The sequence below is a fragment of the Pseudomonas sp. NPDC008258 genome (assembly GCF_042956345.1).
Classification (GTDB): Bacteria; Pseudomonadota; Gammaproteobacteria; order Pseudomonadales; family Pseudomonadaceae; genus Aquipseudomonas.
In genome coordinates, this window is sequence record NZ_JBIBGE010000023.1 from 55,379 (window position 1) to 111,761 (window position 56,383).

Annotated in this window: 51 protein-coding genes and 1 tRNA gene (2 of these 52 cut by a window edge); 35 read left to right on the forward strand and 17 right to left on the reverse strand. The window is 63.0% G+C overall.

What is annotated here, in order from left to right:
* Both ACFY9W_RS18890 and ACFY9W_RS18895 read right to left on the reverse strand, forming a co-directional pair.
* Positions 1-958: the 5' end (the start) of an FtsX-like permease family protein gene (locus ACFY9W_RS18890; protein ID WP_391132964.1), read on the reverse strand. It extends 1,550 nt beyond the left edge of the window; only the first 958 of its 2,508 coding nucleotides appear in the window; the start codon lies at positions 956-958; the stop codon falls past the left edge of the window.
* Positions 958-1,641, reverse strand: a complete 684-nt coding sequence (locus tag ACFY9W_RS18895; RefSeq protein WP_016714756.1) for an ABC transporter ATP-binding protein — start codon at positions 1,639-1,641, stop codon at positions 958-960. Before ACFY9W_RS18895 ends, ACFY9W_RS18890 begins: the two co-directional genes overlap by 1 nt.
* 10 nt (positions 1,642-1,651) lie before the next feature.
* Here ACFY9W_RS18895 and ACFY9W_RS18900 point away from each other — a divergent pair, with 10 nt between their 5' ends.
* From ACFY9W_RS18900 to ACFY9W_RS18910, 3 genes are all read left to right on the forward strand, one after another.
* Positions 1,652-2,257 carry a GDSL-type esterase/lipase family protein gene (locus tag ACFY9W_RS18900; protein ID WP_391132968.1) on the forward strand — a complete coding sequence of 202 codons (606 nt, stop codon included), beginning with the start codon at positions 1,652-1,654 and terminating at the stop codon, positions 2,255-2,257.
* 58 nt (positions 2,258-2,315) lie between these two features.
* Positions 2,316-2,606: a hypothetical protein gene (locus tag ACFY9W_RS18905; protein ID WP_183673451.1), complete on the forward strand. Its 291-nt coding sequence runs from the start codon at positions 2,316-2,318 to the stop codon at positions 2,604-2,606.
* 113 nt (positions 2,607-2,719) lie between these two features.
* Positions 2,720-3,697, forward strand: a complete 978-nt coding sequence (locus ACFY9W_RS18910) for a L,D-transpeptidase family protein (protein ID WP_391132972.1) — start codon at positions 2,720-2,722, stop codon at positions 3,695-3,697.
* A gap of 132 nt (positions 3,698-3,829) precedes the next feature.
* Here the strand turns inward: ACFY9W_RS18910 and oprI are convergent, their stop codons facing one another.
* Complete coding sequence (gene oprI / locus ACFY9W_RS18915; RefSeq protein ID WP_003259780.1) at positions 3,830-4,081, reverse strand: outer membrane lipoprotei OprI; 252 nt, start codon at positions 4,079-4,081, stop codon at positions 3,830-3,832.
* A gap of 506 nt (positions 4,082-4,587) precedes the next feature.
* Here oprI and ACFY9W_RS18920 point away from each other — a divergent pair.
* Positions 4,588-4,869 carry a GNAT family N-acetyltransferase gene (locus tag ACFY9W_RS18920; protein ID WP_003250290.1) on the forward strand — a complete coding sequence of 94 codons (282 nt, stop codon included), beginning with the start codon at positions 4,588-4,590 and terminating at the stop codon, positions 4,867-4,869.
* 138 nt (positions 4,870-5,007) lie between these two features.
* On the opposite strand, the gene ACFY9W_RS18925 is transcribed toward ACFY9W_RS18920, so the two are convergent.
* The gene (locus tag ACFY9W_RS18925; protein ID WP_391132976.1) at positions 5,008-6,084 is read right to left on the reverse strand and encodes a 3-deoxy-7-phosphoheptulonate synthase; all 1,077 of its coding nucleotides are present in this window, start codon (positions 6,082-6,084) and stop codon (positions 5,008-5,010) included.
* A 233-nt stretch (positions 6,085-6,317) separates the two neighbouring features.
* Here ACFY9W_RS18925 and ACFY9W_RS18930 point away from each other — a divergent pair, with 233 nt between their 5' ends.
* The 3 genes from ACFY9W_RS18930 to cysB all read left to right on the forward strand — a co-directional run bounded on the left by ACFY9W_RS18930 (position 6,318) and on the right by cysB (position 8,983).
* Positions 6,318-7,265: a putative 2-dehydropantoate 2-reductase gene (locus ACFY9W_RS18930; RefSeq protein WP_391132979.1), complete on the forward strand. Its 948-nt coding sequence runs from the start codon at positions 6,318-6,320 to the stop codon at positions 7,263-7,265.
* A 117-nt stretch (positions 7,266-7,382) separates the two neighbouring features.
* Positions 7,383-7,880, forward strand: a complete 498-nt coding sequence (locus ACFY9W_RS18935; protein ID WP_391132982.1) for a universal stress protein — start codon at positions 7,383-7,385, stop codon at positions 7,878-7,880.
* A 128-nt stretch (positions 7,881-8,008) separates the two neighbouring features.
* Positions 8,009-8,983, forward strand: coding sequence for an HTH-type transcriptional regulator CysB (gene cysB / locus ACFY9W_RS18940; RefSeq protein ID WP_010953293.1), 975 nt, complete (start codon positions 8,009-8,011; stop codon positions 8,981-8,983).
* A 136-nt stretch (positions 8,984-9,119) separates the two neighbouring features.
* Here cysB and ACFY9W_RS18945 read toward each other — a convergent pair whose 3' ends face one another.
* The 5 genes from ACFY9W_RS18945 to ACFY9W_RS18965 all read right to left on the reverse strand — a co-directional run bounded on the left by ACFY9W_RS18945 (position 9,120) and on the right by ACFY9W_RS18965 (position 14,557).
* Positions 9,120-9,854, reverse strand: a complete 735-nt coding sequence (locus tag ACFY9W_RS18945) for a phosphoadenylyl-sulfate reductase (RefSeq protein WP_391132986.1) — start codon at positions 9,852-9,854, stop codon at positions 9,120-9,122.
* Positions 9,855-9,933: 79 nt separating this feature from the next.
* Positions 9,934-11,277 (reverse strand): aminodeoxychorismate synthase component I, encoded by a 1,344-nt coding sequence (gene pabB / locus ACFY9W_RS18950; RefSeq protein ID WP_391132989.1) that lies wholly within the window; start codon positions 11,275-11,277, stop codon positions 9,934-9,936.
* A gap of 222 nt (positions 11,278-11,499) precedes the next feature.
* Positions 11,500-12,480 (reverse strand): alpha-L-glutamate ligase-like protein, encoded by a 981-nt coding sequence (locus ACFY9W_RS18955; protein WP_391132992.1) that lies wholly within the window; start codon positions 12,478-12,480, stop codon positions 11,500-11,502.
* Entirely contained in the window at positions 12,480-14,015 is a 1,536-nt protein-coding gene (locus tag ACFY9W_RS18960) for a UUP1 family membrane protein (RefSeq protein ID WP_391132995.1), read from the reverse strand. The genes ACFY9W_RS18955 and ACFY9W_RS18960 overlap by 1 nt, the downstream gene beginning before the upstream one ends.
* 5 nt (positions 14,016-14,020) lie before the next feature.
* Entirely contained in the window at positions 14,021-14,557 is a 537-nt protein-coding gene (locus ACFY9W_RS18965) for an ATP-dependent zinc protease (RefSeq protein ID WP_016485910.1), read from the reverse strand.
* Between the two features lie 294 nt (positions 14,558-14,851).
* Here ACFY9W_RS18965 and ACFY9W_RS18970 point away from each other — a divergent pair, with 294 nt between their 5' ends.
* The 6 genes from ACFY9W_RS18970 (at position 14,852) to prpD (ending at position 23,402) form a co-directional block, all read left to right on the forward strand.
* Entirely contained in the window at positions 14,852-15,568 is a 717-nt protein-coding gene (locus ACFY9W_RS18970; protein WP_391132998.1) for an FCD domain-containing protein, read from the forward strand.
* Positions 15,565-16,455, forward strand: coding sequence for a methylisocitrate lyase (prpB, locus tag ACFY9W_RS18975; RefSeq protein WP_016485912.1), 891 nt, complete (start codon positions 15,565-15,567; stop codon positions 16,453-16,455). Before ACFY9W_RS18970 ends, prpB begins: the two co-directional genes overlap by 4 nt.
* Positions 16,456-16,513: 58 nt before the next feature.
* Complete coding sequence (gene prpC / locus ACFY9W_RS18980) at positions 16,514-17,641, forward strand: 2-methylcitrate synthase (RefSeq protein WP_391133002.1); 1,128 nt, start codon at positions 16,514-16,516, stop codon at positions 17,639-17,641.
* Positions 17,642-17,803: 162 nt separating this feature from the next.
* Positions 17,804-20,392, forward strand: coding sequence for a Fe/S-dependent 2-methylisocitrate dehydratase AcnD (gene acnD / locus ACFY9W_RS18985; protein WP_391133092.1), 2,589 nt, complete (start codon positions 17,804-17,806; stop codon positions 20,390-20,392).
* Between the two features lie 163 nt (positions 20,393-20,555).
* A complete protein-coding gene (gene prpF, locus ACFY9W_RS18990) occupies positions 20,556-21,746 on the forward strand; it encodes a 2-methylaconitate cis-trans isomerase PrpF (protein WP_391133005.1) in 1,191 nt (396 codons plus the stop codon).
* A 171-nt stretch (positions 21,747-21,917) separates the two neighbouring features.
* Complete coding sequence (gene prpD, locus ACFY9W_RS18995) at positions 21,918-23,402, forward strand: 2-methylcitrate dehydratase (protein ID WP_391133008.1); 1,485 nt, start codon at positions 21,918-21,920, stop codon at positions 23,400-23,402.
* Positions 23,403-23,589: 187 nt separating this feature from the next.
* Here prpD and acnB read toward each other — a convergent pair whose 3' ends face one another.
* A complete protein-coding gene (gene acnB, locus ACFY9W_RS19000) occupies positions 23,590-26,199 on the reverse strand; it encodes a bifunctional aconitate hydratase 2/2-methylisocitrate dehydratase (protein ID WP_391133095.1) in 2,610 nt (869 codons plus the stop codon).
* Positions 26,200-26,604: 405 nt separating this feature from the next.
* Here acnB and ACFY9W_RS19005 point away from each other — a divergent pair, with 405 nt between their 5' ends.
* On the forward strand, positions 26,605-27,087 hold the full coding sequence (locus ACFY9W_RS19005) for a DUF1289 domain-containing protein (RefSeq protein ID WP_391133011.1): 483 nt from the start codon (positions 26,605-26,607) through the stop codon (positions 27,085-27,087).
* A 10-nt stretch (positions 27,088-27,097) separates the two neighbouring features.
* On the opposite strand, the gene queD is transcribed toward ACFY9W_RS19005, so the two are convergent.
* Positions 27,098-27,454 carry a 6-carboxytetrahydropterin synthase QueD gene (queD, locus tag ACFY9W_RS19010; RefSeq protein WP_043202104.1) on the reverse strand — a complete coding sequence of 119 codons (357 nt, stop codon included), beginning with the start codon at positions 27,452-27,454 and terminating at the stop codon, positions 27,098-27,100.
* Between the two features lie 191 nt (positions 27,455-27,645).
* Here queD and ACFY9W_RS19015 point away from each other — a divergent pair, with 191 nt between their 5' ends.
* The 5 genes from ACFY9W_RS19015 (at position 27,646) to ACFY9W_RS19035 (ending at position 31,742) form a co-directional block, all read left to right on the forward strand.
* Complete coding sequence (locus ACFY9W_RS19015) at positions 27,646-27,951, forward strand: PepSY domain-containing protein (protein ID WP_391133016.1); 306 nt, start codon at positions 27,646-27,648, stop codon at positions 27,949-27,951.
* Positions 27,951-28,265: a PepSY domain-containing protein gene (locus ACFY9W_RS19020; RefSeq protein ID WP_016485921.1), complete on the forward strand. Its 315-nt coding sequence runs from the start codon at positions 27,951-27,953 to the stop codon at positions 28,263-28,265. Before ACFY9W_RS19015 ends, ACFY9W_RS19020 begins: the two co-directional genes overlap by 1 nt.
* Entirely contained in the window at positions 28,266-28,934 is a 669-nt protein-coding gene (locus ACFY9W_RS19025; RefSeq protein WP_391133019.1) for a response regulator, read from the forward strand. It begins immediately after the preceding gene.
* Positions 28,931-30,250: an ATP-binding protein gene (locus tag ACFY9W_RS19030; RefSeq protein ID WP_391133022.1), complete on the forward strand. Its 1,320-nt coding sequence runs from the start codon at positions 28,931-28,933 to the stop codon at positions 30,248-30,250. The genes ACFY9W_RS19025 and ACFY9W_RS19030 overlap by 4 nt, the downstream gene beginning before the upstream one ends.
* Positions 30,251-30,587: 337 nt before the next feature.
* The gene (locus tag ACFY9W_RS19035; RefSeq protein WP_391133025.1) at positions 30,588-31,742 is read left to right on the forward strand and encodes an HPP family protein; all 1,155 of its coding nucleotides are present in this window, start codon (positions 30,588-30,590) and stop codon (positions 31,740-31,742) included.
* On the opposite strand, the gene ACFY9W_RS19040 is transcribed toward ACFY9W_RS19035, so the two are convergent.
* Positions 31,716-32,582, reverse strand: coding sequence for a LysR family transcriptional regulator (locus ACFY9W_RS19040; protein WP_391133028.1), 867 nt, complete (start codon positions 32,580-32,582; stop codon positions 31,716-31,718). The two genes, ACFY9W_RS19035 and ACFY9W_RS19040, sit on opposite strands and share 27 nt — an antisense overlap.
* A 180-nt stretch (positions 32,583-32,762) precedes the next feature.
* On the opposite strand from ACFY9W_RS19040, the gene ACFY9W_RS19045 reads away from it, so the two are divergent.
* The gene (locus ACFY9W_RS19045; protein WP_391133031.1) at positions 32,763-34,652 is read left to right on the forward strand and encodes an AMP-binding protein; all 1,890 of its coding nucleotides are present in this window, start codon (positions 32,763-32,765) and stop codon (positions 34,650-34,652) included.
* Positions 34,653-34,779: 127 nt separating this feature from the next.
* Here ACFY9W_RS19045 and zapE read toward each other — a convergent pair whose 3' ends face one another.
* Positions 34,780-35,850 carry a cell division protein ZapE gene (gene zapE, locus ACFY9W_RS19050; protein WP_391133034.1) on the reverse strand — a complete coding sequence of 357 codons (1,071 nt, stop codon included), beginning with the start codon at positions 35,848-35,850 and terminating at the stop codon, positions 34,780-34,782.
* Between the two features lie 275 nt (positions 35,851-36,125).
* Between zapE and ACFY9W_RS19055 the strand changes: the two genes are divergently transcribed.
* Positions 36,126-36,200 (forward strand) — tRNA-Gln (locus ACFY9W_RS19055).
* Between the two features lie 84 nt (positions 36,201-36,284).
* Here ACFY9W_RS19055 and ACFY9W_RS19060 read toward each other — a convergent pair.
* The 3 genes from ACFY9W_RS19060 to ACFY9W_RS19070 are packed head-to-tail and all read right to left on the reverse strand — an operon-like array spanning position 36,285 to position 41,412.
* A complete protein-coding gene (locus ACFY9W_RS19060) occupies positions 36,285-38,672 on the reverse strand; it encodes a response regulator (protein WP_391133037.1) in 2,388 nt (795 codons plus the stop codon).
* 13 nt (positions 38,673-38,685) lie between these two features.
* A complete protein-coding gene (locus ACFY9W_RS19065) occupies positions 38,686-39,147 on the reverse strand; it encodes a response regulator (RefSeq protein WP_012271611.1) in 462 nt (153 codons plus the stop codon).
* Positions 39,148-39,162: 15 nt separating this feature from the next.
* Positions 39,163-41,412: an ATP-binding protein gene (locus ACFY9W_RS19070; RefSeq protein ID WP_391133041.1), complete on the reverse strand. Its 2,250-nt coding sequence runs from the start codon at positions 41,410-41,412 to the stop codon at positions 39,163-39,165.
* Between the two features lie 267 nt (positions 41,413-41,679).
* Between ACFY9W_RS19070 and ACFY9W_RS19075 the strand changes: the two genes are divergently transcribed.
* The 7 genes from ACFY9W_RS19075 (at position 41,680) to ACFY9W_RS19105 (ending at position 48,024) form a co-directional block, all read left to right on the forward strand.
* Entirely contained in the window at positions 41,680-42,207 is a 528-nt protein-coding gene (locus tag ACFY9W_RS19075; protein WP_391133044.1) for a spore coat protein U domain-containing protein, read from the forward strand.
* Positions 42,208-42,237: 30 nt separating this feature from the next.
* On the forward strand, positions 42,238-42,774 hold the full coding sequence (locus tag ACFY9W_RS19080; RefSeq protein ID WP_391133047.1) for a spore coat protein U domain-containing protein: 537 nt from the start codon (positions 42,238-42,240) through the stop codon (positions 42,772-42,774).
* Between the two features lie 18 nt (positions 42,775-42,792).
* Positions 42,793-43,326, forward strand: a complete 534-nt coding sequence (locus ACFY9W_RS19085; protein ID WP_391133050.1) for a spore coat protein U domain-containing protein — start codon at positions 42,793-42,795, stop codon at positions 43,324-43,326.
* A 3-nt stretch (positions 43,327-43,329) separates the two neighbouring features.
* The gene (locus ACFY9W_RS19090) at positions 43,330-43,833 is read left to right on the forward strand and encodes a spore coat protein U domain-containing protein (RefSeq protein ID WP_391133053.1); all 504 of its coding nucleotides are present in this window, start codon (positions 43,330-43,332) and stop codon (positions 43,831-43,833) included.
* A gap of 40 nt (positions 43,834-43,873) precedes the next feature.
* Positions 43,874-44,650: a fimbria/pilus periplasmic chaperone gene (locus ACFY9W_RS19095; RefSeq protein WP_391133056.1), complete on the forward strand. Its 777-nt coding sequence runs from the start codon at positions 43,874-43,876 to the stop codon at positions 44,648-44,650.
* Positions 44,651-44,758: 108 nt separating this feature from the next.
* Positions 44,759-47,056, forward strand: a complete 2,298-nt coding sequence (locus ACFY9W_RS19100) for a fimbria/pilus outer membrane usher protein (protein ID WP_391133059.1) — start codon at positions 44,759-44,761, stop codon at positions 47,054-47,056.
* Positions 47,053-48,024, forward strand: coding sequence for a spore coat protein U domain-containing protein (locus tag ACFY9W_RS19105; protein ID WP_391133062.1), 972 nt, complete (start codon positions 47,053-47,055; stop codon positions 48,022-48,024). Before ACFY9W_RS19100 ends, ACFY9W_RS19105 begins: the two co-directional genes overlap by 4 nt.
* A gap of 161 nt (positions 48,025-48,185) precedes the next feature.
* On the opposite strand, the gene ACFY9W_RS19110 is transcribed toward ACFY9W_RS19105, so the two are convergent.
* Entirely contained in the window at positions 48,186-49,334 is a 1,149-nt protein-coding gene (locus tag ACFY9W_RS19110; protein ID WP_391133065.1) for a M14-type cytosolic carboxypeptidase, read from the reverse strand.
* Positions 49,335-49,633: 299 nt separating this feature from the next.
* Between ACFY9W_RS19110 and tssB the strand changes: the two genes are divergently transcribed.
* From tssB to tssH, 7 genes are all read left to right on the forward strand, one after another.
* On the forward strand, positions 49,634-50,137 hold the full coding sequence (gene tssB, locus ACFY9W_RS19115; RefSeq protein ID WP_391133068.1) for a type VI secretion system contractile sheath small subunit: 504 nt from the start codon (positions 49,634-49,636) through the stop codon (positions 50,135-50,137).
* Between the two features lie 32 nt (positions 50,138-50,169).
* Positions 50,170-51,708 carry a type VI secretion system contractile sheath large subunit gene (tssC, locus tag ACFY9W_RS19120; protein WP_391133071.1) on the forward strand — a complete coding sequence of 513 codons (1,539 nt, stop codon included), beginning with the start codon at positions 50,170-50,172 and terminating at the stop codon, positions 51,706-51,708.
* A 23-nt stretch (positions 51,709-51,731) separates the two neighbouring features.
* On the forward strand, positions 51,732-53,087 hold the full coding sequence (tssK, locus tag ACFY9W_RS19125; protein WP_391133074.1) for a type VI secretion system baseplate subunit TssK: 1,356 nt from the start codon (positions 51,732-51,734) through the stop codon (positions 53,085-53,087).
* A complete protein-coding gene (tssL, locus tag ACFY9W_RS19130; RefSeq protein ID WP_391133077.1) occupies positions 53,084-53,764 on the forward strand; it encodes a type VI secretion system protein TssL, short form in 681 nt (226 codons plus the stop codon). Before tssK ends, tssL begins: the two co-directional genes overlap by 4 nt.
* A gap of 7 nt (positions 53,765-53,771) precedes the next feature.
* Positions 53,772-55,478 carry an OmpA family protein gene (locus tag ACFY9W_RS19135; RefSeq protein ID WP_391133080.1) on the forward strand — a complete coding sequence of 569 codons (1,707 nt, stop codon included), beginning with the start codon at positions 53,772-53,774 and terminating at the stop codon, positions 55,476-55,478.
* A 15-nt stretch (positions 55,479-55,493) separates the two neighbouring features.
* A complete protein-coding gene (locus ACFY9W_RS19140; RefSeq protein WP_391133083.1) occupies positions 55,494-55,988 on the forward strand; it encodes a type VI secretion system tube protein TssD in 495 nt (164 codons plus the stop codon).
* A 148-nt stretch (positions 55,989-56,136) separates the two neighbouring features.
* On the forward strand, positions 56,137-56,383 hold the beginning of the coding sequence (gene tssH, locus ACFY9W_RS19145; protein WP_391133086.1) for a type VI secretion system ATPase TssH. It continues 2,408 nt past the right edge of the window; the window shows 247 of its 2,655 coding nt (coding positions 1-247); its start codon is at positions 56,137-56,139; its stop codon lies off the right edge, out of view.

Here is a 56,383-nt window from a genome sequence, read left to right on the forward strand (position 1 = left end):
CGACCAGGCCGAGCATGGCCAGTTGCAGGCAATACAGGCCCAGTGCCTGACGGCGCGACAGGCCCAGGCAGCGCAGCAGGGCACTGGCATCCAGGCGGCGTGCGGCGTAGCGGCTGGCTGACAGGGCCACCGCAACGCCAGCCAGCAGCACCGCCACCAGGCTGGCCATGTTCAGGTAGCGTTCAGCCTTGCCCAGTGCGCCGCCGATCTGTTGGTTGCCATCACGGGTGTCGCGCAGGCGCTGATTGGCGGCCAGGTCCTTTTCCACCGCCTGGCGGTATTGGGCCAGTGCCGCAGCATCGCCGCGCCACAGGTCGCGGTAGGTGACCCGGCTACCCGGCTGGATCACGCCGGTGGCTTCCAGGTCGGCCAGGTTCATCATCACCCGCGGGGTAAGGCTGTAGAAGTTGTTGGCGCGGTCCGGTTCGTAGGTCAGCACGCGGCTCATGCGCAGGGTTTTCATACCCACGTCGATGCTGTCGCCAATCGCCAGCCCCAGCGCAGCCAGCAGGCGGGGCTCGACCCAGGCCTCGCCAGGTGCCGGGCCGCCGCCTGGGGTTTCCTCGGCATAGGGTGCCATTGCGCTGCGTACCTGCCCGCGTAACGGGTAGGCGCCATCGGCAGCCTTTACACTGGACAGCTGGATGCCGTTGTCGCCGCCCACCACGCTGGTGAACTCGACTACCTGTGCGTGGCGCAGGCCAAGGGCCGTGCCGCTATCGATCTGCTGCTGGCGGGCTGGAGCGCTGCCCTGCAGTACCAGGTCGGCGCCCAGGAACTCGCTGGCGCGCAGTTGCATGGCACCGTTGAGGCGGGCGCCGAAATAGCCGATGGCGGTGCTGGCGGCCACTGCCACCAGCAGGGCGAAGAACAGGACGCGAACTTCGCTGGCGCGGATGTCACGCAGCAACTGGCGCAGGGCCAGGCCCCACAGGCGGGACAATGGCATGTGATTCATCAGGCCTCCACCGGGGCCACCAGGCGGCCCGCATCCAGGCGGATCTGGCGACGGCAGCGCCGGGCCAGGCGTTCATCATGGGTGACCAGTACCAGGGTGGTGCCGCGCTCCTTGTTCAGCTCGAACAGCAAGTCACTGATACGCTCGCCGGTGTGGCTGTCGAGGTTGCCGGTGGGTTCGTCGGCAAACAGCACGGCAGGCTGTGCGGCGAAGGCGCGGGCGATGGCGACCCGCTGTTGCTCGCCGCCCGACAGTTGCCGTGGGGTGTGGCTCAGGCGTTTGCCCAGGCCAACCCGTTCCAGCAGGGTGCGCGCGTGTTCGCGTGCATCGCGGCGGCCGTCCAGCTCCAGCGGCAGCATGACGTTTTCCAGCGCGTTGAGGCTGTCGAGCAGCTGGAACGACTGAAACACGAACCCGACATGTTCGGCGCGCACCCGGGCCCGCTGGTCTTCATCCAGTGGCCCCAGGTCATGGCCAGCGAGGATGACCTTGCCGGCGCTGGGCTGGTCGAGGCCGGCCAGCAGGCCAAGCAGGGTCGACTTGCCCGAGCCCGAAGCGCCGACGATGGCCAGGCTGTCGCCCTGGGCCAGGTCGAGGGAGAGTGCGTGGAGGATGGTGAGATCACCTTCCGCGCTGGGGACCACTTTGCTAAGGTTCTGCGCAACGAGAATGCTGGGGCCCATGGAGAATCCGATGCGAGTGTGGTGGTTGAGTGCCGGTCTGGCCCTGTATTGCCTGGCCCAGAGCGCGGCGGCGGGAACACTGCTGGTTGTCGGCGATAGTATCAGCGCCGGTTTTGGCCTGGATAGCCGCCAGGGTTGGGTCTCTTTGTTGCAGGCCCGGCTCAAGGACGAAGGTTTCGACGACAAAGTGGTCAACGCCTCGATCAGTGGCGACACCAGTGCAGGTGGCCAGGCGCGGCTGCCGGCGCTGCTTGCAGCCCACAAGCCGAGCCTGGTGGTGCTGGAGCTGGGCGGCAACGATGGGCTGCGTGGGCAGCCTCCCGCGCAATTGCAACAAAATCTTGCCTCGATGATCGAGAGTGCGCGCCAGGCCGGTGCCAAGGTAGTGCTGCTGGGCATGCGCCTCCCACCGAATTATGGCGTGCGCTATACCACCGCGTTCGCCAAGGTGTATGAACAATTGGCTGCGGACAAGCAGGTGCCATTGGTGCCGTTTTTCCTCGAAGGGGTAGGGGGTGTGCCTGAATTGATGCAGGCCGATGGTATCCACCCGGCCCAGGGTGCTCAGCAGCGCCTGCTGGAAAATGCATGGCCAGCGATAAAACCCTTGCTGTGACGCTTTAAACGGGGCCGGCTTTCGGCTAATGTTGCGCCCCCCGTTTCGAGTGCCCCCGATGCCGCGCCCCGCCTGGTCCCTGTATGCCTACCAATTGATCGAGCCCGATGAGCAGCTCGACTTGTTCGCTTGCCAGGAAATCCGCGTCCACCTGGTGGCCCGACAGCTTGAACTGGGCGTGCCGGTAGACCGCACCTTGTGCGGCGGCCTGCTGCCTGCGCAGCCGCGCTGGTCGGCCGTGCCGCGTGCCATCTACCGTGACAACCGCCTGTGCGACCTGTGCCGTGCCATCCTCGATGCCCAGCGGCGGGGCATGCGCCCGGTCTGGCCAGAGCTGCAGGCCAGCTGAACGGCAAGCACCTTTCATCATCTGAAACGCTTGTATGGCGCCAATGCCTCCCGCTTGCATCGGCGCGGGTGTACAATCGATCCTCTTGACCCACCTTTCGAAGGATTTACCGGATGTTGCCGCGCTTTCCTGCCGTCACCCGTAGCCTGTCCCTGGCCGCCCTGCTGGTAGCGGGCCCCGCTGCTGCGCTGGAGCTGCCACTGCCACCGCCCGGTGAAGACATCGTTGGCCAGGTGCATGCGATCAAGGCAAAGTACGAGGACACGTTCGCCGATATCGGCACCGCCAACGACCTCGGCTACCTGGAAATGATTGCCGCCAACCCGGGTGTCGACCCCTGGCTGCCGGGCGCAGGTACCGAGATAGTCCTTCCGACCCGTTACATTCTGCCGCCGGGCCCGCGCGAAGGCATCGTCATCAACCTGGCCGAGTACCGCATGTACTACTTCCCGAAAGGGCAGAACGTAGTGCACACCTTCCCGTTGGGGATTGGCCGTGAGGGTTGGGGTTCGCCGATTGCCAATACCAAGATCACCGCCAAGACGCCAAACCCGACCTGGACGCCGCCTGCTTCCATCCGCAAGGAGCACGCAGCGGACGGTGACATCCTGCCAGCCGTGGTGCCGGCCGGCCCGGACAACCCGCTGGGGCCGTTCAAGTTCACCCTGGGCGTGCCGGGCTACCTGATCCATGGGTCGAACAAGAAGTTCGGCATTGGCATGCGTACCAGCCACGGTTGCTTCCGCATGCTCAACAACAACGTGCTGGAACTGTCGAAAATGGTGCCGGTGGGTACTCCGGTACGCATCATCAATGAGCCATACAAGTTCGGTATCAGTGGCGGCAAGGTGTACCTGGAAGCACACACGCCGCTGGACGATCAAGGCAACCCGTCGGTGGTGGACAAACACACTGCCGTAATCAATGCCTTGCTCAAGCGTGAAGACCTGGCCAACAACCTGCGCATGAACTGGGACATGGTGCGTGACGTGGTGGCTGCAGAAGATGGCATGCCGGTCGAGATTGCCGTGCCAGTGGAAAACCAGGGCGGTGCGCCGATGGTGACGAGCATTCCACCCGAACTGCAGTAAGGCATTTGCGACACACCCAGGCCCGCCTTAGTGCGGGCCTTTTCGTTCTTGCCGGGCGCGTCTGTCTTGTTTGCGGGCAATAAAAAAGCCGACCCACAAGTGGGTCGGCTTCTCAACAATCCGTGAGGATTATTACTTGCGGCTGGCTTTGTCCAGCATACGCAGAGCGCGCTCGTTGGCTTCGTCAGCGGTCTGCTGAGCCTTCTGAGCGGCTGCCAGTGCGTCGTCAGCCTTACGGTAGGCTTCGTCAGCACGAGCTTGAGCGCGAGCTGCTGCGTCTTCAGTCGCAGTCAGACGAGCTTCGGTTTCTTTGGATACGCTGCTGCAACCGGTAGCCAGAACTGCGGCCAGAGCCAGAGCAGAGAATTTCAGAACGTTGTTCATCGTGTTCCCCTTCAAGGACTTTCTATTAAATAGCCATCTCTCAGGAAAGAGAAACTGGCCGGCGTACATAGTACCCATTACTTGTAGTAAGTAAACTGACTGAGCGCAAGAACTGCAAAAAAAATGTTGCTTGACGCCTTGCCGACAAGATTTGCGACGCGTGTGTGAAAAAAATGTGCAGGGAGCGCAAGCGATTGTAGTACAGGAACTTTTTTGTTGAACTAACAGTGACTTTAACTGTCCTTCGACGTCTTAAGCCCTACAACATCCGGCCGCTGTTGAACCTGCAGGGAAGAGTCGTTTTCTGTGCGTTTTCGCCTTTTTTAGCCGCCACCACCTTGAGCAATCCCGTTTGCGGCGCCTACTATCTTGTGAGTGCCATGGGATCCGAACGATTGCAATCGTCCAGTGGTCGAAGGGGCAACAGGTGGCATAGGGAATCTGTGCCGGATAAACCACCATCGGTTAAGGTATGGGTCTGCCGATAAGACCTGCGAGGAGTAGTGATGAGCGAAGCGCTGACCATCCACCATGACCAGGCCGGTCATCAGTTCGAGACCAACGTGGACGGTCATCGTGCCTATTTGACGTACATGGATCTGGGCAAGCAGACGCTGGACATCTATCGCACCTTCGTGCCCAACGCCTTGCGGGGCCGCGGGATTGCTGCTGCATTGACCGAGCGGGCGCTGGAGTACGCTGAACAGATGGGGTACACGGTGATACCTTCCTGTTCGTATGTGGAACGCTACATGGAGCGCCAGCAGCGGCATTCGAGCAAGGCCTGAATCGGTAAATAAAGAGCGGGGCCGCTACGCACCCCATCGCCGGCAAGCCAGCTCCCACATTCAAGCGTTTCGCTGTACATGTGGGAGCTGGCTTGCCGGCGATGGGGCGCGAAGCGGCCCCGCTTTTTGTTACATCAGCTAACCGCGCTTACGCTGCGGCAGCACATCCTTCAGCTTGGCGTGCATGCTGCGCAGGGTTTTCTCGGTCGCGGACCAGTCGATGCAAGAATCGGTGATCGAAACGCCGTACTGCAATTCGTTGAGGTCTTTCGGAATCGACTGGCAGCCCCAGTTCAGGTGGCTTTCCACCATCAGGCCGATAATCGACTGGTTGCCCTCGAGGATCTGGTTGGCAACGTTCTCCATCACCAGCGGTTGCAGGGCCGGGTCCTTGTTGGAGTTGGCGTGGCTGCAATCGACCATGATGTTGGCCTTGATCCTGGCCTTCGCCAGGTCCTGCTCGCACAGGGCGACGCTGACCGAGTCGTAGTTAGGCTTGCCATTGCCGCCGCGCAGAACCACGTGGCCGTAAGGGTTGCCCTTGGTGGTGACGATCGACACACCGCCTTCCTGGTTGATGCCGAGGAAGCGGTGAGGCTTGGACACCGACTGCAGGGCGTTGATGGCAACGGTCAGGCCGCCATCGGTGCCGTTCTTGAAACCGACTGCCGAGGACAGGCCCGAGGCCATTTCGCGGTGGGTTTGCGATTCGGTGGTGCGGGCGCCAATGGCCGACCAGCTGATCAGGTCCTGCAGGTACTGCGGCGAAATCGGGTCGAGTGCTTCGGTGGCGGTCGGCAGGCCCATTTCGGCCAGGTCCAGCAGCAACTGACGGCCGATGTGCAGGCCATCCTGGATCTTGAACGAGTCATCCAGGTACGGGTCGTTGATCAGGCCTTTCCAGCCGACGGTGGTGCGTGGCTTTTCGAAGTACACACGCATGACCAGGTACAGCGTATCGGACACTTCTTCGGCCAGCACCTTCAGGCGCTCGGCGTATTCGTGGGCGGCCTTGATGTCGTGGATGGAGCAAGGGCCGACCACGACAAACAGGCGATGGTCCTTGCCGTCGAGAATATTGCGCACCACTTCACGGCCAGCAGTCACGGTCTGCAGGGCCTTGGCGCTGAGGGGGATTTCCTTTTTGAGCTGATCGGGGGTGATCAGGGTCTCGTTGGAGGCAACGTTCAAGTCATCGATCGGTAAATCAGCCATCGTGTTACTCGTCAGGTCACGGGTGCCGGCCGCCAACTATCCCCGTGCGGCCCAGCAGCAAGAATAATCGCAGCGGGGAGCCGAACCTTAGCGCGTTACGGGTGGCGCGACAATGGGCGGCACTTCTGTCAGCCCGCTGTTTTCCCTGCACCTGTGGTGCTTTTGCGCCCGTGGGCTACCTGGCGGCGTGCAACCTGTGTAAAAAAGAGGGCTCACATCAACTGGAGATCGGCATGCACACGCCTACACGACGCATCGGCATCATCGGCAGCGGCGCCATTGGTGGTTTTTATGGTTTGATGCTGGCGCGGGCCGGTTTCGATGTGCATTTTCTGCTGCGCAGCGAATACGAGGTTGTGCGTGAGCAGGGGCTGGCGGTGGAAAGTGCCGTGCATGGCGCGCTGCAGATGAAGGTGCAGGCCTATGCCGATGCCGGCGACATGCCGCCTTGCGACTGGTTGCTGGTCGGCGCCAAGGCCACCAGTAACGACCAGTTGGCGCCGCTGATCGTGCAGGCCGCTGCGCCCGGCGCCAAGGTGGTACTGCTGCAGAACGGCCTGGGCGTGGAAGCGCAACTGCGCCCGGCCTTGCGCAGCGACATGCACCTGCTCGGTGGCCTTTGCTTCATCTGTGTCAACCGCCATGCGCCGGGTGTGGTCCGCCACCAGGCACTGGGCGCGGTCAACCTGGGTTACCACAGTGGTCCGGCCAGTGATGGCGGCGCCGAGGTGGTCCGTGAAGGTGCGGGTCTGTTCGAGGCCGCGGGGATCGATTCGCAGGCCATGCCGAACCTGGAGTTGGCGCGCTGGCAGAAACTGGTGTGGAACGTGCCCTATAACGGCCTGTCGGTACTGCTGGCGGCCAGCACCACGCCGCTGATGGCGAACAGTCACAGCCGGGACCTGATCCAGGCGTTGATGGCAGAGGTGGTACAAGGTGCTGCCGCGTGTGGTCACGTGTTGCCCGAGGGCTATGCCGAGCATCTGTTCCAGGTGACCGAGCGCATGCCTGACTACTGGCCAAGCATGTATCACGACTATGCCCTGATGCGCCCGCTGGAGCTGCAGGCTATCTATGCCGAGCCGCTGGCGCGTGCGCGTGCGGCAGGCCTGCATTTGCCGCGTATGGAAATGCTGTACCAGGCACTGGGTTTCCTCGATAGCAGCGATCGGCCCCGCTGAGGGCACCTCTTGTCGGCCCTCCAGCCCACGCCAGCAGCGCGCCGGACGGCAAAGCGTGCGTCCGGCCCGCTGCTAAGCTGAAGCTTGCTCTGCCGCTGCGGCAGTCGAGGAGGTCGAATGATCCGCTCCATGCTGTACGCCACCGACCTCGGTGTCTACGCACCCTTTGTGATGCAACACGCGCTGGCCCTGGCGCGTACGTTCAGTGCCGAGCTATATGTGATCCACGCGGTGGAGCCAATGGGGCAATTCGCCGAATCCCTCCTGCAAAGCTACCTTGATGAACAGACGCTCGACCAGTTGCACAGCCAGGGTGTCAACACGGTCATGGCCAACATCGAGCAGCGCGTGCTGGAAAATTTTCGTGATGAGCTGGGCGAGGAGGCCGACCTGGCGGTGATCAAGGCGGTGCGGGTACGCCAGGGCGACCCTGCGCAGGTGATCCTTGAACAGGCGCAGCGACTGAGCGTCGACCTGTTGATTTTCGGTAGCCACAGCGCCGGAGCGGGCGTGGATGTGCCCCTGGGGCGCACGGCGGTACGGCTGCTGCAACTGTCGCCGGTGCCGGTGTACATGGTGCCTTTGGCGCAGCACCTGGGGCGTAGGAAAACATGAAGATTGGCGTAGGCCATTTCCGGGGGCATGTAACAAAATAGTTCTAGATTTATTTCCAGAACCACTAATATAGTTATATATCGTCGCTGCCTGCTGCCGCGGACTCATCGCTGAACCGAGGGGAATCTATGAAGCTTCAACAACTGCGCTACATCTGGGAAGTGGCGCACCATGACCTCAACGTCTCCGCGACGGCGCAGAGCCTGTATACCTCCCAGCCGGGTATCAGCAAGCAGATCCGCCTGCTCGAAGATGAGCTGGGTGTTGAAGTTTTTGCCCGCAGTGGCAAGCACCTGACCCGTGTCACACCGGCCGGTGAGCGCATCATCAATACCGCCGGCGAAATCCTGCGCAAGGTCGAAAGCATCAAGCAGATTGCCCAGGAATTCTCCAACGAGAAGAAGGGTACGTTGTCCATCGCCACCACCCACACCCAGGCGCGCTATGCCTTGCCGCCGGTGATCAGCAGCTTCATCAAGCAGTACCCGGAAGTGTCCCTGCACATGCACCAGGGTTCGCCCATGCAGATCGCCGAGATGGCAGCAGATGGCACGGTAGACTTCGCCATCGCCACCGAGGCGCTGGAGCTGTTCGGCGACCTGATCATGATGCCGTGCTACAAGTGGAACCGGTGCGTGGTTGTGCCGCAAGGTCACCCGCTGGCCAAGCTGCCGAAGCTGACCCTGGAAGCGGTTGCCGAATACCCGATCGTTACCTACGTGTTCGGTTTCACCGGGCGCTCGAAGCTGGACGAAGCCTTCAACCACCGCGGCCTCACGCCAAAAGTGGTGTTCACCGCGGCAGATGCCGACGTCATCAAGACTTATGTGCGCCTGGGGCTGGGTGTGGGGATCGTCGCGGGTATGGCCGTGGATGCCAAGCTCGACAGCGACCTGGTGGCCCTGGATGCCAGTGAGCTGTTCGAAGCCAGCATCACCAAGATCGGCTTCCGCCGTGGCACGTTCCTGCGTGGCTTCATGTGCGACTTCATCGAGAAGTTCGCCCCGCACCTGACCCGCGAAGTGATGGCCAAGGCCATTCAGTGCCATAACAAGCAAGAGTTGGAAGAGCTGTTCGAAGGGGTCGAACTGCCCGTGCACTGATTCAGGATTGTCGGGGCCGCTTTGCGGCCCATCGCCGGCAAGCCAGCTCCCACAGGTTTACCGTTACCTTAAGACTGGTGATATTCCTGTGGGAGCTGGCTTGCCGGCGATGGGGCGCGCAGCGGCCCCGACAATCTCAAGCCTTGCTGATCAGGTTGCCCGCGTGCAACCCGCATTCTTTCTGCGTCGACTCTTCCCACCACCAACGCCCTTCACGTTCATGCTGGTTCGGCAGTACCGGCCGGGTGCAAGGTTCGCAGCCAATGCTGATGAAGCCGCGCTCATGCAGGCTGTTGTACGGCAGCTCCAGCATGCGGATATAACCCCACACTTCCGCGCTGCTCATTTGTGCCAGCGGGTTGAACTTGTACAGGGTACGCTCGGGCGTGGAAAATGCGCCGTCGATTTCCAGTGCCGCCACCTGGCTGCGGGTGCCCGGGCTCTGGTCGCGGCGTTGGCCAGTGGCCCATGCGCTCACGGTGGCAAGTTTGCGGCGCAGCGGCTCGATCTTGCGGATGCCGCAGCACTCGCCGTGGCCGTCCTTGTAGAAGCTGAACAGGCCCTTTTCCTTCACGAACGGGTCGAGTTTGTCACGGTCTGGGCTGAGGATTTCAATCGGCAGGTTGTACTGTTCCCGCACCTGGTCGATGAACCGGTAGGTCTCCGGGTGCAGGCGACCGGTGTCGAGGCTGAACACCTTGACTTGCTTGTTCAGCTTCCAGGCCATGTCGACCAGCACCACGTCCTCGGCGCCGCTGAAGGAGATCCACAGGTCATCACCAAAATGCTCGAAGGCGAGCTTGAGAATGTCCTGCGGGGACTTGTTGGCATAGGTCGCGGCCAGGGCGGCGACGTCGAAGGGTTGGCTCATCAGGCGGTTTCCATCTTGGCTGTGGCGCTGTGCGCTCGTAGTAAGGTGATGGTAACAAAAAAACGCGGGCTAGACGGACTCACAAGCCCTGCAAGGTCTCCATCAGTACCCGCACTTTGGCGATCGACTCTTCATATTCGGCCTGCCACTCGGAGTCGGCCACCACCGCGCCGCCGCCCCAGCAACTGACCTGGCCGTCCTTGACCAGCAGGCTGCGAATGGCAATCGAACTGTCCATTTCCCCGCGCACGTCCACATACAGCAGCGAGCCGCAGTACAGTGCCCGGCGTGCGGGTTCCAGTTCGTCGATGATCTGCATGGCGCGGATCTTCGGCGCGCCCGTGATCGAGCCGCCAGGGAAGCTGTCGCCGATCAGGTCCAGCGCATCCTTGTCGCTGGCCAGCTTACCGGTGACGCTGCTGACCAGGTGGTGCACGTTGGGGTAGCTTTCCAGGCTGAACAGCTCCGGTACCCTCACCGAACCGATCTGACAGGTGCGCCCGAGGTCGTTGCGCAGCAGGTCGACGATCATCAGGTTTTCCGAGCGATCCTTGGGGCTGCACAGCAGCTCATTGGCATTGCGCTGGTCTTCAAGCGGGTCGCTGGCGCGCGGGCGGGTGCCCTTGATCGGCCGTGTTTCCACCTGGCCTTGGCTGACACGGATGAAACGCTCGGGCGAAAAGCTCAGCAGGGCGCTGCCATCGGCCAGTTGCTGGTAACCGGAAAACGGCGTAGGGCAGGCCTGGCGCAGCGCCTGGTAGGCTCGCCACGGGTCGCCCTGGCAGGGGGCGCGGAAGCGTTGAGTCAGGTTGATCTGGTAGCAGTCGCCGGCCTGGATGTAGCGTTGTACCTGGTTGAAAGCGGCTTTGTACTGTTCAGGGCGCAGATCGCCGGCCATTGGGGCGAGCAGCTGGAAACCGCCGGTTGCGGTGTTGCTACCGCCTTCGAACAGGCTGATCAGGCGCTCTCGCTCCTCGCTTGGCAGGCTTGGGTGAAAGACTAGCTGGCTGGTGCCGTGCTGGTGGTCGCTGACCATTGCCCAGGCATACAGCCCCAGCTGCGCATCGGGCAGGCCCAGGTCGTCCACCGCCTGGCTTGGCAGGTGTTCCAGGCGGCGGCCGAAGTCGTAGCTCAGGTAGCCGATCAGGCCGCCGGCGAAGGGCAGCTCTACGCCCTCGGGCACGTCGGCATGGCCCAGTTGTGCCAGGCTGGCGCGCAGGCGCTGGAGGAATGCGCGGCCGTCTTCATCGGCTTGTGCTTGCAGCTGTTGCAGTGGCCAGGCGCTGAGCAGGTCAAAGCGACCGCGCTCGGCACCGGGGCGGGCGCTGTCGAGCAGGATCGCGCCGGGGGCCTGGCGTAGGCGGGCGAAATAGGCAGCAGGGTCGGGCTGGTAAGGCAGGGCGTGCAGCGTACAGGTCGGCATCAGTGTGGACGGCGATGTAAAAGCGAGGAGGGCGATTGTAGACCTGTGTAGGAAAAGCGCCTAGCACTGGGCGCGACATTCAACATTACGTTTAATGCAGGGGCCGCTTTGCGGCCCATCGCCGGCAAGCCAGCTCCCACAGGGACCGCGCGATCTTGAGAGATGCACTACACCTGTGGGAGCTGGCTTGCCGGCGATGGGCTGCGCAGCAGCCTCGCTATTTCAGCGGTTGGGCACGTGCCCGAACAACCCTTGCGCTACCCGAACGCGCTGTTCGGCATCTTCGGTAATACCATCCTTGGCCAGCGCTTCGATGTGTGCCTCGATGGCGTGGGTGCGCTGGGTCAGGCCGCAGTCGTTGGCAATCTGGATGTTCAGGCCCGGGCGGGCGTTGAGCTCCAGAATCAGCGGGCCTTTCTCCTGGTCCAGCACCATGTCCACGCCAATGTAGCCCAGCCCGCACAGTTCATAGCAGCCGGCAGCCAGCTTCATGAAACCGTCCCAGTTCGGCAACTGCACGCCGTCCACGGCGTTGGTGGTGTCCGGGTGCTTGCTGATGATGTTGTTCAGCCAGGTGCCGCGCAGGGTCACACCGGTGGCGAGGTCTACGCCCACGCCAATAGCGCCCTGGTGCAGGTTGGCCTTGCCGCCCGACTGGCGGGTCGGCAAGCGCAGCATGGCCATGACCGGGTAGCCCATCAGCACAATGATGCGGATGTCCGGCACGCCTTCGTAGCTGATGCTCTTGAAGATCTGGTCAGGCGTGACCCGGTACTCGATCAGCGCACGGTCGCGGTGGCCGCCCAGTGAGTACAGGCCGGTGAGGATGCTCGAGATCTGGTGCTCGATTTCCTCGTGGCTGATGATCTTGCCCGACACCGTGCGGTAGCGGTCCTCGAAGCGGTCGGCAATCACCAGAATGCCGTCACCGCCAGCGCCTTGCGCCGGCTTGATGACGAAATCGCTGCGCCCGCCAATGATCTGGTCGAGCTTCTCGATTTCTTTCTCGGTTTCGATGATGCCGTACATTTCCGGCACATGGATACCGGCCGCCAGGGCGCGCTCCTTGGTGATGATCTTGTCGTCGACAATCGGGTACAAGTGGCGCTTGTTGTACTTCAACACGTAGTCCGCGTTGCGCCGGTTGATACCCATGATGCCCCGGGCCTCCAGGGCTTTCCACGTCTTGATCAGGCCAAACATCAGGCGTCAGCCTTCTTCAGGAATGCCTTGAAGCGCACGAGCTCGGTCAGGCGGTAGCCACGGTAGCGGCCCATTGCCAGCATGAAGCCCACCAGAATCAACAGCACGGCCGGGAAGGTGAACACGAAGTACACCAGCTCCGGCACCATCATCAGCAGGTGCGCCAGGGAGGCGGCGAACAGCGTGCCGATGGCCACTTTCATGGCATGGCCACCACCACGTTCTTCCCAGGTGATCGACAGGCGCTCGATGGTCATGGTCAGGATCACCATCGGGAACAGTGCCACCGACAACCCGCGCTCAAGGCCCAGCTTGTGGCTGAACAGGCTGATGGCGGCGATAAGCACCACGACGAAGGTCAGCACCACCGATAGCCGCGGCAGCATCTGCAACTTGAGGTGTTCCAGGTACGAGCGCAGTGACAGGCCCAATGCCGTGATCACCGTGAACAGCACGATCCCGAAGCCCAGCTGGGTCTCGCGGAAGGCCAGGGCGATCAGCACCGGGGTGAAGGTACCCAGGGTCTGCAGGCCGATCAGGTTGCGCAATACCAGGATCACCAGCACGCCGATCGGGATCATCACCATGATCATGAAGGTTTGCTGGGTTTGCAGCGGCAGGCTGTACAGCGAGTACTCAAGGAAGTCGGCGTCGGTGTTCTCGTCGGTCAGCTTGGCCAGGCGGATGGCGTTCATCTCGCTGTTGTTCATGCTGAAGGTGACATTGGCTTTCTTGCCGCCGTCGACGGTGATCAGGTTGTCATCACCGGTCCACCACAGCAGGCGGTCGCTAGGCAGGCCTTGTTCGCCGGTGTCCGGGTTGAAGTACAGCCAGTCGTTACCGTTGAAGCTACGCAGCCACAGTTCCGGGGTTTGCGGGGTGTCGGCCACCAGGCGGATGGTGTGCACCTTCTCCATCGGTACGTGGGCAATCGACAGCAGCAGGTCGATGACCTGGGCCTTCTTCATCGGCGAAGTGTCACCGGCGAGCAGCAGCTTGACGTTGTCGTCGTTGAGGTTGTTGACCCGCTTGATGGTCTCGCTGACAAACGTCTCGACGTCGGCCGAATGCTGGCGGATGGGTGCCATCAGCGCTTCGGCGGCGATTTTCTCGGGGCCTTCGATGGCCAGGCTGTCACGGAAGGTCGGGCCTTTTACCGTGGTTTTTTCGTTGCTGTAGCGCTTGGTCAGTACCAGGCGGTAGTAGAGGGTCTGGTTGCCGTTGGCGCGGCGGGCCGACCAGGTCACCTTGCGGTTGCCATCGGCACGGTTGACGCTGACCCCGTAGTTGTTGGAGATGAAGCTCTCGTTGAGGCTGACGTAGTCGCGGTTCAGCGGCGGCACGAACATCTGGATCTTCACCGGATCCTTGGTGCTGGCCACGAACTCGACCTTGGCGTCGATGTTCCACAGGTCGTCGGTTTCATCCTCGGTCACCGGGATGCCGAGGAAGAAGATCTGATAAGCCGTGACCGCCACGCCCAGTAGCACCAGTACGGTGATCAGGACTTTCAGATGGAGGGTAAGAGAGCGCATCGGGATTACTCTGCTTTGGGAGCGTCGGTGGCACAGGCAGGTTTGCCGGCCGCGTATTTAAGGCTTGGGTCGACCAGCGCATCGAAGTGCTTGAGCGCCTCGGAGCCGATAAGCAGCGGGAACTGGAAGGCGCTGCGGTCGGTGAGGTTGACTTCGATGGTGCGCATGGCCTGGCCCATGCAGATTTCAAGTTCGATGACCGGGCGGGCCGTGTAGGCCTTGCCTGACTCTGCATCGTAGTCGCCGGCCCGGCGCTTGATCTTGCTCACGCGTGCCAGTGGGCGTTCGATCGGGTGCGAGTGGGCGGCATCGATGGCCAGGTAGAAGCGCACCCAGCTTTCGCCGTTGCGCTTGAACCGTTTGATATCGCGGGCGCTGAGCGACGCGGTCTTGGCACCGGTGTCGAGCTTGGCGGCCACTTCCAGGTCCAGGTCGCCCAGGCGGGCATATTCGTTGAGACCGTACACGGTCTTGCCCGCCGCTTGGCCAAGGGCCGGCAGCAGGGTGAGGCATAGCAGCAATAAAACGGGTGTAAGTCTCATATTCCTGGCGCGGTACTGTGCAAGGTTCGGGGCAAGGCGACTGGCAACTACTGCGCAAGCTTCCTCGTTCATCTGTCAACAAGCATGAATGGATGACAGACAGGCTATCCATACTCCATCGGAGGCGCGGCATTCTATCACGCCGACGTCTTGACGCCAGCGGTGCGCGATCTGACAGCGACGGGGTAGGGTTAGTTCGTTCTTAGACGATTGTCGACAATATTCATTTTGTCTTTGACTGGAACGCCTTGATTCGCTAATTTCTGGCGTATTGATTTTCAAGGTGTCGACAATATGCAAGACCTTTCCACCCCCAGCCCGGTACAGGCAGACGAAACGGAAACCTTGTCCGAAAACGTCTTCCGGCGTATCCAGGCGGCCATCGTCAAGGGTGAAATCGCCCCCGGCAGCAAGATTTCCGAGCCGGAGCTGGCGCGCACCTATGGCATCAGCCGCGGGCCGCTGCGCGAGGCCATCCACCGCCTCGAAGGCCAGCGCCTGCTGGTGCGCGTGCCGCATGTTGGGGCGCGCGTGGTTTCGCTGAACCACGCCGAGCTGATCGAGCTGTACGAAATCCGCGAGTCGCTGGAAGGGATGGCCTGCCGCCTGGCGGCCGAACGCATGAGCCAGGCCGATATCGACGAGCTGCGCCGGGTGCTCGACACCCACGAGCGGGATGCCGCATTCCAGGCTGGCCTGGGGTATTACCAGCAGGAAGGCGACTACGACTTCCATTACCGGATCATCCAGGGCAGCGGCAACCAGACCCTGGTCAAGATGCTGTGCGGCGAACTGTACCAATTGGTGCGCATGTACCGCATCCAGTTCTCTGCCACGCCCAACCGGCCACGCCAGGCCTTTGCCGAGCATCACCGCATTCTCGATGCTATCGCCGACCGTGACGGCGAGCTGGCCGAACTTCTGATGCGCCGCCACATCGGCGCATCCAGGCGCAATATCGAGCGTCACTATCTGGACGCCCACAACAACAGCCCACGAGGTGAGAAATGACTGTGAAGAGCACCCCCGGCCAGCGCTTTCGCGACGCCGTTGCCGCTGAACACCCGCTGCAAGTGGTTGGCGCCATCAATGCCAACCACGCCCTGCTGGCCAAGCGCGCCGGCTTCAAGGCCATCTACCTGTCTGGTGGCGGCGTGGCCGCTGGCTCGCTGGGCCTGCCGGACCTGGGCATCACTGGCCTGGACGACGTGCTCACCGATGTGCGCCGTATCACTGATGTGTGCGATGTGCCGTTGCTGGTGGATGTCGACACCGGCTTTGGTGCGTCAGCCTTCAACGTCGCCCGCACCGTGCGCTCGATGAGCAAGTTCGGCGCTGCCGCGATCCATATCGAGGACCAGGTTGGCGCCAAACGCTGTGGCCACCGCCCCAACAAGGAAATCGTCAGCCAGCAGGAAATGGTCGACCGCATCAAGGCCGCCGTCGATGCCCGCAGCGACGACAGCTTTGTGATCATGGCACGTACCGACGCCCTGGCCGTCGAAGGCCTGAACGCTGCCCTTGATCGCGCCGAGGCGTGCATCGAGGCTGGCGCCGACATGATCTTCCCGGAAGCCATCACCGAACTGCAGATGTACAAGACGTTCGCTGATCGGGTGAAGGCACCGATTCTGGCCAACATCACCGAATTCGGCGCCACGCCGTTGTACACCACCGAAGAGCTGGCCTCGGTCGATGTTTCGTTGGTGCTGTACCCGCTGTCGGCGTTCCGCGCCATGAACAAGGCGGCCGAAAACGTCTACACCGCGCTGCGCCGCGACGGCACGCAAAAGAACGTGATCGACACCATGCAGACCCGCATGGAGCTCTACGATGCCATTGGCTACCACGCCTTCGAGCAGAGCCTCGACGCGCTGTTTGCCCAGAAAAAGGGCTGAGCAACACCCTGAATTAGCCAGAAAAAATCCATAACAAATTCAAGAAAGGAGAAACACCATGGCCGAAGCGAAAGTACTCAGTGGCGCAGGCCTGCGCGGTCAGGTGGCCGGCCAGACCGCACTGTCGACTGTGGGCCAGGCCGGTGCCGGGCTCACCTACCGCGGTTACGACGTGCGCGACCTGGCAGCCGGTGCCGAATTCGAGGAGGTCGCTTACCTGCTGCTGTACGGCGAGCTGCCAACCCAGGCCGAACTGGCAGACTACAAGCGCAAGCTCAAGGGCCTGCGTGACCTGCCGCAAGCGCTGAAGGAAGTGCTGGAACGCATCCCGCGTGACGCCCACCCGATGGACGTGATGCGCACCGGTTGCTCGGTGCTGGGCACCCTGGAGCCAGAGCTGACGTTCGAAGCCCAGCGCGACAAGACTGACCGCTTGCTGGCGCTGTTCCCGGCCGTGATGTGCTACTGGTACCGCTTCACCCATGACGGTGTGCGCATCGATTGCACCAGCGACGAAGACACCCTTGGCGGCCATTTCCTGCACCTGCTGCACGGCAAGAAGCCAAGCGCGCTGCACGTCAAGGTCATGAACGTGTCGCTGATCCTGTACGCCGAGCATGAGTTCAACGCCTCTACCTTCACCGCCCGCGTCTGCGCCTCGACCCTGTCCGACCTGTACTCCTGCGTCACCGCCGCCATCGGCTCGCTGCGCGGCCCGCTGCACGGGGGTGCCAACGAAGCGGCAATGGAGCTGATCGAGCGCTTCCAGAGCCCGCAGGACGCCACCGCCGAGCTGCTGCGCATGCTGGAACGCAAGGACAAGATCATGGGCTTTGGCCATGCCATCTACAAAGAGTCCGACCCGCGCAACGAGGTGATCAAGGGCTGGTCGAAGCAGTTGGCCGACGAAGTGGGCGACACGGTGCTGTACCCGGTGTCCGAAGCCATCGACAAAACCATGTGGGAGCAGAAGCGCCTGTTCCCCAACGCCGACTTCTACCATGCCTCGGCGTATCACTTCATGGGCATCCCGACCAAGCTGTTCACCCCGATCTTCGTTTGCTCGCGCCTGACCGGCTGGGCGGCGCACGTGTTCGAGCAGCGCGCCAACAACCGCATCATCCGCCCGAGCGCCGAGTATGTCGGCGTCGAACAGCGCCAGTTCGTGCCGATCGAGCAGCGCTGAATAGATATAGAGAGGCAACCCGTTTCCCCTGTGGGAGCGGGCGTGCCCGCGAATGCGTCCGTACTGGCAACCGTTTTGCACCTGCTGACGCATTCGCGGGCACGCCCGCTCCCACAGGGCCGGCGAAACCTTCCGAACCCTGTGACCGAGCCTGATTCCATGATGAACACTGCATACCGCAAGCACCTGCCAGGCACTGACCTGGACTACTTCGATGCCCGTGCGGCGGTCGAGGCGATCAAGCCTGGCGCCTACGACGGCCTGCCATACACCTCCCGCGTGCTCGCCGAAAACCTCGTGCGCCGCTGTGACCCGGCCACCCTCAATGCCTCGCTGGGCCAGCTGATCGAGCGCCAGCGCGACCTCGACTTCCCGTGGTTCCCGGCCCGCGTGGTGTGCCACGACATCCTCGGCCAGACAGCGCTGGTCGACCTTGCCGGCCTGCGTGACGCCATTGCCGACAAAGGCGGTGACCCGGCCGCCGTCAACCCGGTGGTGCCGGTGCAGCTGATCGTCGACCACTCGCTGGCCGTCGAGTGTGGTGGTTTCGACCCACAGGCGTTCGAAAAGAACCGTGCCATCGAGGATCGCCGCAACGAAGACCGTTTTCACTTCATCAACTGGACCAAGAAGGCGTTCAAGAACGTCGACGTGATCCAGCCGGGCAACGGCATCATGCACCAGATCAACCTGGAGAAGATGTCGCCGGTCATCCACAACGACCGCGGCGTGGCCTACCCGGACACTTGCGTCGGCACTGACAGCCACACCCCGCATGTCGACGCCTTGGGCGTGATCGCCATCGGCGTCGGCGGCCTGGAAGCCGAAAACGTGATGCTCGGCCGCGCCTCGTGGATGCGCCTGCCGGAAATCGTCGGCGTCGAGCTGACCGGCAAGCTGGCGCCGAACATCACCGCCACCGACCTAGTGCTGGCCCTGACCGAGTTCCTGCGTAAACAGAAAGTCGTCGGCGCGTACCTGGAGTTTCACGGCGAGGGTGCCCGCGCCCTGACCCTGGGCGACCGCGCCACCATCTCCAACATGGCCCCGGAATACGGCGCCACTGCAGCGATGTTCGCCATCGACCAGCAGACCATCGACTACCTGCGCCTGACCGGCCGTGAAGAGCAGCAGGTCAAGCTGGTGGAAACCTACGCCAAGGCTACCGGCCTGTGGGCCGACAGCCTGAGCGGCGCCGTCTATGAGCGCACCCTGAGCTTCGACCTGTCGAGCGTGGTGCGCAACATGGCAGGCCCGTCCAACCCGCATGCACGCGTCGCCACCAGCGACCTGGCCGCCAAAGGCATTGCCGGCAACTGGCAAGATGTGCCGGGGCAGATGCCTGACGGTGCCGTGATCATTGCCGCCATCACCAGCTGCACCAACACCAGTAACCCGCGCAACGTAATTGCCGCCGGCCTCATCGCGCGTAATGCCAACAAGCTGGGCCTGGCCCGCAAGCCGTGGGTCAAGTCATCGCTGGCACCGGGCTCCAAGGCCGTGCAGCTGTACCTGCAAGAGGCCGGCCTGGAGAAGGAGCTGGAGCAGCTCGGTTTTGGCATCGTCGCCTTCGCCTGCACCACTTGCAACGGCATGTCGGGCGCACTCGACCCGGCCATTCAGCAAGAGATCATCGACCGCGACCTGTACGCCACTGCCGTGCTGTCGGGCAACCGCAACTTCGACGGGCGTATCCACCCTTACGCCAAGCAGGCGTTCCTGGCTTCGCCGCCACTGGTGGTGGCCTACGCCATCGCCGGTACCATCCGCTTCGACATCGAGAAGGATGTGCTGGGCGTGGTCGATGGCAAGGAAATCCGCCTCAAGGACATCTGGCCCAGCGATGAAGAAATCGACGCCGTGGTGCGTGCTGCGGTCAAGCCAGAGCAGTTCCGCAAGGTGTACATCCCGATGTTCGCCATCGAGGAAGACCGTGGGCCGAAGGTGGCGCCGCTGTACGAATGGCGCCCGATGAGCACCTACATCCGTCGCCCGCCGTATTGGGAAGGTGCCCTGGCCGGTGAACGCACCCTGCGCGGCATGCGCCCGCTGGCGGTGCTGCCGGACAACATCACCACCGACCACCTGTCGCCGTCCAACGCCATCATGCTCGACAGTGCTGCCGGCGAATACCTGGCAAAAATGGGCTTGCCGGAAGAGGACTTCAACTCCTACGCCACCCACCGTGGCGACCACTTGACCGCCCAGCGCGCCACCTTCGCCAACCCCAAGCTGTTCAACGAAATGGTGCGCAAGGACGACGGCAGCGTGAAGCAGGGGTCGCTTGCGCGTATCGAGCCAGAAGGCAAGGTCACCCGCATGTGGGAGGCGATCGAGACGTACATGGAGCGCAAGCAGCCGCTGATCATCGTTGCTGGCGCCGACTACGGTCAGGGTTCGTCCCGCGACTGGGCCGCCAAGGGAGTGCGCCTGGCAGGTGTCGAGGCTATCGTTGCCGAAGGCTTCGAGCGCATTCACCGCACCAACCTGGTGGGCATGGGCGTGCTGCCGCTGGAGTTCAAGCCGGGCACCGACCGCAAGACCCTGGGCCTGGACGGTAGCGAGACCTACGACGTGCTGGGTGCGCGCACGCCAAGGGCGACCTTGACCCTGGTGGTTACCCGTAGCAATGGCGAGCGCCTGGAAGTGCCGGTGACCTGCCGCCTGGACACCGCCGAGGAAGTATCGATCTACGAGGCGGGAGGGGTGTTGCAGCGCTTTGCCCAGGACTTCCTCGAGGCGACCCCCTAATCATAAGCGCGGGGGCCGCTTTGCGGCCCATCGCCGGCAAGCCAGCTCCCACAGGGGCCGCATGGGCCTCAGGATCCCTGCGATCCCTGTGGGAGCTGGCTTGCCGGCGATGGGCTGCACAGCAGCCCCGGGGTTCATGCATTTCAGACAGGACAGCAGAGCAATGGCACACGCACCTCAAGTAAAAATCCCCGCCACCTACATCCGTGGCGGCACCAGCAAAGGCGTGTTCTTCCGCCTGCAAGACCTGCCCGAGCAGGCGCAAATCCCCGGCCCGGCGCGCGATGCCCTGCTGCTGCGGGTAATCGGTAGCCCCGACCCCTATGGCAAGCAGATCGACGGCATGGGCGGCGCCACTTCCAGCACCAGCAAGACCGTGATCCTGTCGCCAAGCACCAAGCCCGAACACGATGTTGACTACCTGTTCGGCCAGGTCAGCATCGACAAGGCCTTCGTCGACTGGAGCGGCAACTGCGGCAACCTGTCGGCTGCCGTGGGTTCGTTCGCCATCAGCAGCGGCCTGGTCGACCCGGCGCGTATTCCGCAAAACGGCGTTGCCACCGTGCGCATCTGGCAGGCGAACATCGGCAAGACCATCATCGCCCATGTGCCGATTACCGAAGGTGAAGTGCAGGAAACCGGCGATTTCGAGCTGGACGGGGTGACTTTCCCTGCGGCCGAGGTGCAACTTGAGTTCCTCGACCCGGCGGCAGACGAAGACGGCGACGGCGGTTCGATGTTCCCGACCGGTAACCTGGTCGATGACCTGGAGGTGCCGGGTGTGGGTACCTTCAAGGCGACCCTGATCAATGCCGGTATTCCGACCATCTTCGTCAATGCAGCAGACATCGGTTACACCGGTGCCGAACTGCAGGACGCGATCAACGGCGACCCACAGGCGCTGCTGCGTTTCGAGACCATTCGCGCCTATGGTGCGGTGCGCATGGGGCTGATCGACAATGTCGACCAGGCTGCCGGGCGTCAGCACACGCCAAAAGTGGCATTCGTCGCGCCGCCGAGCACCTACACTGCGTCCAGTGGCAAGGCGGTGCAGGCGGGCGATATCGACCTGCTGGTGCGGGCCTTGTCCATGGGCAAACTGCACCATGCGATGATGGGTACGGCTGCGGTGGCAATTGGCACTGCGGCGGCCATTCCGGGCACGTTGGTCAACCTCGCTGCGGGTGGGGGCGAGCGCAGCGCCGTGCGTTTCGGCCACCCCTCGGGCACCTTGCGCGTCGGGGCCGAGGCGCGCCAGGTGAATGGTGAGTGGACAGTGACCAAGGCAATCATGAGCCGCAGTGCTCGCGTGCTGATGGAGGGCTGGGTTCGCGTACCTGGCGATAGCTTCTAACGCACCACTGGCGCTCGGCTTTCGTTCGTTGGGGCCGCTTTGCGGCCCTTCGCGGGCTTGCCCGCTCCCACAGGGTAACCACAGATTCTGAATGCTGTGGTGTACCTGTGGGAGCGGGCAGGCCCGCGAAGGGCTGCAGCGCAGCCCCGGCAATTCTGAAGGGAGCTGGATATGAGCGCCAACGTGGACCTCAACGACCGCCCGGACTACGACCGGGTGCTGCAAACCCTGGCCGACTACGCCCTCGGCTACCGGGTCGATTCCGCCGAAGCCCTGGACACCGCACGCAACTGCCTGATGGACACCCTCGGTTGCGGCCTGCTGGCCCTGCGCTTCCCCGAATGTACCAAACTGCTCGGCCCCCAGGTGGAAGGCACGCTGGTCCCCAATGGTGCCCGGGTCCCCGGCACCGCTTACCGCCTCGACCCGGTCAAGGCAGCCTGGGACATCGGTTGCACCGTGCGCTGGCTGGACTACAACGACACCTGGCTGGCTGCCGAATGGGCGCACCCCTCGGACAACCTCGGCGGCATCCTGGCCGTTGCCGATCACCTGTCCCAGAAGCGCATTGCTGCGGGAGAAGCGCCGCTGCTGATGCGTGATGTGCTCGAAGCCATGGTCATGGCCCATGAGATCCAGGGCGTGCTGGCGCTGGAGAACTCGTTCAACCGCGTTGGCCTCGACCACGTGATTCTGGTGAAGGTGGCCTCGACTGCCGTGTGCGCCAGGCTGATGGGGGCCAACCGCGAGCAGATGCTCTCTGCCTTGTCGCACGCCTTCGTCGACGGCCAGGCCCTGCGCACTTACCGGCACGCGCCAAACGCCGGCTCGCGCAAATCCTGGGCCGCTGGCGATGCGTCCAGCCGCGGTGTGCGCCTGGCCGATATCGCCCTGCGCGGCGAGATGGGCGTGCCGGGCGTGCTCACGGCGCCGCAGTGGGGCTTCTACGACGTATCGTTCAGCCACACCAACAAGGACCTGGCGCTCAAGCCTGCCGGGCAGTATGAGCTGCGCCTGCCCCAGGCCCTGGGCAGCTACGTGATGGAAAACGTGCTGTTCAAGGTCAGTTTTCCTGCCGAGTTCCATGCCCAGACTGCCTGCGAGGCGGCGGTCACCCTGCATCCGCGGGTGCGCAACCGCCTGCATGAAATCGATCGCATCGTCATTACCACCCAGGAGTCGGCGATCCGCATCATTTCCAAGAGCGGCCCGCTGGCCAATGCGGCTGACCGTGACCACTGCTTGCAGTACATGGTGGCGGTGCCGTTGATCTTTGGGCACCTGGTGGCGGAGCACTATGAAGATGCGTTCCATGCCAACCACCCCAGCATCGACCGCCTGCGCGAGAAAATGGAAGTGGTGGAAGACCCGCGCTTCAGCCGTGAATACCTGGAAGCGGACAAGCGTTCGATCGCCAACGCGTTGCAGGTGTTCTTCAAGGACGGCAGCAGTACCGAGCAGGTGGTGGTGGAATACCCGATCGGGCATCGGCGGCGGCGGGAGGAGGGGATTCCGTTGCTGGAGGCCAAGTTCAGGGCCAACCTGGCGACGCGGTTTGCGCGGCAGCGCTGTCAGCAGATTCTTGAACTGTGCAAGGACCAGCAACAGCTGGAGCAGATGGCAGTGCACAGATTTGTGGAGTTGTTTGTGATTTGAGGTTGCCAGTGCCGGCCTCTTCGCGGGCTTGCCCGCTCCCACAGGTTCTCCGCAGGCCGTGACTGTGTGGTGTGTCTGTGGGAGCGGGCAAGCCCGCGAAGAGGCCGGAACAGCAGACACAAAAAAGCCCCGGCATCGCTGCCGGGGCTTATTCTTGTAGCTTGCAGCTTACAACTTGCTGCTTAGCTTACGCCTGAACCACCGGGATCTTGGCGTTGGCTGCCGCTTCGCGGAACTCGGCGATCTGGTCGAAGCTCAGGTAGCGGTAAACGTCGGCAGCCATGCTGTCGATGTCTTTCGCGTACTGCATGTACTCTTCGACAGTCGGCAGCTTGCCGATGATCGAAGCGACAGCAGCCAGTTCGGCCGATGCCAGGTACACGTTGGTGGCGTCGCCCAGACGGTTCGGGAAGTTACGGGTCGAGGTGGAAACCACGGTCGAACCGGTCTGCACACGTGCCTGGTTACCCATGCACAGCGAGCAGCCTGGCATTTCCATGCGCGCACCGGCCTTGCCGTAGATGCCGTAGTAGCCTTCTTCGGTCAGCTGGTGAGCATCCATCTTGGTTGGCGGGGCCAGCCACAGGCGGGTCGGGATACCGCCCTTGACCTTGTCCAGCAGCTTGCCGGCAGCGCGGAAGTGGCCGATGTTGGTCATGCACGAACCAATGAACACTTCGTCGATCTTCTCGCCCTGTACCGAAGACAGCAGGCGGGCATCGTCCGGGTCGTTCGGCGCGCAGAGCACAGGCTCCTTGACGTCGGCCAGGTCGATTTCGATGATTTCGGCGTACTCGGCATCAGCGTCAGCCGACAGCAGCTCAGGGTTGGCCAGCCAGGCTTCCATGGCCTGGGCGCGACGCTCCAGGGTACGTGGGTCGCCGTAGCCTTCGCCGATCATCCAGCGCAGCAGGGTGATGTTGGACTGCAGGTACTCGGCAATGGCCTTCTCTGGCAGCTTGATGGTGCAACCGGCAGCGGAACGCTCGGCCGAGGCGTCGGACAGCTCGAAAGCTTGCTCGACGGTCAGTTCGTCCAGGCCTTCGATTTCCAGGATGCGGCCGGAGAAGGCGTTTTTCTTGCCTTTCTTCTCGACGGTCAGCAGGCCTTTCTGGATGGCGTAGTAAGGGATGGCATGAACCAGGTCACGCAGGGTGATGCCCGGTTGCAGTTTGCCCTTGAAGCGCACCAGGATCGACTCTGGCATGTCCAGCGGCATGACGCCGGTGGCGGCAGCGAAGGCCACCAGGCCGGAACCGGCCGGGAACGAGATGCCGATCGGGAAACGGGTGTGCGAGTCGCCACCGGTACCCACGGTGTCAGGCATCAGCATGCGGTTCAGCCAGCTGTGGATGATGCCGTCGCCTGGGCGCAGCGACACGCCGCCACGGGTGCGGATGAAGTCTGGCAGGGTGTGGTGGGTGGTGACGTCGATCGGCTTCGGATACGCCGCGGTGTGGCAGAACGACTGCATGACCAGGTCGGCGGAGAAGCCCAGGCACGCCAGGTCTTTCAGCTCGTCACGGGTCATCGGGCCAGTGGTGTCCTGGGAACCGACGGTGGTCATCTTCGGCTCGCAGTAGGCACCTGGGCGCACGCCCTGGCCTTCTGGCAGGCCGCAGGCACGGCCGACCATTTTCTGCGCCAAGGTGAAGCCCTTGCCGGAGTCGGCTGGCTGCTCTGGCTTCTTGAACAGGTCCGATGGGCCCTGGCCCAGCTCGGCGCGGGCTTTTTCGGTCAGGCCACGGCCGACGATCAGCGGGATACGGCCGCCAGCGCGCACTTCGTCCAGCAGTACTTCGGTTTTCAGTGCAAAGCTGGTGACCAGCTCGTCGCTGCCGTGACGGCGTACTTCACCTTTGAACGGATACACGTCGATGACGTCGCCCATGGCCAGGTTGGTGCAGTCGAATTCGATCGGCAGGGCGCCGGCGTCTTCCATGGTGTTGTAGAAGATCGGGGCGATCTTGGTGCCGAAGCAGAAGCCACCGGCGCGCTTGTTCGGCACGTACGGGATGTCGTCGCCGAAGAACCACAGTACCGAGTTGGTAGCGGATTTACGCGAGGAGCCGGTACCGACCACGTCACCTACATAGGCAACCGGGAAGCCCTTGGCCTTGACGGCTTCGATCTGGGCCAGCGGGCCGACCGAACCTGGCTGCGATGGCTCGATGCCGTCACGGGCCATTTTCAGCATGGCCAGGGCGTGCAGCGGGATGTCAGGGCGCGACCAGGCGTCCGGGGCAGGGGACAGGTCGTCGGTGTTGGTTTCGCCTGGCACCTTGAACACGGTCAGGGTGTACTTGTCGGCGATGGCCGGGCGCGAGGTGAACCACTCGCCGGCAGCCCAGGAATCCAGCACGGCCTTGGCGTGAACGTTGCCAGCCTTGGCTTTTTCGGCCACGTCATGGAAGGCATCGAACATCAGCAGGGTGTGCTTGAGCTGTTCGGCCGCGACGGCGCCCAGTTCGGCGTCATCCAGCAGTGCGACCAGCGTTTCGATGTTGTAGCCGCCCTGCATGGTGCCCAGCAGTTCGGCGGCGTGCTTGCGATCGATCAGTGGCGACTTGGCTTCGCCCTTGGCGATGGCAGAGAGGAAAGCGGCCTTGACGTAGGCAGCTTCGTCGACCCCTGGCGGTACGCGGTTGGTGATCAGGTCTACGAGGAAGGCTTCTTCGCCGGCCGGCGGGTTTTTCAGCAGCTCGACCAGGCCTGCAGTTTGTTCGGCGTTCAGCGGCTGGGGCACGATACCCAGGGCGGCACGCTCTTCGATGTGTTTGCGGTAGGCTTCAAGCACAGTTATTTCCCTCATCAGTGGTCCCTAAAGGGGGTCCGGGACGCTTATCCAGCATTCAATGCACCCATGCGCTGCCACGGCTTTGTGGGCCGCCCAGCCAGAGTCGCAAAGAATCCTTACAGAAGCTGCTTTCAAAGTTTTACGCCTGCAGAACGGGGAGCTGATGAGGGCTGGCACGGGCATGCGAGGGATGCATGGCCCGGGCCAACGCCGTTCTACCGGATTAACTGTGCTCGTGACGCTTTGAAAACAGCTTCCAACGGACATTGTTGCCTTGAAAAGGCGCATTGATTCTACGGCAAAAAAAGCGCGAAGGTAAGGCGCAGAAGATGACTTTAACGAGTGACCCTGGTTAGACAAAGGGCTAACATGGGCCGGTGTTCCACCGCCAAGCTGTTGTTTTTCATGTCCAACAAGTCCATCAAGACCCCTTGCGTCGGCCTGTGCTCCACGGTGTACGGAGACACGGTTTGCCGTGGCTGCAAGCGGTTTCACCACGAAGTGATCAACTGGAACGGGTACGACGACGACCAGAAACGCGCCGTGTGGCTGCGTCTGGAGCAGTTGCTGGTGCAGGTGATGATGGCCAAGCTGGAGGTGTTCGACAAAAGCCTGCTGCGCCAGCAGCTGGAGCAGCGTTCCATCCGCTTTGTCGAGCAGCAGTCGGAATATTGCTGGGCGTACCAGCTGATTGCCCGCGGGGCGCGGATGATCCGTGACCTGGAGGCCTACGGCATGGTGTTGCTGCCAGAGTTTCGCGGCTGGGAACTGCCGCAATTGCGCGATGCCATCGACCGCGAGTTCTTTCTGCTTTCAGAAGCCCATTACCAGCGCTACATCGCCCCCAGCTTCCTGCGCGATGCCATGGGCAGCACGCAGGGGCAGTGAGCCGGGTGAATCAGTCGCCGGTGTATTCACATCCGCTGGTGCAGGTTTCGTGGATGCGTACTTTCGACAACTCTGGCATCAGCGGCTTGACCTGTTCCCAGATCCATTTGGCGATCACTTCGCTGGTGGGGTTTTCCAGGCCAGGGATGTCGTTCAGGTAGTTGTGGTCCAGCTGCTCGTAGATCGGCTTGAAGATCGCCTTGACCTCGGCGAAGTCGCGGATCCAGCCAGTGTGCGGGTCCAGCGGGCCGGTCAGGTGCAGGCCGACCTTGAACGAGTGACCATGCAGGCGGCCGCATTTGTGCCCTTCGGGAACGTGGGGCAGGCGGTGGGCCGATTCGAATGTGAATTCCTTGAAGATTTCCACGCTGTCATAACTCTATGTGAATCAATAATGCGCGCAGTCTACCAGCTCGTCGCAACATCTTCAGCGCCTATCAGATCGAGTGCCACCGCGCATGCGCTATCATGGCGCCAGCTGTTTTCAGGTTGAATTAAGGACCGGTGGTTAGTCTTGATCCCGTACCCAACTTGCACAGTTCTCAGGAGAGAAGAACGATGAAAACCTTGACTGCCCTGTTCACCGCCGCTGCCCTCGCCCTGGGCGCCAATGTAGCCCTGGCCGATGTCCCGGCCCACGAAATCAGCGCGCTGGAAAAAGCCGGCACCGTGCAGTCCCTGCAAAAGCTGGCGGACGTCGCCAAGGCCAAGCACCCGGGCTCGACCATCACCGACTCGGAGCTGGAGAACGAGTACGGGCGCTACATCCTCAAGGTCGAGTTGCGCGATGCGCAGAACGTCGAATGGGACGTGGACCTGGACGCCAAGACCGGTGAAGTGCTGAAAGACAAACAGGACCATTGATGATCCACTTACCGCGGCCAGCGCGCTACCTCGCGCTGGCGCTGCTGGCCGTATGCTCCCTTGCCGCTGCCCGCGACCTTGATCAGGACGAAGCCCTGAAGCTGCGCCAGAAGGGCGTCATCCTGCCGCTCGAGCAATTGCTGGAAACCGCCCTGGGGCGTTACCCCGGGGCGCGTTTGCTGGAGGCCGAGCTGGAAGAAGACGACGATCGCTACGAATATGAAGTCGAACTGCTGACGGCGGAAGGTGTGGTGCGCGAGATCAAGCTCGATGCCAGCACCGGTGCCCTGCTCAAAGACGAGGAAGACGACTGAATGCGCCTGTTGCTTGTCGAGGACAATGTACCGTTGGCCGATGAACTGACCGCCGGCCTGCAGCGCCAAGGCTATGCCGTGGACTGGCTGGCCGATGGCCGTGACGCGGTTTACCAGGGCCAGAGCGAACCCTACGACCTGATCATCCTCGACCTTGGCCTGCCAGGCTTGCCGGGCCTGGATGTGCTCGCCCAGTGGCGTGCCGCCGGGCTGGCCGCTCCGGTGCTGATCCTTACCGCCCGCGGTTCGTGGGCCGAGCGTATCGAAGGGCTCAAGGCCGGGGCCGATGATTACCTGAGCAAACCGTTCCACCCGGAAGAGTTGCAACTGCGTATCCAGTCGCTGCTGCGCCGTGCGCGCGGCCTGGCCAACCAGCCAACACTGGAGGCTGCCGGCCTGCACCTGGATGAAAGCCGCCAGTGCGTGAGCCGTGATGGCGTGGACATCCAGCTGACCGCCGCCGAGTTCCGCCTGCTGCGCTACTTCATGCTGCATCCGCAGCAGATCCTTTCCAAGAGCCACCTGGCCGAGCACCTTTACGACGGTGAAACCGAGCGCGATTCCAATGTGCTGGAAGTACACGTCAACCACCTGCGACGCAAGCTGGGCCGCAGTGTGATCGAAACCCGGCGCGGGCAAGGCTACATTTACGCGGGGAGCACCGCGTGAAGTCGATTCAGGCACGCCTGAGTCTTGGGCTGGTGGCGGTGCTGGTGGTGGTCGGCGTGGTGCTGGCGCAACTGACCTTGTGGCTATTCGAGGCCGGCCTGCAACGCTACCTGGAAAACGGCCTGCGCAAGGAAAGCGAGAACCTGCTGGTGGCCCTGGTGCGCGGGCCATCCGGCCTGCAGCTGGATGAGCGGCGCATTTCGGCGGCCTATCAGCGGCCGTTTTCCGGTTATTACTTTCGCATCGATTTCGACCAGGGCACCTGGCGCTCACGTTCGCTGTGGGACCTGGATATGCCCAAGCCCGCCACGCCCGGGCTGTCCGATAGCCACGAGCTAGGCCCGGAAGGGCAGCAACTGCTGGCCCTGCGTGCCGACTATCGGCGCCTGGGCCAGGACATCTCCATCAGCGTGGCGCAGGACTACTCGCCGGTGCGCGAGGGTTTCAGGCGCATGCAGCAGATCGGCCTGGGCATGGGGCTGGTGGCGCTGATCCTGGTGCTGGTGCTTCAGCGCATTACCGTGACGCGCTCATTGCGGCCACTGGAGCGGGCACGCCAGCAGATCGCCCAGTTGCAGCAGGGCCAGCGTTCGCAGCTGGATGCCGAGGTGCCCAGCGAGCTGGCGCCATTGGTGGGGCAGATCAACCACTTGCTGAGCCACACCGAAGACAGCCTGCGCCGTTCGCGCAATGCCTTGGGCAACCTGGGGCATGCGTTGAAGACGCCCTTGGCGGTGCTGCTTAGCCTGGCGTCCAGTGAACGCCTGAAAGATCTGCCCGAGGTGCGTGCGCAGATGCGCGAGCAACTGGAGCAGATTCAGCAGCGGTTGGCGCGTGAGCTGAACCGTGCGCGGCTGGCGGGGGATGCGTTGCCCGGTGCGCAATTTGACTGTGACGCCGAGCTGCCGGGGCTGCTGAGCACCCTGGGTATGATTCATGGAGAGGGCTTGCTGCTGGCCAGGGACGTACCCCCCGGTCTGCTGCTGCCGTGGGATCGCGAGGACTTCCTTGAGCTGCTGGGCAACTTGCTGGACAACGCCTGCAAGTGGGCTGACAGCGAGGTGCGGCTGAGCATCGCGCCGAATGCAGAGGGCTACCAGCTGTGGGTCGATGACGATGGCCCAGGCATCCCCGAGAGCCAGCGCCAGCAGGTGCTGGAGCGCGGTTCGCGGCTGGACGAGCAGGTGCACGGGCATGGTCTGGGGCTGGGCATTGTGCGCGATATCGTCGAGGCATGGGGCGGGCAGCTGGCGCTGCTGGAAAGCCCTTTGGGCGGGCTGCGCGTAAACATCGACCTGCCGCGCAAGGCTCGTTAGTGCCGGTACCGCGATCCCTGTGGGAGCGGGCTTGCCCGCGAACACCGGCGCAGCCGGTGCCATCCAACGCGTCGCCTGATTCGCGGGCATGCCCGCTCCCACAGGACCAGCGGCGCGTTCGAGAAATATCAGTACTGCAAAAAAATTGCAGTACAGCCGCAGTTTTTTGAATTAGCCCAATCTCCTCCCACCCGGCAAAATCCCCCCACGAAACCCTGCGGTTTCCATCTCTCCACGGAAGGAGCCCCTTGTGGTATTGCACGCGCAATACGAGGCCCAGGCCACCTCGGCTGGGCTTTCTTTTTAATCAGAAAAACTACAGATCCCGATTACTTAAATGTCTGCCTCGCGTTCCGAAAGTCGTCTGCAGCGGCTGTTGCCGGCGCCCCTTAATATCCCCCCAAAAGAATGGCTGCGTGCCGGTATCGGTGCGTTGCTCGGCCTTTTCCTTGCCGGTTGGCTGACCAGCCTGGCCTATGGCCCCGGCATCGCCCTGCACCTGCTGGGCCCGTTGGCCGCATCGGCCGTGCTGGTGTTCGCCGTGCATTCCGGCCCCTTGGCCCAACCCTGGCCGGTGCTGGGCAGCTATGCCCTGGCCGGCGCGGTCGGCCTGGCCATGCGCGAAGGCTTTGGCCCCGAGCTGTGGGTAGCCGCCGCCGCCTTGGGCATCTCGCTGCTGGTGATGTGCCTGCTGCGCTGCTTGCACCCGCCGGGTGGCGGGGTAGCGGTGAGTGCTGTGCTGGCCGACTCGGGGCTGACCGCGCTGGGCGACCACTTGTTGGAGCCGGTATTGCTCAATGCGTTGATCCTGGTGGCGGTGGCGGTTGTCTACAACCGCCTGACGGGGGTGCGTTACCCGAAAGGCGCGGTCCCGCGCAAAGACCTGCACCACACCCATGACCCGTTGCCCGGCGAGCGGGTGGGCATCCGCAGTGAAGACCTGGACCAGGCGCTGGAAGAGCTGGGCGAGTTCGTCGACGTGACCCGTGACGAACTGGAACGCATCATCCTGGCCACCGAGCAGCATGCCCTGCAACGTAGCCTGGGCGGTATTACCGCAGCCTCGGTGATGTCCCGCGATGTGCAGTTTGCCACCCCCGATACCACGCTGGAGCAGGCCTGGAAAATGCTCGCCAGCCACCACCTGAAAACCCTGCCAGTGTTGCGCCACGGCAAGCTGGTGGGCATCGTCAGCCTCAGTGACCTGGTCGGCCCGGCCATGCAGCGTGGCCGTTTCAGCTGGCGCGGGCTGTTCGGCCGCAAGGCAGTGCGCATGGAGCAGGTAATGAGCCAGCGGGTAGTCAGTGTCAGTAGCCAGCACCCGCTGGAGCGCCTGCTGCCGTTGCTGTGCGAACAAGGCCTGCATTGCCTGCCGGTACTCGATGACGGCCAGCTGGTGGGGGTTATCACCCAGACTGACCTGATCGCCGGCCTCAAGCGTCAAATGCTCAACAGGGCCGACACTTCAGATAAGCGGGTCCCAGCGTTGTGACCAGTCGCTGGCGCCGGCAGCCACCAGCCGGCGCAAGATAGCGAAAGCCTGTTGCAGGGCTTCGCTGTCGCGCTTGCGCGGGTACACCAGGTAAGTGGGGTAGGTAAACTCCGGCGCCTGCGGCACCCGCTCGAACAGGCCGCTGTCCAGGTAGGCCTGCACCACCCGCGTGCGGAAGTAGCCACTGCCGCCCTGGTCGAGGATGAACTGCAACGCCAGCGGGCCCAGGTTGAAGCTGAGTGCCGCACGTGCGCAGTCGGGCAGGGCGGCATCGTGCTGGCGGCGGAAGGCCTCGCCCCAGTCGATGTAGATGTACGGCTCTGGCTGCAAGACCCGGCGCACGCGGATCAGCTTTTCTTCCATCAACTGTTCCACCTGCAGCCCCGGGCCGTAGGTCGGCTGGTACACCAGCGCAGCGTCCAGCAAGCCCATATCCACCTTGCGCAGCAGCGACTCGCCGTCGCTCACCTCGCTGCGGATGGCGTGGCTGGGCAGCTCACGGTGCAGGGCAGTGACCCAGTCGAGCAGCATCGGGTTGCCCAGGCTTACTTCACCCCCCACATGCAGCACCTGCTGGCAGCCCTCGGGTAGCGGCAGGTCGCGCCGCGCCGCTTCCCAGGTTTGCACCAGCTGGTTGGCATAACTGACGAATGCCTCGCCATCGCTGGTCAGGCTGGCACCATTGCGGCTGCGCACGAACAGCTGGCAGCCCAGTTGCTGCTCCAGGCGCTGCACCCGGGCGGTAATGGCTGTTTGTGACACGAACAGGCGTTCGGCAGCAGCGACCAGGCTGCCGCAACGCACGATTTCCAGAAAGGTTCGGGCCTGTTCGATATCCATGGGTTGCTCGGTGGCTGAAGGGGTGGGCTATTCTAGAGGCTTTGCACCGTTATGGGGCGCTTTTGCGTTGTCTGCAAATTTGCAGGTCGGTTGTGACTTTAGTCCCATGGCGGCGCGGGTGTAGCGGTCCATACTCAGGTTTCGCCCTTCAATAACAACAAGTACCGGGTTCCCTTCGATATGAGCTACCAGCACAGCTACGCCCATTCCATTTCCGACCCTGCCGCTTTCTGGGCGGAACAGGCCGCGCACCTGGCCTGGCACCGCAAGCCTGCCCACACCCTGCAAGGCAACGCCGACGGTACCCACCGCTGGTTCGCCGATGGCCGCCTGAACAGTTGCTACCTGGCCCTCGATCACCAGATCGGGCAGGGCCGGGGCGAACAGTTGGCGCTGATCTACGATTCGCCAGTCACCGGCGTGCAGCAGGCCTACACCTACAACCAGTTGCGCGACGAAGTGGCGCGCCTGGCCGGTTTGTTGCGCCAGCTAGGGGTGAAAAAGGGCGATGGCGTGATCATCTACATGCCCATGGTGCCGCAAGCGGCCATGGCCATGCTGGCCTGCGCCCGGATTGGCGCGGTGCATTCAGTGGTGTTCGGCGGCTTTGCCGCCAACGAGCTGGCCCTGCGCATCGATGACGCCCGGCCCACGCTGCTGCTGACAGCATCCTGTGGGTTGGAATTCGACAAGGTAATTGCCTACAAGCCGCTGGTCGACCGCGCCCTGCAGCTGGCCCGGCATCAGCCACGCAATGTACTGGTGCTGCAACGCCCACAGGCGCAGGCTGAACTGCAGCAGGGTCGCGACCTGGACTGGCAGGCTGCACTGGCCGGCGCAGAGCCGGTGGCCCCGGTCGAGCTGGATGCCGGCGACCCGCTGTACATCATGTACACCTCGGGTACTACCGGCAAACCCAAGGGCATCGTTCGGGAAAACGGCGGCAATGCCGTGGCGCTGTGCTATGCGATGCGCCATATCTACGGCATGCAGGCGGGCGATGTGTGGTGGGGCATTTCCGATGTGGGGTGGGTAGTTGGCCATTCGCTGATCGTTTATGGGCCGCTGATGAGCGGCTGCACCACGGTGTTCTACGAGGGCAAGCCGATCCGCACCCCGGACGCCTCGGCCTACTGGCGGGTGGTGGAGCAATACAAGGTCAATGCGCTGTTCTGTGCGCCCACCGCCATGCGTGCCATTCGCAAGGAAGACCCGGAGGGCGAGCTGATTCGCAAGCACGACCTCAGCTCGCTGCGTCAGCTGTTCCTGGCGGGAGAGAAGCTTGATTCGAGCACCCATGAGTGGCTGGAGCGGGTCAGTGGCAAGCCGGTACACGACCACTGGTGGCAGACCGAGACCGGCTGGCCGGTCACCGCGCCTTGTGTAGGGCTGGAAGGGAGTGCGGCAAAGCCGGGCTCCAGCAACCGTGCGGTACCGGGCTATCACGTACGTGTGGTGGATGATGAGGGGCACTTGCTGGGCCCCAACCAACAGGGCTCGATCGTGATTGCCTTGCCATTGCCGCCCGGGTGCAGCCAGACCTTGTGGGGCGACCACGAACGTTACTTGCAGGCATACCTGCGCACCTACCCCGGGTATTACCACACGGGCGACGGCGGTTTTCTGGACGATGAAGGTTTCGTCTACATCATGGGGCGCACGGATGACGTGATCAACGTGTCCGGTCACCGGCTGTCTACAGGCGAAATGGAGGACCTGGTGGCCTGCCACCCGGCAGTGGCCGAGTGTGCGGTGATTGGTGTCCACGATGAAATCAAGGGGCAGGTACCCTTGGCGCTTGTTGTGCTCAAGGACGGCGAGGGCATTGCCGAGGCGCAATTGCTGGTGGACCTGGTGGGCAGCGTGCGCGAGGCGATTGGCCCGCTGGCCTGTTTCAACCGGGTGCGGTTGGTGAAGCGGCTGCCCAAGACGCGCTCGGGGAAGATTTTGCGGGCAGTGCTGCGCAAGATTGCCGATGGCCAGGACTATGTGCCGCCTTCGACCTTGGATGACCCGGCGGTGCTAGGGGAGATCGAGGCGGTGTTGGCGGATTTGCCCCGGGCCGGGTGATGTTTTGACTTTACTGGCCTCTTCGCGGGCATGCCCGCTCCCACAGGTACACCACAGGCCCTGAAACCTGCGCCGTACCTGTGGGAGCGGGCGAGCCCGCGAAGAGGCCGGTTCAGGCAGTGCAGTTCTATGGGGCTATCTGATGCAATTGCCCCAACCTGCTGCGGGTTCGCATCAGGTCGGCAAGTGGCCCGTCCAGGCTCTGTTCCAGCGGCCTTATGCCGATCACCGTCACCTGCCGGTCCTGGTCATACAGCACATCCACCAGGTTGACGAAGCGTTGTTGTGCCGCCAGCGAACACTCCGCCAAATCATCCAGCCCGTCGATAATCCATTCATCGTAGGCCTGGGCCAGCACCAGGTAGTCGATCACCGCCGTGGCCTTCTCGCACAAATCGTCAAAGCCAAGCACCACGCGCCGGCCATCGACGGCCAGTGCGCGCAGCGGGCGCTTGTTCACTTCCAGCATCACCGGCTGTTCGACAGGTACGTTCAGCGCCCGGCGCTGTTCGGCATTGCCCGGCCATACATAGTGGCCCTGGGTAAACCGCTGATGCTCGCGGTTGGCCGGCAGGCTGCGAAAATCCGTATCGCCGCCCACCTCCAGCACTTCCATCGAGCTGTTGATCAGCCGGATCACCGGCAGGAAGCGCTCGTGGTACAGCGGGTTGGGCAGCAACCCTTCGGGTGCATAGTTGGAGGTCACCAGCAGGAACACCCCGCGTGCGAACAGGGCGCTGAACAGGCGGGTGAGCAGCATGGCATCGCCAATGTCATGCACGTGGAATTCGTCGAAGCACAGCACCCGGCAATCGCCCACCAGCTCGTTGAGCGTCGCGCCTAGCGCATCGTCCAGCGCCCGGTGGCGGTGCATGCCTTGGTGCAGGCGGGCAAAAAAGTCATGAAAGTGCAGGCGTCGCTTGGCCTCGACCGGCACCGCCTGGAAAAAGCCGTCCAGCAGCCAGCTTTTTCCACGGCCCACCGAACCATACAGGTACAGGCTGCGCGGCTGCCCTTGTTCCAGCTGCGCCAGCTGGTCGGCCATGCAGTGGATCACCCGTTGCTGGCCGTCACTCAGCTGGTAGCCCCGGCTGCGGGCTTTGTCCTCGAACCAGTCGAGCAGTTCGCTCTGGCTGGCGGCAGCGCCGCGCAGGCGCTGGCCAAGCTGGCGCAGTGGGGCAGGGATCCAGGCAGACAAAAGCAAAGCTCCTTGGGGGATGACGGGGCAGCGTGCAGCTTGCCCGAGGGCGGCCATTTTGACTAATACAGAAAGTGACCGGCAATGATCGCTTCACGCGATAGGTCAGCCACCCGCGCAGGTGAAAATGACTAACTCGCTGTTTTATGGCAATTTTTTTTCATCAGGGGGTTCACAGATCGAAACTTTGTTGTTAAAGTGCCGCGCATTCCAAGACAACAACCCAGTTGTCACTCAGTTGGAATTGTCAGGGCAGCAAATGCTGCATCCGATACAGGGGCGTCGCCAAGCGGTAAGGCAGCAGGTTTTGATCCTGCCATGCGTTGGTTCGAATCCAGCCGCCCCTGCCATTTTTCAAGTTGCAACGTATTTAACCCAGTGCTTAGAAGCACTGGGTTTTGTCGTTTCTGTGGTTTTAATTGCGCTGTTCCGGGTTATCCGGAGACTCCCAGCATCTCATTCAGCACCCTCGCCAGCTCATCCGCCTGCACCGGCTTCTGGATCACCACGCTGCCCGGTAGCTCAAGCCCCTGCAAATCCGCATAGCCCGTCAGGAACACCACCGGCAAGTGTGGGAAGCGTTCACGGGCTGCCAGCGCCAGTTGCGCGCCATTGAACTCGGGCATGGCGAAGTCGGTGAGCAGCAGGTCGATCTGCTCGTCCAGCAAGGCCAGGCCCTGTTCGCCGCTGTGCGCCTGGCGCACCTGGTAGCCGTACTGGCGCAACACGTCACCCAGCATGTCGCGCACCAGATGGTCATCATCCACCAGCAGCACGGTGCGGTTGTGGCCGCTGTCGCTGATAGCCTGGTTGCGTAGCGGTGCCACCGGTTCGCTGACCGCCTGGTCCTTGACTGCCGGCAGGTACACCGCCACCTGCGTGCCCAGGCCTGGCGTGGTGTCGATACGCACTCCGCCGCCAGACTGCTTGGCGAAGCCGAACACCTGGGCCAGGCCCAGCCCCGAACCTTTGCCGATGTCCTTGGTGGTAAAGAACGGCTCGAACACCTTGGCCAGTACGTCCTCGCTCATGCCGCAGCCGGTATCGCAGATGCTCAGCATCACGTACTCGCCCGGGTCCGGGTCTTCCGGGCGTTGCGGGTGGGCGTCGATGCGGGTGTTGCGGGTGGTCAGGGTCAGCTGGCCACCTTCGGGCATGGCATCGCGGGCATTGATGGCCAGGTTGAGGATGATCATCTCGGTCTGGGTGGGGTCGGTCAGTGCCTGCCACAGGGCCTGGTCCAGGTCCAGGCGCACCGAGACGTTGCCACCCAGGGTGCGGCGTAGCAGCTCTTCCAGGCCGGCCAAGGTCTGGTTGAGGTTGAGCGGCACCGGCTCCAGGCGCTGGCGGCGGGAGAACGCCAGCAGCTGCGAGGTAAGCTTGGCGCCGCGCTCGCCGGCTTCGCGAATGTGCGTGAGGCGCGTGCGGGCCTTGTCCAGGTCGGCCTTGGCCAGGTCGCGCTCCAGAAAGCTGGCGCCCGTGAGGATTACCGTGAGCAGGTTGTTGAAGTCGTGGGCCACGCCGGCCGTGAGCTGGCCGACTGCTTCCAGCCGTTGCATCTGTTGCAGTGCAGCCTCGATGCGTTCGCGCTCGTTGATCTGCTCGCGCAGGCGGGTGTTGGCTTCGGCCAGGCCCAGGGCGGATTCGCGTTCACTGGTAATGTCCCGTGCTACCACGTACAGCAGGGTGTCTTCCGGCACCACAATCCACGACAGCCAGCGCTGCTGGCCACCGGCATGCAGGATGCGCCCGACGAAGCGGGCACTGGTGCGGCCATGGGCGAGGGCGGCCAGTTCGGTGAGGAGCAGTTCCTGATCGGTCTCGGGCAGCAGGTGCAGCAGGGACGACTGGCTCAGGCGTTCGCGCGAAAAGCCCAGGCTGGCTTCCCAGGCGGGGTTGAGTGCGACCGGGGTCAGGTCCTTGTTCAGCACGGCCAGCAAGTCCTGCGACAGCTCCCAGGCGCGGTCGCGTTCGCGGGTGCGGCGCTCTACACGCTCACCGAGCATCTCGTTGAGCTGGCGCAGCGCCTGGGTGGCCAGGCGCTGTGTGTGGATGTCCTGCAGCACGCCGGAAAAGCGCACGCACTGGTCGCCGACGAACTGGCACTGGCCGCTGCTGAGCAACCAGCGCGGCTCCAGCCCGTTGGGTTGGGCGATGCGGAATTCGACCCGGTAGTGGCCGCCGCTTTCCGGGCGCATGGCGTGTTCCACCGCCTGGCGCACCAATGGGCGGTCGTCGGGGTAGATGCCAGCGTAGAACACGTCAAGGTTCATCTCGGTGCTGGTGGGCAGGCCGAACAGGGTCTTGCAGCGGTCGTCCCACAGCAGCAGGCCTTCTTGCGGGCGCAAGTCCCAGGTGCCCATGCCGGCGGCATCGATGGCAATGCGCGCACGCGCTTCAACGTCTGCCAGGGCCTCTTCGGCGCGGCGCCGGCGCTGGCGCTCCTGCACCTCGGTCAGCGCCCGGCGCACGGCCTTGGGCAGCAGCGGGAGGTTCTTCTTCAATACATAGTCGGTGGCGCCCAGGCGGATCATCTCCACCGCGTGCTCTTCGCCGTAAATGCCGGACAGGAAGATGAACGGCGTGTCTGGCGCCAGGCGCTGGGCAATGGCCAGTACCTCGGTGCCGGACGAGCCAGGCAGCACGCAGTCGCACAGGACCAGGTCGTAACGGGCCTCGCGCAGGGCATGCTCGACGCCAACATGGTCGAACACCAGTTGCGAATGCACGAGCAGCCCGCTACGTTCCAGGCGCATCAGGGTCAGCTCGGCGTCCATCGAGCTGTCTTCGACCATCAGTAGTTTCAGCGGCGTTTGCTGCATCGTCGCGGCGGCCTCAGTTGCTACCGCGACGGTTCAGCCGCAGTGAGCCGGGTGGGGGTTCGTTCAGCACTGCCCAGAATACCCCGAGGTCGGAAATGGCGGCGACGAATTCCTTGAACTCCACCGGTTTTACCACGTAGGCGTTGACCCCCAGTTCATAGGCGCGCAGCAGGTCGGGCTCTTCGCGCGAGGAGGTCAGCATCACCGTGGGGATGCTGCGCAGTTCGGCGGTGGCGCGTACGGCCTTGAGCACTTCCAGGCCGTCGACCTTGGGCAGCTTCAGGTCCAGCAGCAAGACGGCGGGGTTGCCGTCGTCGCGTTCGGCGTAGGCATTGCGGCGCAGCAGGTAGTCCAGCGCATCGGCACCATCACGTAGCACGATGACTTCGTTGGCCAACTGGCTGCGCTCCAGGGCCAGCAGCGTCAGCTCCAGGTCCCTTGGGTTGTCTTCGACCAGCAGGATGGGTTTGAGCATGGTGATAGCGGTACCTCAGGTGGTCGCGGGGTGGCGCGGAAGGGTGAAGTGGAAACTGGCGCCCTGGTCGATCTGACCCGTGGCCCAGACCCGGCCGTCATGGCGCTCGATGATGCGGCGTACGCTCGCCAGGCCAATCCCGGTGCCCTCGAAGTCCTCCATGCGGTGCAGGCGCTGGAACACGCCGAACAGTTTGTTGGCATAGGCCATGTCGAAGCCCACACCGTTGTCGCGGATGCAGATTTCGGTTTCGCCTGGGTGCTGCGCGGCGCTGATGCCGATGTGTGCCGGGTTGCGGCCACGGGTGTACTTGATGGCATTGGCGATCAGGTTGTGCAAGGCCATGTTGATGAATGCCGGGTCGCCGATCACCTTGGGCAGTGCCGCGATGTCCCAAACGATTGCGCGCCCCTCGTAATCCGGCGCCAGTTCGCTGCGAATGGCATCGACCAGTGCATTGAGGTCGACATCCGACAGGCGCAACGCCGAACGGCCCATCTGCGAGAAGTTGAGCAGGTTGTCGACCAGGCTGCCGGCGAAGTGCGCGGCCTCCCCGATATGCTGCAGGTAGCGCTTGCCGCGCTCGCTCAGCCCCTGGCTTTCGATTTCGCCAAGCAGTTCGGTGTAGCCGGCGATGTGCCGCAGCGGGGCTCGCAGATCGTGGGACACACTGTAGGAAAACGCTTCAAGTTCCTTGTTCGAACGGCGCAACTCGCCCGCCAGTTGCGCCAGCTCTTCGGCCTTGCGCAGGACAATGCCAAGCACTGCGCTGCGCAGTTCCATCACGCCCTCGATCACCAGCGGGTCCCAGGGCTCGCAGTAGTTGCGCAGTTCTTCCTGCCAGCGTTCGAAGCTGTGCCGCGGGTCGAGGTTGCCCTGTGGCCCCACCTGCTTGCTCGGTTGGCCAGCCCAGTTCACCGTGCGTACTTGCTCGGGGCGGAACCATAGCAAGTAGTGCGAATGGATCTGCGAGATGGCCACGGCCAGCACGCCGCCGGCATGGGCGGCCAGCTCGGGCAGGTCGGTAATGTCGCGGCGCAGGTTGTCACTTTGGAACACGCTGTCCCCGGCGCGCTGGGCAAGCCAGTGCACCAGCGCGGTTACCTGGGCTTCAGGCGGGGTCTTGCCGATCAGGTCGCAGCGTTCGGCCGAGATCACCGCGGCGCCCTGGGCACCGGCAAAAGCCAGCAACACGTGAGGCAGGTCGCGCAGGCCGTCGCTGATGCTGTCGTGGTCGGCCATGGACGAGATCATGCGCACAATGTGTTGGCGCAACGCGAGCAGCTTGCGCGTGCTGGCATGCGCCTCGCGAGACTCGATCTGCAACGACAGCACGCTGGCCAGCAGCTCGCAGGCCGTGCGGGTGCGCAGGTCCACCGCACGCGGCTGTTGGTGATGGCAGGACACCAACCCCCACAGCTCGCCATCGACCACGATCGACAGCGACATCGAGGCCAGCGTGCCCATGTTGCGCATGTATTGCAGGTGCACCGGTGACACGCTGCGCAGCGCAGAGAAACTCATGTCCAGTGCCTTGCCGGTGCGCGGGTTGGTGGCTGGCAGCAGGGGCGAAGGCTGGTAGTTGGCATCCTCTATAACGCGGATGCGGTTGACCCGGTACAGGTCGCGCGCCTGGCGCGGGATGTCTGCCGCCGGGAAGCACAGGCCGAGGTAGCTGGGGTAGCCCGGGTCGGCCACCTCGGCCAGCACCTGGCCGTTGCCTTCGGCATCGAAACGGTACGCCTTGACCCGGCCAAAGCCGGTGATGCGCTTTAGCTGCAACACCGTCTGTTGCAGCAGGTCTTCAAGGCTGCTGGCCAGTTGCAGGCCACCGACGAAACTGCGCACCAGCGGGTAATAGTCACCTTGCCCGACCAGGTCTGGCGGCAAGCGTGGGGGCTCGAATTCGGCAATCAGCACCTCATCGTGACTGTGCACCAGCAGGTGCAGCGGGGCGCTGTAAGGCGCGCCTTGGCGCAAACGTACGTCACCGATGTGGAAGGGGAAGATTTCATCTTCGGGCAGCCGCGAGAGCTGTGTACGCAGGTCAAAGTGCTCGCTGACCAGGTGGGCGAAACTGCACCCGATCAGTTCCCGGGCCGGCAAGCCCAGCCAGTGCTCGACGTTCTCGCTGGCCTGCAGCACGCAAAGCTCGGCCGCGTCCAGCACCAGCAGAAAACCGTGGGGCTGGATACTGCTCGGCAGGTGGATCGGTTCGCGCGCACAGCGTTCCATGGCTTCTGCCAGCGTGTTGTCTGCAGTCATCGATGAAAACGCTCCTGTCATGTCCGTCCATGTATGGCCAATATGCCTGGCGCAGGATGAGACTTCTTCACCCTAACAGAAACCAAGCACATTTACCGGCTCTTGGCCATTGGAGGCACAGGTGCGGCCTGGGGTTCTGCACCGTGCCGGCTTTTTTTACGGGGCGTTATCGCTTTATTGCTAATACAAAAAAATGGCTTGATGCCACCACCGTTGCGCTACCTCGCTGCTACGCTCAATTCAGGAAGTAACGACAAGGATAACAAGGTGACGGAGCGCTTGGTGGCCGTGCTGTTGGGCCTGTTGTTCAGCGGCAGTACCGTGGCAGTGGATTTTCTCGTGGAAGTGCGGGTACTGGTGCAGCGTGGCTGCATGCTGGTCAATCAGACACGCGACGCGGGAGCCCAGGCCCTGGGGCAGATCGACCTGGGTGCGACGGCGCGCCTGGACAACCCGGATGCACCGCTCAGTGGCGTATTGCTGAACCAGCGCCCGCCGCGCCTGGAGTGCAACCCCGACACCCCTTACCAGGTACGCGTCGACGGCGGCCAGCATGGTGGCGTCGGCGAACTGCGCTACCTGGCCAGCAGTGACCGCACGGCACGGCCCATTCCTTACCGCTTGTACCGCGACGCGGCCTGGCGCGAGCCGCTGGTGGTGGGCGTGGCCCAGTCGGCGCGGGTGCCAGGCAGCGGCTCGGTCGAACTGCCGTTGTTCGCACGCATCGACAAACTGGCCTGGGTACCGAATGCAGGGCTTTACGCCGACCTGCTCAAAGTCACGGTCACCTGGTAGGGACGCTGCCATGCACAAGGACGCCATGCCATGAACCGCACTTCGATCCTGTTGCTCACCCTCGGCCCGCTACTGGTGCCCGGTGGTACTGCGCATGGCAGCACCACCGGCTTCATCCAGGCGCGGCTGGTGATCAGCGCAGCCTGCCAGATCAGCAGCAACGATACGCAACCTGCGGTACTGGGTAACCCCGGCATGCTGGACTTTGGCGAGCGTGGCCCGAACTGGGACCAGCCGCTGCGCAGCCGGGTTGACGAGGCGAGCGGCGAGGGCAGCCTGCAGATCAGTTGCACGCCTGAAGTACGGGCCTTCAACGTGCGGATCAATGGTGGCCTGAATGGCGACGACGGTGTACGCCGCCTGAGCAATGGCCGCGAACTTATCCCCTATCAGCTGGCGGTCGACCCCGGTGGCAACAGCCGCTATGTCATCGGCCAGGCGCGTGCCTTCACCGTCAACAGCGCCCAGCAGATTCCGATTCCCATCTACGGTGTGGTAGTGGCGCAACCCCGCGCACTGCCGGCCGGGCTTTACCGCGACACCCTCAGAGTGACCCTGGACTGGTAGACACGCAAGGAGACTCCGATGCGAACGACCCTTTCATGCTGCATGCTCGCAGGCCTTGGCCTGGCACTGGCTTCCCAGGCTCAGGCCGCCACGGTGACCGGGACCATCAACTCGACGTTGACCCTGATTGCGGCGTGCCAGGTCAATGGCAGCTCAGGCACCTCTGGGCTCAACTTTGGTGCCCTGAACTTCGGTACCCAGGATGCCCTGTTCACGACGGTGAACGGCCAGGTGCTGGGCGGCGGTGGTGGTGCCATGAGCATTCTCTGCTCGGCCGGCACCGTACCGGCGATCCGGGTGCGTGCGGGCGCCCATGACGGGCAGTCGTCGGGTGGGACGCGCGCACTGGCAGACGGTGCGGGTAACTTCGTGCCTTACGATTTCTACACCGATGCCGGGCGCACGCAGCTGCTGGCCATTGATGGCACCATCACCCTGCCGACCAGTACCGGCGTGGCCCAAACCGTCAACCTGTACGGCCAGGCACGGGGCAAGGCGGGCCTGCCTGCCGGGGTATACACCGACACGGTGGCAGTCGAGCTGTCGTTCTGAACCATGCGCCGCTGGTTGACGTGGGGCCTTGCGGGCACCGGTTTGCTGCTGGCTACACCGTTGAATGCGGTGACTACCAGTACCTTCACCGTGACGGCACAAATCGTTGCCGGTTGCCTGGTGGTGGGGGGCGTCACCAGCTACGGGACGCTGGACTATGGCACGCAGTCAGCGCTGTCCACCAGCACCCTCAGCACCTCGCTGGGCGGCAGCACGGTCACGTTCCAGTGCACGCCGGGCGTGGCCATGAGCATGAGCGTGGATGGCGGGCAGAACAGCGCCAGTGGCACACGTAACCTGAAGCGCACGAGCGGCACGCAAGTGCTGGCCTACCAGCTGTACCGGGATGCGGCCTACAGCCAGAGCCTGGGAATAGGCACCAGCGTGGCCGTGAGTTATTCCGACCCGACGGCGATCAAGCTGCCGGTGTACGGGCGGGTCCAGCTGACCGGCACGCTGCCGGCAGGGACCTACACCGATGTGGTGCAAGTGACGGTGACCTGGTGAACGCCAGCGTTGCCAACGACAAGTGTCTAAGGAGAGTTGCATGCGGGAAGGCGCGAAGTGGGCGCACGGATTGATCGGATTGTTGTGGCTGGCAAGCTTGCCGGCCGGGGCGGCGACCTCGGTGCTGATCTGGCCAATCGACCCGGTGCTGGAGGCCGATCAGAAGGCCGGTGCCCTGTGGCTGGAAAACCGCGGTAGCGCGCCGGCCAACTTGCAGGTACGGGTATTCGCCTGGCGCCAGGGTGATTACCAGGAGCAGTTTCAGGCGCAGCGCGAAATCATCGGCAGCCCGCCGGTGGCCAATATTGCCCCCGGGCAAAAGCAGCTCATTCGCCTGACCCGCACCGGTTCCTCGCCAGCCGGCCAGGAGCAGGCCTACCGCATCATCATCGACGAGATCCCGCCCGCCATCCCGGTGGAGAAGGCCGAGCCTGGCGCTACTGCGGCCATCCGCCTGCAGATGCGTTATTCGGTGCCCTTGTTCGTGTATGGCGAGGGCCTGTGGGGCAAGGCCGACCCCGAGGGCAAGCGCAATGCCGAGGGCGTGGGCAAGCCGCAGCTCAGCTGGCGCCCGGTGACCGTGCAGGGCAAACCCTACGTTGAACTGCGCAACACGGGGCCTGTGCATGCGCGCCTGACCGATGTGGTGGTGCAGCAAGGCAGCCAGAGCAAGCCACTGGCCGAGGGCCTGCTGGGCTATGTGCTGCCAGGTGCCAGCATGCGTTGGCCGGCGCCGGTGGTGCCGGGAAGTACCAGCGTGCTGAAGGGCAGGGTCAACGGCCAAGGCGCAGCGGACGCTATCCGCCAAGGCCAATGAGCCAGCAACTGAATGCAATGCAGGGGCCAGGGAGGACCCGGCAATGGTTGGAAACCGTGTGTGAAGTGGCTGAAGGCGAAGACCCGCCATTGGTGCCTGGGGCTGGCTATGATCGGCCCCTGCCTGGTGCTGGCCGACGACCTGCCCCCACCGCCTACAGATCTTTCAGCCATTTCCGATGCCACCCTGTACCTCGACCTGCTGGTGAACCAGATGCCCAGGGCTGAACTGGTACCGGTGCAGCAGCGGGCCGGGCAGTTGTACCTGGACAGCGAGGTACTGCGCGCGGCCGGTATCGCGCTACCGGGCAACCCAAAGGGTGAACTGGCACTGGAAAGCATTGCAGGGTTGCACACCGACTACGACACCCAGAACCAGCGCTTGCTGTTGCAGGTGCCGCCGGCCTGGTTGCCTGACCAGCAAGTGGGCGACCGCAACCTGTACCCGGCCAGTGACGCCCGCAGCAGCTTCGGCGCCTTGTTCAACTACGACCTGTACCTGAACGACACGGATGACGGCGGCACCTACCTGGCCGCCTGGAACGAGCTGCGCCTGTTCGACAACTGGGGCACCTTCTCCAGCACTGGACAATGGCGCCAGTCGTTCAATGGCGCTCAGGCGGACGATACGCGCCAAGGCTTCATGCGATACGACACCACCTGGCGCTTCACCGACGAGCAGCGCCTGCTGACCTATGAAGCGGGTGATTTCGTGACCGGCGCCTTGCCCTGGAGCAGTTCGGTGCGCGTCGGCGGCCTGCAGCTGTCGCGTGACTTCGCTGCGCGTCCCGACCTGGTCACTTACCCGTTGCCGGCGTTCGCGGGCGAAGCGGCGGTGCCGACGTCACTGGACCTGTTCATCAACGGCTACAAGTCCAGCACCACCGAGCTACAGCCTGGCCCTTATACCTTGACCAACGTGCCGTTCATCAATGGTGCAGGCGAGGCGGTGGTAGTCACTACCGATTCGTTAGGCCGCCAGGTGTCGACGACATTGCCGTTCTACGTTACCAGCAGCCTGCTGCAAAAGGGCCTGTCTGATTATTCGGTGGCAGCAGGTAGCCTGCGACGTGATTACGCCGTACGCGATTTTGCCTACGGCCCAGGTGTTGCTTCGGGCAGCCTGCGCTACGGGGTCAGCGACACCTTCACCCTGGAAACGCACGCCGAAACCTCCGAATCGCTGATGCTGGGTGGCCTGGGCGGCAACATGCGGCTGGGCAACTACGGCGTGCTGAACGCCGCGCTGGCGCAAAGCCGCTTCGACGGTGAGAAGGGGCACCAGGTAGCCCTGGGGTACCAGTACAACAGCCAGCGCATCGGCTTCAGCTACCAGCGCCTGCAACGCCACGGCGACTATGCCGACCTGACCCGTGTCGATTCCCCGGACATGCAGCTGAGCAAAAGCAGTGAACAGGTCACCCTCAGCCTGAACCTGAACGAGTACGGCAGCATCGGCGCCGGCTACTTCGACGTGCGCGCCGGTGACGGCACCCGCACCCGGTTGATCAACCTGAGCTACAGCAGGCCGTTGTGGGGCAGCAGCAGCGTGTACCTGTCGGCCAACCGCGAAGTGGGTGACAGCCAGTGGGCTGTGCAGGCTCAGGTGGTTATCCCGTTCGACCTGCATGGCACCTTGGCGCTGGGCATGGAACGCAGCAAGGAGGGCGAGAGCCTGCAACGGGTCAACTACAGCCGTGCGGTGCCAGCGGGCGTCGGCGTTGGTTACAACCTGGGCTATGCCGCAGGCAGTGACCGCGATGCCTACCGCCAGGCCGACGTCACCTGGCGCCTGCAATCGGTGCAGCTGCAGGCCGGGGTGTATGGCAGCAGCGGCGAGATGACCCGGTGGGCCGATGCCAGTGGCTCGCTGGTGTGGATGGATGCCGGCGTGTTCGCCGCCAACCGTATTGACGATGCCTTCGTGGTGGTCAGTACCACAGGTTACGCCGATGTACCGGTGCGCTACGAAAACCAGGAGGTCGGCCGCACCGACGCCAACGGCCACCTGCTGGTGCCCTACAGCAGCGGCTATTACCGCGGCAAGTACGAAATCGACCCCATGGACCTGCCGCCAGATGTCCTCGCCGCCCAGGTGGAGCAGCGCGTGGCAGTACGCCGGGGCAGCGGCTACTTGCTGGAGTTCCCGCTCAAGCGGGTGATGGCGGCCAGTGTCGAACTGGTGGACGGCAACCAGCAGGTGCTCAAGCTGGGCAGCCGCGTTACCCACGAGCAAAGTGGCAGCCAGGCCGTGGTGGGCTGGGATGGCCTGGTGTACATGGAGAACCTGTCGCCGCACAACCGCTTGCAGGTGGACATTGAGGGTGGCGGGCATTGCCAGGTGGAATTCGACCTGCCTGAAGCGCAGGGCACGGTGCCTTTGATTGGCCCATTGGTGTGCCGGTGAATGCCTGGCTGCGGGGGCTGTGGGTGGGCATGCTTTGCCTGCCGGCGGGCTCGGTGTGGGCGCTATGTTCTTCGGTGGCAACGTCGCCGGCAGCATTTGGCAGCCTGAATTCGACGCAGGTGCGTAACACCATCCAGAGTGCGTCAAGCCTTAACTCGGGCTTGCAGTGCACAGGTTCACTGCTGAGCTTGCTCAGTAGCAATGACCATTTCTACGCCACGATCACGCCTGCTTCAGGCGGGTTGGTCGGCCCGACTGGCGATGTCATTGCCTACACACTGTATGCCGACAGCAGCACCAGCTACCCGATCACCCGGGGCGTGGCCTACGACTTTGCCCGCAACGGTATCCTCGACTTGCTTGGCTTGCTCGGCGGCACCACGCCCAAGGCCGTACCGATCTACATGCGAACCATAACAGGCAGTAACGTTGCCGCTGGGGTGTATCGAGAGAACCTGACCGTGGCCTGGAGCTGGAATTACTGCTCGGGTATTGGTGCGTTAGGGCTATGCCTGGGGCGTGACATCGGTTCAGGCAGCCAGACCTTGAGCGTGAGCCTGACGGTGACCAACGATTGCCAGATCACTACCCCCAACATCAACTTCAGCAGCGCGCCGGTCGTGGCGGGCTTTGGCACCGTAAGCCAGAGCCTGAGTGTGTCGTGCACCAAGGGCAGCAGCTACACGGTGGGCCTGGATGACGGGCAGAATGTGTCCGGTGGACGGCGGCGGATGAAGTCGTCGGCCAACAACTACCTGGCTTATGACATTTTCAAAAGTGCAGGGGCGGTACGCTGGGGATCATCAGGGGCAGCAAGGCGTGCCAGTACCGATGCGGATGTGAACCCTGGTGCAGGAACCGGCACCGGTAGCCAAGTGTTCAACTACAACGCCAAAGTCTACACCGACCAGGCTACGCCGCCGGCTGCGACCTATTCTGACAGTGTGATTCTGGATGTGCAGTTCTGACAGCCTTCACCGTCGCACCCTGAAAGCGGGTGCAATCCCTGTGGGAGCGGGCGTGCCCGCGAAGAATCCAACGCGGTGCATGGCACCGGCTGCGCCGGTGTTCGCGGCGGTTCGACGCATCGACTCGCCCGCTCCCACAGGGTGTAGCGTCCGTCTGCCTATTAGCGCAAATCCCCGACCATCTTCGCCAATGTTTCCAGCACCGCCCCGGCCAGTGCCTTCGACCGCGCCCCCGACCAACCGGTAACGGCATCTGGCGCGTCGTCATGGTCCTTGAACGGCATTTCCAGTGTCAGTGACAGGCAGTCATGGGCCATGCCCACGGCATTGCACGCCAGCGTGGTGTTGGCCTGCCCGGGCTCATCGCGGGTGTAGCCATGCACGGTCTGGAAGTCCCGGGTCAGGCTGCACAAGGTGCTGCGGAACTGATCCTCCAGCTTTGCCAGCCGCGGCGTGTAGCCCGGGTTGCCCTCGCAGGCAGCGGTAAACACGTGGGGGATCTCTTCGTCGCCATGCACGTCGATGAACGCATCCACCCCGTACTGCTTCATCTGCGCCTGGGCGAAGAACACTTCTGGAGTCAGCTCGACGCTGGCGTCCTGCCAGGCGCGGTTGAGGTCTTTGCCCTTGAAATTGGTACGCAGGTGGCCGAGGAAGGCGCCGTCGGGGTTCATGTTGGGGATCAGGTACAGGTCGGCCTTGGCCAGCAAGCCCTGGATCACCGCATCGTTGGCCTGCAAGCGGTCGATCACGCCTTCCATGAACCATTCGGCCATGTGCTCGCCCGGGTGCTGTTGGGCAATCAGCCACAGCTTGCGCTTGCCATCGGCACCGTCACCGGCACGCAGCAGGGGAATGTCGCGGCCCTGCACGCTGCGGCCGCTGGCCAGCAGCTCGACACCTGGCAGGTGGCGGGCACGTTCGATCAATTGGTTGTGGCGCGCGCGCGGGTAGGGCTCGAAGTAGGCGAACCAGATCTGCTCCTGCTCAGCCTTTACTTCGAACGACAGCGCCGTGCCGTCGAACTGGCTGGGCACGCGGAACCAGGTTTGCTGGTCGTAACTGGCCACGGCGTTGTAGCCGCTCCAGGCGCTCTTGTACGAGGAACCCGAGGCGTTGTCGAGGCTGAAGCGATGGACCTGGCCCGGGGTCAGCCCGCTGACCTTGAAGTGGAACCACTGGTAGTGGCCGCTGTGGGTGTCCGGGCGGATGGCCAGGTGCACCTGGGCCGGGTTGCTGGCGTCCAGCACCTGAATGTTGCCGGAATCGAATGTGCAGTCGATCTGCAGGGGGGACAGCGTCACGGTCATGGGCCGGGCTCCTTTGCGGGCGTTGTTGTGGGGTTACTGTACACGGCTTGACAGGGCTGCTGCGCGCATTCTTTAGTGAAGTGCATCTTGATTGGGTTTTTGTTGTTCGCTATTGAGTCTCTTCACTTCTTGTTACGTTTGAGTCGTTGGATTTCATAGATACAACCATTTGGCTGTAGGAATATTTACCGGTCGCTGTAAGTCTCTTCTGATGTGCTCTCCAGCTATGGAAATTCCCTGAGATGCAGTCCATTGTTCCTTTCCACTGATCCGAATCGGCTCACGCCAAGGGAGAACACATGGCCAGTAACAGCTTTCAGGATGAAGTGCCTAAAGCACGCGTCAACATCAAACTTGACCTGCATACCGGCGGGGCTCAACGCAAAGTCGAGTTGCCGTTGAAACTCCTGCTGATGGGAGACTACAGCAACGGAAAAGAACAGCGGCCGCTGTCTGAGCGCAGCAAGGCCAACATCAACAAGAACAATTTCGATAGCGTGATGGCGGACTATTCGCCTTCGCTCAGGTTTGTCGTTGAAAACACGCTGGCCGGTGACGGCAGTGACGCAGCCGTGGCACTTGATTTCCAGTGCATGAAAGACTTCGAGCCAGAGCAGGTTGCCCGGCAATTACCACAGCTACGTGCACTGTTGGCAATGCGCAATCTGTTGCGCGAGCTTAAAGCCAACCTGCTGGATAACGCGACGTTCCGCTCGGAGCTGGAGCGTATTCTCAAAGATGAAGGCCTCAGTGATGCGTTGCGCAAGGAATTGTCTGCGCTCATGCCTGCTGACGCGCACTAACACCCTTCGCCTGAACGTACAGGAAGTAAAACATGACCGAAGAGCAACCCTCTGTGCAACCGCACGGCGCTGCCGTATTGGCGGAAAAAGACCAGAGCGTTTATCACGCCCTGTTCGACAAGATCAATCTCAAGCCGCTAGCGGCCATGGGCAATATTGATGCGTTCCAGAGCATCGAGGCACTGTCGGAAGCGACTGCGGATGAGCGTGTAACAGCCTCTGTCAGTGTATTCCTTGAACTGCTCAAGCGTGCGGCACCGAAAATCGACCGCCTGGACAGGGCGCTGCTGGACGAACACATTGCTTCGCTTGATGCCCAAATCAGCCGCCAGCTCGATGCGGTCATGCATCACCCGGACTTTCAACGCCTGGAGGCTACGTGGCGCGGCGCGAAATCGCTGATCGATCAGACGGACTTCCGGCAGAACGTGCGTATCGAGTTGCTCGACATCAGCAAGGCCCACCTGGTGCAGGATTTTGAAGACGCCCCGGAAATTGCCCAAAGCGGCCTCTATCTGCATACCTACACCCAGGAATACGACACGCCCGGCGGGGAGCCCATTGCAGCGGCTGTCTCGGACTATGAATTTGATCGTAGCCCTCAGGACATTGCGCTGTTGCGCAACATTTCCAAAGTGGCGGCGGCGGCGCACATGCCATTTTTAGGTGCCGTAGGGCCGGCATTCTTCGGCAAGCGCACAATGGAAGAAGTGGCTGCAATCAAGGATATTGGCAACTACATGGAGCGTGCCGAGTACATAAAGTGGCAGAGTTTCGCCACAAGTGAAGATGCGCGCTACATCGGCTTGAATACCCCGCGTGTCATCGGCCGATTGCCCTATGGGCCCGACACCAAGCCGGTGCGCGGCTTCAATTATATAGAAGACGTCAAAGGCCCCGACCATGCCCGGTATCTATGGGTCAATGCCTCGTTCGCCTTTGCGGCCAACATGGTCAAGAGCTTTATCAGTAATGGCTGGTGTGTGCAGGTTCGCGGGCCGCAGTCGGGAGGGGCGGTGACTGATTTGCCTATTCACCTGTATGACTTGGGTACGGGAAGTCAGGCGAAAATTCCTTCGGAAATCATGATTCCGGAAACCCGCGAATTCGAATTTGCCAACCTGGGGTTGATCCCGCTGTCGTACTACAAAAATCGGGATTACGCCTGTTTCTTTTCGGCCAACTCCGCGCACAAGCCGGCCCTGTACGACACCCCCGAAGCGACCGCCAACAGTCGTATCAATGCGCGATTGCCTTATGTATTCCTGCTTTCGCGTATCGCCCACTACCTGAAACTCATACAGCGAGAAAACATAGGTACAACCAAAGACCGTCGCTTGCTGGAGTTGGAACTTAACAAGTGGGTAGGCGGTTTGGTTACCGAAATGACCGATCCGGGTGATGAGTTGCAGGCGTCTCACCCGCTGCGCGAAGCAAAAGTGATTGTCGAGGATATTGAAGACAACCCCGGTTTCTTCCGCGTCAAGTTGTTTGCCGTGCCGCACTTCCAGGTAGAAGGCATGGATATCAACTTGTCATTAGTCTCGCAGATGCCCAAGGCTAAATCGTAGCAGTACCCGCAGGAGCCATAAACTTGAACATTGACCGACCCTTGTGGGCTTCGGGGGCTGTCCTGTCCCCGCAGCAGTTCCAGCAGCAGGCGCGCCTGGAGGCGTGGGCCAACCTCTGTATTGCGCGTCAGACACTTGTGCACCCCTGGGGCGTGCAAGCCCTGGCATTCGACAGCGATGCGTTGCAGCTTGGCAAGCTCAAGGCCAGCCGGGTGTGCCTGTGCATGCCCGATGGCACGTTGATCGACAGTGAACGGATGGACCCTCTGCCACCGGCGCTGGAGTTGTCCCGGGTACTTCCGGAGGCCGCAAAGGCCGCCACGGTGGTGCTGGCCTTGCCGCTGGAGCAGGCCAACGGTGGCAACTGCCTGTTCGACGGCGGCCGGCTCGATCGCCCGACGCGCTACCGTCAGGCATGGCGCGAGATCCAGGACATCCATGGCGATGACGTGCAATCGGTCGGGGTGCTCGAACATATGCTCAGCCTGCGCCTGCAGGACGACGATAACGCGGATTACCTGACCTGCCCGGTGGCCAGGCTGGTGCGTGATGCACAGGGTGGCTGGGAGTTGGACAGCACCTATATACCGCCGCTGCTGAGCTTTGCCGCTCACCCCGGGTTGCTGGTGCAACTGGACAACCTGCTCACCCAGCTGTGCGCCAAGCGCGAGCGCCTGATGGGCATGCGTCGGGAGAGCAACCAGCGCATGGCTGACTTCGCCGTTGCCGATGTGACGCTGTTCTGGCTGCTCAATACCCTGAACTCGTACCAGCCGGTGTTGGCAGACGTGCAAGCCCACCCGGCGCGCCACCCCGAACAGGTCTACCAGACACTGGTCAAGATGGCCGGGAGCCTGCTGACATTCTCCCTGGACCACGACCTTCACTGCATTCCGGCCTACCAGCACGGTAACCTGGAGGCCGTCCTCCCGCAGCTGATGCGGACCATCGCCACCCTGCTGGAGGCGAGCCTGCCGTCGCGGGTCGTGGCATTGGTGCTTGCGCAGGCCGGTGCCAACCGCTGGCAGGTCAGGCTTGATGACCCACGCCTGCTTGAACCTGAAGGCGTTGATTTCTATCTGTCGGTACGCAGTGCCTTGCCTGCTGCCCAAGTGCAAAGCCTGTTCCCCAGGCTGTGCAAGGTCGGGGCGCCGGACGATGTCGACCATCTGGTCAATGCCGCGCTCGATGGGGTTCCGCTGCAAGCACTCAGCCATGTGCCGGCCGCCATCCCGTTGCGCCTGGAGAACCAGTACTTCGCCCTTGACCTTGCGCACGCCAAAGGGCGGGCCATGTTGGCGCACGGGGTGTGCGCGCTGTATGTGCCGAGCACCTTCGCCGACGCCCGGCTTGAACTGTTTGCGGTACTGCGTACATGAGCCCGGTAGAGCAAGGTTCAGTTTCCGGCGGCCTGTGCGTCGACGCGTTGCTGCACGGCAGCTACCTGTTGGTCGTCGAACTGTGCCACGGCGCGTCGGTGCACAACGGCCCTCACCTGTGGTCAGTGTGTGTGCAGCAGGTAGAAGCCGTGCGCAATGCGTTGCAACAGGCCGAACTGGATGGGCCCAGCATCGACCATATAAGCCACGCGCAGTGCGCCTTGCTCGATGAAACCGTGCTGCGCCATGCGCAAGGGGAATCGCGCACAGCCTGGGTACAGCAGACGTTGCAGGCCAGGTTCTTCAATCGCCATCAGGCGGGTGAATCACTTTACGAAGACATGCGCAGGGTGTTGCGGGATCCCGCCGCCAGCCCTCAGGTTCTTACGGCCTTCCACCGTGTATTGATGCTCGGTTTCAAGGGCAGGTACACAGACATTGCAGACCCGCAACGGCAGCAGGTGCTGGAAGCGCTGGCGGCGCGGGTCACGCCGCTGGGCATCACTCAGCCAGTCATCACCCAGGCCGGCAAGCGACGCACAGCCGCGCGCCTGCGCTGGTTGCAGTCACCGCTACTGAACGTGCTAGCCGCAGCACTGCTGCTTGCCGGCGTGTGGTGGGGGCTGGACCGGGTGTTAGGCCAGGCGGTCGCAGCACTTGTGCCGGGCCAGGTGTGAGGTGCCCATGACACTTACGCAGCGTCTGGGCTTGTGGGCATGGGCAGGGGCCCTTGCCGTGCTGCTGTTGGCTATCGTGCCAATGGCCGCAGGCTGGCGCATCAGCGCAGTGGTGCTTACCGCAGGTGCTGTTGCCTGGCAGTGGCGCCGTACTGTGCGTCGCCAGCAGCACATGGCGGGCAACGCTGCCTTGCCTGCCGCTTCATACCGGCATCCTGTGCTGCTGGTGTGTGGCGACGGCCAGCACGGGCTTTTCGGTCCTGCCCCCGATGAACAGTTGGCGCTGCGGGTGACCGGGCAAGGGTGTTATGTACGGGTGGCACGTGCAGGGCAGCTCACCGCAGTCGTTGCCGACCTGCTGGCGGCAAGGCCCGGGTGGGCAGCGCAACTTGGCACCTTGCTGGTGGTGGATCCCACCCAGCACACCGATTCGGCAGTGCTGGCCAACGGCCTGCGCGGCTTCAGCCACCAGGTGGCCAAGGTTCGCAGGCGTGGGGTCGCTTTGCCGCTGATGGTGATGAGCTATCTGCCTGGCGCAGCGGTAACCGGGGCCTGGTTCAGTTGGGACGCCGGGTGCGCCAGCCCCCGCGTGTACGAAGACGGCGCCTGCATGAGCCTGCACGATTGGCAGCGCTCAGGTGGCGATGGGTCGCTACAGCCGGCGCGTTTGAGGGCTTGCTTGCAACTCGACAGCGTTGCGCAATGGCTGGCCGAATGGGTCACCCCAGCCTTGAGCGAATCGATCCCTGGCTATGCCCTGGCCAAGCCTCCGGCCATCGTTGCAATCACTTCGAACCTGCCCCAGGTCCCGCCCGTGCCCAACAACCTCTGGCAGCGCTGGCTCCATGGGCAAACCGGTGTAGCGGGGAGCAACACCGGGCAACGTACGGTCGACAACACTCCGGTATTCCCGGACGTGCTGCTTCACCTGCTACCCACGCGTGCGCCTCAGCGTGACCGCTTCAAGGTGTATGTGCCGGGTGTGTGGCTGTTCGTGTTGGCGGGCAGTGCAGCGCTGGCGAGTTCCGCCTGGCAGAACACGCTGTTGATGCGGCAAGTGAGCGACGACCTGCGGCGCCACGCGGCAACCCACCCGGGCGACCTCGCACAGCGCGAGGCAGCGCTGGCGGTGCTGCATCAGGATGCCCAGCGGCTGGATCGGTACTACCGCCATGGTGAACCCTGGGCCCTTGGCCTGGGGTTGTATCGGGGAGAGGCGTTGCGCGTTCCGCTGCAGGCTGCAATCGCGGGCCATCGTCAGCCGGTTGCGCTCACCCCCTCGTCCGGCAGCCCCGGCGCCGTGCGCCTGGACAGCCTGTCGCTGTTCAGCAGCGGCAGTGCCCAGCTCAAGCCCGAATCCACCGAAGTGCTGATCAAGGCCCTGGTCGGCATCAAGGCCCAGCCGGGTTGGCTCATCGTAATCGCCGGCCATACCGACGCGACCGGCACACACCCGCACAACCTGCAGCTTTCCCGCGCCCGTGCGGCAGCCGTCCATGCGTGGATGCAGCGCATGGGCGACCTCCCTGATAGCTGTTTTGCGGTTCAAGGCCTGGGGGCCAGCCAGCCGGTGGCCAGCAATGACACTGAAGCCGGCCGCTCGGCCAACCGCCGCGTAGAAATCCGTCTGGTGCCAGCTGCAGGGGCCTGTGTCCCGGCCAGTGCGGTATCAGGCGCGCAACCCCAGCCGCATTCGGCGGCATTCAACGACTGAGAAAAGGAGTTTCAAATGGCTATTCCCGTTTACCTGTGGCTGAAGGACGACGGCGGTGCAGACCTTAAAGGGTCGGTCAACGTCGGCGGCCGCGAGGGCTCCATTGAAGTGATCGCCCAGGACCACTGCCTGTACATCCCCACCGACAACAACACCGGCAAGCTGACCGGCACCCGCATTCACACTCCATTCGTGTTCAGCAAGGAGATCGATGCTGCCAGCCCGTACCTCTACAAGGCCGTCACCACCGGCCAGACGCTGAAAAAAGCCGAGTTCAAGTGGTACCGCATCAACGATGCCGGGCAGGAGGTCGAGTATTTCAACACCACGCTGGAGAACGTCAAGGTGGTGAACGTCGCGTCAAAAATGCACGACATCAAAGACCCTTCCAAGGAGAAGCACAACCATCTGGAGGTGGTTGAGTTGCGGTACGAAAAGATCACCTGGACCTATCTGGACGGCAACATCATCCATTCCGACGCCTGGAATGAGCGCCCCGGCGCTGCCTGATTGCACCGCGCCCGGCAGGTGGGGTTGTGCCTGCCGGCAGCGCTTTACCCGGTTGAGCAGGTGCTTGCACCTGCCCGGCCGAACGCAACAAGGCCCGCAGCCGCCTGTGCTCAGCGGCTGCCCAATGCATTCAACAAGGACGCACCCAATGGCCCACCATCCTGCTCGCCTGCTTCGTCGCCTCAACCCTTATTGTGCCCAGGCTCTGACTGCGGCGGCCTCGTTGTGCCAAAGCCGTGGCCATGCATTTATCAGTATCGAGCACTGGTTGCTCAAGTTGCTGGAGCAAGGGCATGGCGACCTGAACGTGATCGCCCGCCGCCACGCATGGGACCTGGATGCGCTGTGGCAAAACCTGCTGGCGCACTTCGACACATTGCCGCGCAGCGTGCGAG

Coding starts and splice junctions, on each gene's coding strand:
- ACFY9W_RS19005 (WP_391133011.1), top strand. CDS start 26,605: ATGTCCAACAAGTCCATCAAGACCCCTTGCGTCGGCCTGTGCTCCACG.
- ACFY9W_RS18910 (WP_391132972.1), top strand. CDS start 2,720: ATGTTGCCGCGCTTTCCTGCCGTCACCCGTAGCCTGTCCCTGGCCGCC.
- ACFY9W_RS19065 (WP_012271611.1), bottom strand. CDS start 39,147: ATGCTCAAACCCATCCTGCTGGTCGAAGACAACCCAAGGGACCTGGAG.
- ACFY9W_RS18955 (WP_391132992.1), bottom strand. CDS start 12,480: ATGTTTGGCCTGATCAAGACGTGGAAAGCCCTGGAGGCCCGGGGCATC.
- ACFY9W_RS19135 (WP_391133080.1), top strand. CDS start 53,772: ATGACACTTACGCAGCGTCTGGGCTTGTGGGCATGGGCAGGGGCCCTT.
- cysB (WP_010953293.1), top strand. CDS start 8,009: ATGAAGCTTCAACAACTGCGCTACATCTGGGAAGTGGCGCACCATGAC.
- oprI (WP_003259780.1), bottom strand. CDS start 4,081: ATGAACAACGTTCTGAAATTCTCTGCTCTGGCTCTGGCCGCAGTTCTG.
- ACFY9W_RS19095 (WP_391133056.1), top strand. CDS start 43,874: ATGCGGGAAGGCGCGAAGTGGGCGCACGGATTGATCGGATTGTTGTGG.
- ACFY9W_RS18900 (WP_391132968.1), top strand. CDS start 1,652: ATGCGAGTGTGGTGGTTGAGTGCCGGTCTGGCCCTGTATTGCCTGGCC.
- ACFY9W_RS19060 (WP_391133037.1), bottom strand. CDS start 38,672: ATGCAGCAAACGCCGCTGAAACTACTGATGGTCGAAGACAGCTCGATG.
- ACFY9W_RS19140 (WP_391133083.1), top strand. CDS start 55,494: ATGGCTATTCCCGTTTACCTGTGGCTGAAGGACGACGGCGGTGCAGAC.
- ACFY9W_RS19080 (WP_391133047.1), top strand. CDS start 42,238: ATGAACCGCACTTCGATCCTGTTGCTCACCCTCGGCCCGCTACTGGTG.
- tssC (WP_391133071.1), top strand. CDS start 50,170: ATGACCGAAGAGCAACCCTCTGTGCAACCGCACGGCGCTGCCGTATTG.
- ACFY9W_RS19110 (WP_391133065.1), bottom strand. CDS start 49,334: ATGACCGTGACGCTGTCCCCCCTGCAGATCGACTGCACATTCGATTCC.
- pabB (WP_391132989.1), bottom strand. CDS start 11,277: ATGCCGACCTGTACGCTGCACGCCCTGCCTTACCAGCCCGACCCTGCT.
- prpD (WP_391133008.1), top strand. CDS start 21,918: ATGAGCGCCAACGTGGACCTCAACGACCGCCCGGACTACGACCGGGTG.
- prpC (WP_391133002.1), top strand. CDS start 16,514: ATGGCCGAAGCGAAAGTACTCAGTGGCGCAGGCCTGCGCGGTCAGGTG.
- ACFY9W_RS19085 (WP_391133050.1), top strand. CDS start 42,793: ATGCGAACGACCCTTTCATGCTGCATGCTCGCAGGCCTTGGCCTGGCA.
- prpB (WP_016485912.1), top strand. CDS start 15,565: ATGACTGTGAAGAGCACCCCCGGCCAGCGCTTTCGCGACGCCGTTGCC.
- ACFY9W_RS18945 (WP_391132986.1), bottom strand. CDS start 9,854: ATGAGCCAACCCTTCGACGTCGCCGCCCTGGCCGCGACCTATGCCAAC.
- ACFY9W_RS18935 (WP_391132982.1), top strand. CDS start 7,383: ATGATCCGCTCCATGCTGTACGCCACCGACCTCGGTGTCTACGCACCC.
- tssB (WP_391133068.1), top strand. CDS start 49,634: ATGGCCAGTAACAGCTTTCAGGATGAAGTGCCTAAAGCACGCGTCAAC.
- ACFY9W_RS19070 (WP_391133041.1), bottom strand. CDS start 41,412: ATGACTGCAGACAACACGCTGGCAGAAGCCATGGAACGCTGTGCGCGC.
- ACFY9W_RS19045 (WP_391133031.1), top strand. CDS start 32,763: ATGAGCTACCAGCACAGCTACGCCCATTCCATTTCCGACCCTGCCGCT.
- ACFY9W_RS19040 (WP_391133028.1), bottom strand. CDS start 32,582: ATGGATATCGAACAGGCCCGAACCTTTCTGGAAATCGTGCGTTGCGGC.
- ACFY9W_RS18970 (WP_391132998.1), top strand. CDS start 14,852: ATGCAAGACCTTTCCACCCCCAGCCCGGTACAGGCAGACGAAACGGAA.
- ACFY9W_RS19100 (WP_391133059.1), top strand. CDS start 44,759: ATGATCGGCCCCTGCCTGGTGCTGGCCGACGACCTGCCCCCACCGCCT.
- ACFY9W_RS18905 (WP_183673451.1), top strand. CDS start 2,316: ATGCCGCGCCCCGCCTGGTCCCTGTATGCCTACCAATTGATCGAGCCC.
- ACFY9W_RS19020 (WP_016485921.1), top strand. CDS start 27,951: ATGATCCACTTACCGCGGCCAGCGCGCTACCTCGCGCTGGCGCTGCTG.
- ACFY9W_RS19025 (WP_391133019.1), top strand. CDS start 28,266: ATGCGCCTGTTGCTTGTCGAGGACAATGTACCGTTGGCCGATGAACTG.
- ACFY9W_RS19015 (WP_391133016.1), top strand. CDS start 27,646: ATGAAAACCTTGACTGCCCTGTTCACCGCCGCTGCCCTCGCCCTGGGC.
- prpF (WP_391133005.1), top strand. CDS start 20,556: ATGGCACACGCACCTCAAGTAAAAATCCCCGCCACCTACATCCGTGGC.
- ACFY9W_RS18960 (WP_391132995.1), bottom strand. CDS start 14,015: ATGCGCTCTCTTACCCTCCATCTGAAAGTCCTGATCACCGTACTGGTG.
- ACFY9W_RS18920 (WP_003250290.1), top strand. CDS start 4,588: ATGAGCGAAGCGCTGACCATCCACCATGACCAGGCCGGTCATCAGTTC.
- tssL (WP_391133077.1), top strand. CDS start 53,084: ATGAGCCCGGTAGAGCAAGGTTCAGTTTCCGGCGGCCTGTGCGTCGAC.
- ACFY9W_RS19035 (WP_391133025.1), top strand. CDS start 30,588: ATGTCTGCCTCGCGTTCCGAAAGTCGTCTGCAGCGGCTGTTGCCGGCG.
- ACFY9W_RS18925 (WP_391132976.1), bottom strand. CDS start 6,084: ATGGCTGATTTACCGATCGATGACTTGAACGTTGCCTCCAACGAGACC.
- acnD (WP_391133092.1), top strand. CDS start 17,804: ATGAACACTGCATACCGCAAGCACCTGCCAGGCACTGACCTGGACTAC.
- ACFY9W_RS18930 (WP_391132979.1), top strand. CDS start 6,318: ATGCACACGCCTACACGACGCATCGGCATCATCGGCAGCGGCGCCATT.
- ACFY9W_RS18895 (WP_016714756.1), bottom strand. CDS start 1,641: ATGGGCCCCAGCATTCTCGTTGCGCAGAACCTTAGCAAAGTGGTCCCC.
- ACFY9W_RS18965 (WP_016485910.1), bottom strand. CDS start 14,557: ATGAGACTTACACCCGTTTTATTGCTGCTATGCCTCACCCTGCTGCCG.
- ACFY9W_RS19090 (WP_391133053.1), top strand. CDS start 43,330: ATGCGCCGCTGGTTGACGTGGGGCCTTGCGGGCACCGGTTTGCTGCTG.